The sequence below is a fragment of the Amycolatopsis sp. WAC 04169 genome (genome assembly GCF_003947535.1).
Lineage (GTDB): Bacteria > Actinomycetota > Actinomycetes > Mycobacteriales > Pseudonocardiaceae > Amycolatopsis > Amycolatopsis keratiniphila.
Genome location: NZ_QHJI01000021.1, coordinates 1 through 57,671 on the forward strand (window position 1 = coordinate 1; position 57,671 = coordinate 57,671).

Consider the following 57,671-nt stretch of genomic DNA (forward strand, 5'->3'; position numbering starts at 1 on the left):
ACAACGCGACCAGACCTTGATCGTCACTCTCCGGCCACGACAAGCCCAGAGTGAACTCCAGGAACTTCCGCACATCCGGCGGAATGTGCACACCCCCGTTGCTCAAGTGCGACACCTCCTCCGAACAACCAAGCCGTCGTCTGCCGGCGGACACGAAACGGCCCGATGCAGGTCACCTTGCATCGGGCCGGTGGCCGCTATCGGGGTGGAGGAACCCGATCGGCCTAAACGGAGGGAATCACTTCGCGAACGAAACCGGTTTCGGATCCAGGGTCAGCCGAGGTCGACGCCCGGGGCCAGCAGCTCTTTGCGGCTGGAGAGCTGGAGCTTGCGATAGACGCCGGAGAGGTGGAACTCGACCGTGCGTACGGTCAGTTCGGTCTTCGCCGCGATCTCTTTGTTGGTGAGCCCGGCCCTGGCCAGACTGGCGACGCGATGTTCTTGCGGGCTCAGCGATTTGCGGGGCGGGGCGTTGTCCACCTTCCGTTGCTCGACGGCGACTTCCCCAGCCAGTCGTCGGTTGCCGATTTCGTGCGCGAGCTCGGCCGCGAGCGAGAACTGCCCAGCCGCCCGGGGGGCATCGCCGGCGGCGGCGAGGGCACGCCCGAATTCCAGGCAGACAGTGGCGAGCTCGACCCGGGCACTGGCGACTTCGAGCAGCTGGACCGCGTCACCGAGCAGCGCGACCTCTTGGCCCTGGCCGGCGACCATCGCCTTCACATACAGCGCGTAACCGACTCCGGCCGGCGCGCCGCAGTGCTTCGCCGCCTCGTGCTCACCATCGGCCAGCGAACGGGCCAGATCCGGGCGGCCGCACCCCGCGGCGGCGAACGCGGCCATGGCGCGCCAGTGCAGGACGGCCTGACTGGCCATGTGCTCGAACGCATGGGTGTCACCGCAGGTCACGAAGTCGTTCAGGGCTTCCTGGTACCTGCCCTCGGCGAGCCGGACGGTGCCGCGCGCGGCCAGCAGCAACGGCCGGTGGGCCGAGGGGCGCCCGGTCAGACCGTCGAGATCGCTTTCTTTGGCCAGGGTCACGGCTTCCTCGATCTCGCCCGCCCGCACCAGGGTTTCGAGCTGCCAGGCGAGTGCGAGGTGACGGACGCTGCGCGGAACACCGGGCCCGACCAGCCCTGACAGCCTGTCCCGGGCGCCGGCCAGGTCGCCGGCCAGCCGGGCGATCTGAGCGCGGACCAGCGGCCACACCAGATCGGTGGCGGGGCCCGCCGGTCCGGCCCGGCCGGCGAGGCGGGTGCAATGAGCGTCGAGCGCCCGGATGGCACGGGCGATGAGCAGCACGGACACCGCCCGCCACACGCAGCGGAGGTCGTTCATGCACGGTGCGGTGGCGAGGGCTCGGTCGGCCAGCTGGGTCGCGAGATTCCGGTCGATTCCCTGCAGCCCGACCGCCATGGCCTCGGTCGCCAGGCAATCCGGGTGCAGAGGAGCGGGAAGGAATTCCTGGGGCTCGTCGTGCCCAGGTATGGCCGGGGTTTGGGTGTGCTCGAAAAGCTGGGTCATCGCCTCGGCCTCGTCTGGACTCGCGCCGTCATCGGACTCTCTTCGGCCATCGCCAAGTTCCCGCTCGTACTCCTCGATCTTCCGTCGCGTCACGTCCGGATCGTCGATCCGGACATTTCGCCAACGACGTTAGGCCGCCCTTGGCAGCCCGTCAACTGCGGAAACCGCGGCTGAGGCAACATTTCACCTCGAATCGTTACAGCGGCGGGAAGAGGACGGAGCGGAGTCCGCCACGTCCGGGGACACCGAGCTTCCGGTAGACCGTGGACAGGCAGAGTTCCACCGTGCGGAGAGAGACGTGCAGCCGTGCCGCGATGTCCTTGTTGCCGAAGCCCAGCCTGGCGAGATAGGCGACTCGGAAGTCCTGGCGGCTCAGCTCGCGGTAACTGCCCCCTTCGCCCCAGCACCGGAGCGCGGTGTCGATGCGGTCGACCCAGAACCGGTTACGCGATCGAGCGGCGAGGTGCCGGGCCGCGGAGAAGGCCTGCTCGCCCTCGGCGAAGTGCCGTTCCAGGCTGAGCTTGGCGCCGAAGTCGTACCAGAGATCGCGCAGGTCGGCGTTCGCGCCGCCGGTTTCCAGCAGAGCGGCGGCGGTGTCCAGGGGGGCGGCTCCTTCGTAACTGTCGGTGATGAGAGCATCCACCCCGAGTGCCCTGCCGATGGGATTGGGGGCGCCCCAGCGGTTCGCCTCCACGACCTCCTCCCTGGCGAGCGCGAGCGAGATGTCCCGCCGCTCGATGGCGTAGGCGTTCCGCGCCGCGGCCGAGCGCCAGGGGATGACCGCGGGGTTGATCACGGATCGTTTCAGCAGTTCACGTCCGCAGGCCATGAAATCGTCGAACGCCGCCTGCGGGCGATCGACGGCTTCGTGCAGGAGCCCTCTCGACCACAGCACCTCGGCCCGGTCGCCCTCGTCGTCGAGCGGGCCGGTCAAGCCGCTCTGGCGCAGCAGGTCTCCGGCGTCCTCCAAGGCGCCGAGGTCGACCAGGGCGGCGACCGTCCAGGCCACCACCAGACCACGCTGCTGATCGTGCACACCGGAGGCGAGAAGACCGGTGAACCGGTTGGCGGCCGTGACCGAGTCCCCGGTCAGGAACGCCACCCTCGCGTGCAGCACGGCCGCCGCGTGGCGATGGCGCTCGGAACTCGACCGCGTGGCGTTGTGCACCGCCCTCGCGCAGTGCTCCCGCGCGGACTCGAGCTGATCCGCATACACGAGAGCCAGCACCGCGTACCAGAAAGTGCCCACCTCCCAGCGTCCAGGCGAACTCAACGCGGTTTCCGCGGCTTCGACCGCTTCGTCGAGCTCGCCGATGCGGTTGACCACCGACAGCGCCTGCATGGCGATGGCGCGTTCGTCCGGGACGATCAGCCGTTCCCCGGCGGTCGGGGACTGGCCCGGCCGGGGGCCGCCGGCGACATAGACCAGGTCCGCCAGTTCGGCCGCGATGACGCCGGTGGGTTCGGACTGCAGGAGGCGGATCGCTTCCAGTGCGGCGTTGTTCGCTTCACTCCAACGGCCCAGCCTGGCGAGTTCGGCCAGGGCGCCTCGGTTGGGAGCAAGGCGATCGACGGGCGGCATCGCGTCTCCGGGTGGTTCGAATCGGCACGGTCCAGCGATGATACCTGTCACGCAAAGTGACGCGAACTGAACCGTCGGTGTTCGATCTGTGTTTTGGGGCGGGATGCACTGTACGTAAACGCGGAATCGCGCACTGGGCCGACCTCGCTGCCTAAGGTGCTCGAAAAACTTCGGCCGGAGAGGATGAGGATGATCGGCGAGGAACCGATGGACCCGGAAGGCAGGCTCCTGCTCGTCGACCAGTTCTGGTACCCCGATCCGGATGACGACGAAGAGGACCCGCCGCTGGAGGCGGTCATCGGGCATTGGCCCGTCTCCGGCGACGGTCAGCTCGGCACCTTCTCGGCGAATCCGGACTACCTGCCGTCCGACGAGGAATCGCCGTCGGATCCGCTGGACGCGGTGCTGCACATGCTCGTGGACGGCGAAGCGAGGTCGGCGCACCTGCAGGTGATGATGGCCGGCCGTCCGTTCGACGTCGCGATGAACGGCGACGGCAGGCCGATGGTGCTCAAGGAAGAAGACGGCACCCTGTCGCTGGTGGTGACCACCGGCGACGCCCATCGGGAACGGTTCCGCGCGCCGGACGTCCGGCGAACCGATCTCGCGGGTCTGGTGGACATGCTCGGGGACGAGCACGACGTCGTGCTCAACCCGGGCGGCCCGTCCGCGACGCGGCTCGCCAACGGGTTCGTGCGCTCCACGGCCGAATTCGGGGCCGACGAGCTGGACGCCATCACCCAGACGTTCCGTGATATCGAGCAACTGGTGATGACCGGGCCGGAGCCCGAACTCGATCAGGCCGTCGCGACCACCTGAAGTTTCGCCGCCTCCAGTGCGCCGAGTAGGGCTGAAATGAAGTCACACCAACGAAAATCCCTTCATGAGTGAGTATGTACTGCCACCGTCCGGCCCGGGCGGCGGGGCCGGCTATTCCACTTGTTGCCATCCGATGGATTTCACGGTCCTTTGCGTGGTCAACGGACGCGCCGAGGTACGAGGGCATTTCAGTTACGACAGCCGGGACCCGTACACGGTTCGGGCCTTCTTCGCGCGAGGCGAGGACGATTTCGTCGAATGGGTCTTCGGGCGTGAGCTGCTGGCCGATGGGCTGCTGAGGGCGGCTGGGCACGGCGACATCCGGATCCGGCCGTCGTCCGACGACCACGCGCTGATTGTGATCGAGCTGACCAGCCCGTTCGGGACCGCGGTGCTCGCCGCGCCGCGCCAGGCGCTGGACGAGTTCTTGGCGTGCGCCGCCGAAATCGTGCCCTTAGGTGAGGAACACCGGCTGCTGGACTGGGATTCGGAGCTGGAGCGCCTGCTCGCCGGAGAGCGGTGAACGACGCCGCGTGTTCGTGAGGGAAGTCCAGCCGATCCCGCCGGTATCCGGGGAACGAGGTTCTCCGGCGGCCGGGCCGAGGGCACCATTTCTCGCGGACACGGGGTTTCCCCGCCGTCCGGACGGACTCGTCGGACCTGCCCGAAGGAGCACGTGTGTCCATTTGGAAAAGGCTTCGCGCACGAGCCGGTGCGGGGCCGAGCACCAAGCCCGAAGCCGCGGCCGGGATCGAACGAACCCCCGCCGGTTATGTCGAGGTCGTCCACTTGGCGGGTGCCGTGCCCCATCGGGCCCGTCTGTTCGCGTCGTCGCTGGCGCCGGATCCGCATCACCGCCTGCTGGTCGTCGACCTGCCGGAGAGCGAACTGGAAGAACTCGCCGGTGTACTCCCGGTGGGAACGCGAGGAGTGCGCCTGGTTCCCGTCCCGTCGGGGCAGGACCTTTCGTGGGTGGACGGCCAGTCTCTGGCGGAAACTCTCGGAAGCGCGGTCCTGCTCCCGCACGGGACGGTGCGGCCCTCGCACGCGGGTGTGTCCTTCGACGACCCGGTCACCGACGGCCGCTGGGTGCGGTACCGCCCTGGAGCCGAGGCGACCTGGGCGGGCAGGAGGTTGCCGCAGCCGTCCTGGGACGTGCCGGGTTCCTTGGCCGAGACCCAGGTGCTCGGCAAGGACGTCGTCGCCGAACCGCTGCCGTCGGGTGTCTGGCTCCGGGCGGCGGGCGACGACCGGTGGATCCGCGCCGCTCGGTCCAGGCTGACTCGCTGGGTGCCTTGCCGGTCCGACGAGATCCTCGTCGCGCTCGGCGCCGAAGGTCTGGCGCCGTTGCCGATCGACGTGGTTTCGCGATGGTGGGAATCCTTCGTCGGGCCGCGTCGGGAACTTCTGCGCTTCGTCCAATTCGGACCGGTGCGGACCGACGCCGGAAAGCCGATGGGACAGGCGCTTTCCGACTCGACCGGCGCGGAGATCGTCGTCTACTGCGGCCTGCCGGTGCAGTCCGTGAACGGTCCCGAAGTCGTCGCACTATGGCCTGACGGCTCCCACGGCTGGTCGATGTTCGCCCACACCGTGGCCTACCGGCCGCAAGGCACGGACGAGACCGGCCGGGTGGCACCGGTCTTGCGCACGTACCGGAAACCGATTCCGAGGCTGCCGAAGGTCGCTGCTGGGGTTTACCGGTACGACTCGGACACCGTGGTCGAGGTAGTGCCTGCGGGATTGTGGATCCGCGGCGAGGAAGAGCCCGTTCACAGCGACTTCGTACGTACCCTGCCACCGGATCCGCGGGCGCCGACCGTGTTCCACAACGCGTCGGACGGGGAGATGACCGCGCACCATTGGCAAGGCGCGGAAGACGTGGCCGAGAGGCTGCGGCAGGCCACCGGGGTGGCGGTGCGGGTGGTGCCCACCGACGGGATCGAGCCGGCGCCGCCGACCAGCTGGGTGGCTCACCCCGGGGAACGTAAGGCGTCCGGTGAACCGACGGCCGCCGCCCCCGTCGCCGAAGAGCAGGGCGAAACGGAAGAGTCGCTGGTCCTCTTGATGCAACTCGTCGGCGGGAATCAGGACGCGGACAGCGAAGACACCGGCTCGCGTGGTCTCGGCATGGCCGTTCTCGAAACGGACCCGTCGGCCGAGTCCGACGAAACCGAAGACCCCGAGCCGATCTACGACGCGCTCGTACCGGAGCAGGTTGCTCCCGTCGACTCCGTGCCGGACCCCGTCCGCGATCGAGCGCTCATCCGGGAGGCCTGGCCGGAGCATTTCGCCGATGCGGTGGAAGCAGAAGACCAGGACGCGTTCACCGATCTGATGGCGGCGCGGTTGCTCCTCGGTCCGTTGGGCCGTGAAGCCGGGATGGACGCGGCCGGTCCGCTGGCCGCGCTCGGCAGGCGCGCGGCGGAAGGCATCGTCGACCTGCCGCGGCACCGCGGTGCGACGGTGGCGGCGGTCGCTCCGGACGTGGCCCAATGGGCGTCGCTCGACGAACGCGCCGTCCTGGTCGAGCCGGGCGTCTGTGCGATGTCCCTCGCGCCTCCGCCGCTCGGGGCCGGGACCACCGATCTGCTCGTCTGGTCCATGTCCGGACGGTTGGTGGAACGGCCCGATGGAAACGGGAAGGGGGTCGTCTTCCCGCCGGGTACCTCGTTCGCGGTCCTCGACGTCGTCGAACCGGCGGACGGCCTACGAGGACGAGTGCTGCTGAGGGAACTGAGCGATCGCGAACTCGAAAAGCGCGCGCGTTCACTGGACGATTTGATCCTGTCGTCGCTGCGGCAGTCCGCCGAACGCTGGCGCCGGACCGAAGCCGGTGAGCCGACGCCGGACGGCGAGGTCGGCCGCCTGCCGGGCATGTCCGCCGGATCCGTGCTCGAAGGGAGCCTCAGCCGATGACCGGGAAGCAGGACACGGCGCCGACCCTGGTGGAGTTGTTCGACGGCGGCGAGGTGAAGCTGCTGCTCGATCCTGCCTGGGGCGCGGAAAACGAGGACGACGCCGAGCCGCCACCGGACGCCATCCTGGGCGGCTGGGCCGTGACCGCCGACGGGATGTGGACCCGGTTCCGGTCCAATCCCGACTACCGGCCGCGGTCCGCCGACGCACCGCTGGACCCGGTGGACGCCGTGCTCCGCGCGATGGCGCGTGGCGTCGGCGAAGACCTCACGGACGACCTGACCTCCACACTGTTCGACACCGTGTTCGGGGTGGCCGTCGACGAGAAGAACGTCGCCCTGGTGCGAAGTGCGCCGGACGGTGTCTCCTCGGTCCTGGCCACTACCGCATACGGGCACCGCGCCCTGCTCGACGTTCCCGGCTGGGTGGAGGTGACCTTGCCCCAGCTGGCTGCCGCGTTGCCCGAAACCGGGGTGGACGTCCTGCTCAATCCCGGCTCCCCGGCGGCGATGCGGGTGCGGGCCGACGTGATCAGGGCGACCGCCGAGTCACCGGACGGTGTCCTCGACGCGGAGAAGCGGTGAATCAGGCGGATGGTGCTCCCGTCTCGAACTCGCCGTTGAGCAAAGCCTTCGACAGTTCGATCCGTGACCGGTGGCCGGTTCGGGAGGCGAGCCTGCTCAGCCTTCCTTCGACACTCTTCTCACTGGTGCGCAAGGCCGACGCGAGTTGCTTGTTGCTCAGGCCCTCGGACATCAGCACCGCGAGCAGATGTTCGTTCTCCGCTACGGCTTCCTGACGTCCGGGCACCGGGATACCGCGTTCACGCATGATGCTGCGGGTCCGCGCGCGCACGAGCAGGCAACCGTGCGCACCGAGGGTCTCGTAGACCTCGCTGAGCCCGTCGGGATCGGCGACCCCGTGTTTGATCAGCTTGGCCTGGATCTTGGTCTGTTCGAGCGGCTGCCCGCGTTCACCGCAGCGGCGCAGGCATTCGGCCGCCGCCGCGCGATCACCGGTCACGATCGCGCGGACGAACAGCGCGTGGATGACGTTGCGGACGGTCGGGGTGGTTTCCGCGAGCCGTTCGATGTCGGCGAGGCAGCGTTCCGCGGTCGCGCGATCGCCCAGATCGATCGTCAGGTCGGCCAGCAGGGCCCAGACGAGGTCCAGGCCGATGACGATCCCGCGTGCTTCGGCGTAGGCGAGGGCGGCGCGCACTTTCGCGGCCGCGCTCACCGGATCGCCGAGCAGGAGGTCGTACTCCGCGTCGGCGAGATCCAGCAGGTGCGCGAGCACGGGGTTCGTCGATCGTGCGTTGGCGAGCAGTTGCCGGGCGGTGGCGAATTTCCCGCAGGAGGCCAGCATCGAAACGATCAGGTGGTGCATGCCGCTGTAACCGGCGTCGAAACCGCCGCTGGAGCGGTAGGCGAGGGCGCGGCGCGCGATGTCGGTCGCCGAGTCGATGTCGCCCTTCAGCGCGGCGATCATCACCCGGCTGCTCGGGTGGAGTTCTTCCTCCGGCAGCTCCTCCTCGGCGAGCAGGCTTTCGGCGGGCCCGAGTTCGCCGCTCGTCAGCAAACCCGCGACGTGCAGGTTGACCTGCTCGGCGTGATAGCGCCGGACCGTGCGCAATGGCCACCCGGCCCGGTCTTCGATGGAGGTTTCGAAATAGCGCAGGTCGCCGACGCACAGCCGGGCGAAGCTACGGTGGAGGCTCGCGAACATCGCGGACGTGGTGTTGCCCGCGGTCCACTGGTCGGCGCCTTCGGCCAGCAGCCGGTCGGTTTCGGCCCAGCGGTCGAGCATGCCGCACGCCAGCGCCCTGGTCACGAGCGTGGCTTCGGGGGTGCCCGGCCAGTGGTGGTGGCCTTCGGCCAAGGCGGACAACGGCTCGGTCCGGGCCAGCCGCCCGAGCGCGACCACGGCCGCGGTCTGGAGTTCCTGCGCGGTCCCGGCGGAAAGGTGGTCGGCGAAGTTCTCCAGCAACCGGCGCGCCCCGTGCAGGCTTTCGGCGTACTTCCCCCGCGAATGGCAGATCGCCGTGTGGGTCAGGAGGATCATCATCCGCTGCGAACGGTTCTCGGCCAGTTCGACGGCGGCGCCGAGCCAGCGCAGCGCGACCTCCATCCGGTCTTCACTCGCCGCCGTGCTCTGCCGGAGCAGGTGCCCGAGAGCACGCCGCGAGTCGACGAGCTTGCCCGCGTCGACCACCCGGTCGCTCAGGTAGTCGGCATCCGGGCAGGCCGCCGCACCCGTCCAGACCGCGGTGACCGCCTTCGCCGCGAACTGCTGCTTCGTGCAGGGCCCCATCCCCGCGATCAGCGAGGAGGCGATCTGCGGGATCACGAACCGCCAGCCGCTGTCCGCCCCCTTGTGCAGAACGCCGTGGCGGCGCAGGACTTCGAGGTCGCGGATCACTGCCTCCTCCGCTACCTCCAGCGCTTCGGCGGCCAGTACGGGCATGGCTGGCCCGAGGGGAGCGAGGACGGCCGCGGCTTCGGCGGTGCCGAGGACGCTCGGACCGAGTCCCGCGCACATCTCGGTGATCCCTCCGCGGGACATCGGCGCGCCGGCTCGCGGAGCGGGCACCAGGTAGGCCCGTTTGTCCACGACCCTGACCTGGCCGAGCCGTTCGAGGTGCTCGTAGGCCTCGTGGAAGGCCGCGCGGACCCCGCGGCTCTGCGCGTGCAGGAAATCGACCAGTTCGGGTTCCGGGAGCACACTCGCGGTCGAGGTCACCTCCCGGCCGATCTCCGTCCTCGACATCGGACGCATCCGGAAATGGCGGACGAGACCGGATTTCCGGAGCTCGTCCACCGCTTCCGAGGCCACCGGCTCCAGCACGGGGGTCCGGACCGCGCAGACGCAGCGGATCGTGCCGCTCGCCGCGCGGCGGGTCAGGGCGGAGAGGATCGCGAGTGAGTCGGGGTCGACCCAGTGCGCGTCGTCGATCAGCAGGAACGACCGGCCGCCGGGCCGCTGCAGGGAAGCCAGCAACGCCGCCGCCGCCCGTTCGGCCACCGCCTGATCGGACCGGGCCCCCGCGACCGGGCCGAAGGAGGCCAGAGTCGGCTCGCGGGGAACGGACACCGAATCGGCCGCGCCGGTCCTGAACAGCGACGGCAGCACGTCCCCGCGCGCGGTGAACCGGACGGCGGAAACCCGCCCCCCGTCCTCGCGTACCCGGGTACCGAGTTCGGCGAGCGCCGTCGTGCGCCCGGCGCCGGCCCGGCCGGTCACCAGCACGAGCGGCTCATCGGATTCGTTTACGGTATCGAACAGATCCTCCACGCCGAGAATCGTCGCCGACGAAGAGGCGGCTACGAACCGTTCGTGGCCGCGCGAAGCGAAAATTTCCGGCGATTCTGCCCCTAGGAACGCCGGATGGATTCTCATGGCGGACTCGGCCGGTTGGAAAAAAGGGCGATTTCGTTCGCCGTGAACTCGTTCCTTCGGTCACCGGTATTCGTTTTCCGGTAGGTCATCCCATGGTGTCGGAGAATTGTCCCATCAGGCGAGACGTGGGTTTTACCTGGTCGGGGCCCCGGCCCATACTGCGTTCCGGGAACTGATTCCCTGTGCCCTGGAAGAGGGGTGCGGGACAAGTGGCCGAGGTGATCGAATAGCATGGCTTGTCGTTGGTGGGAGCAGGAAACCAAGCCGAAAAACCGCGTGAAGTCCGCGAAAGGATGCGGATGCCGGGTAGTTCCTGCGTCACCGTTGCCGACCGAGGTGACGGCATCGGGTGCCCTTCGTGCTTTCGGTGAAATAGCTCTTTTCTCGAAGGTGGCGTGTCGATCCGATGGCAGCTCGGAGTAGCTCGTCCGGGTAGCGGGAGCGCCTCACTTGCTTTTTCGTCCATCGGTTCTGCCTGAAAGAACATCGGGCGGGCCCGCGGATGCCGATTTCGGTGGATAGAGATTTACTTGAGTCGTGGGTGGTGTGCTGGATATCCGGGTGATGTAGCGGAAAGGAACATGGGATGGCGCGGCAGGGCAATGGTTTTGTCGGACGCCGTGCGGAGTTGACCACGCTCGCCGGCGCGGCCGCCGTCGCTGCGGGCCCAGCGCCCTTGTCGGTGCTGTCCGGCGAGCGCGGCGCGGGCAAGTCGGCGACCTTGACCCAGCTCGGCCGTCGTTTACGCGAAGGAGGCGTCACCACCCTTTGCGTGTCGTGCGACAGTCCTCTTCCGGCTTGGGACCGTTACGGGATCACCTTGCTCGTCGCCGCGATCCGGGGCGCGTTCGAATCCTTCGCAGGTCGTCCACGGCTTTCCGAGGCTGTCGACGCCGTGGTCCGCCAGTGCCAGGAAGAGGCCTATGCCTCGGCCTGGGATCGTTACCGGCTGCTCAACGCCGTGGGTGGGTTGTTCGCCCGGCTCGGCGGGACGCGCCGCGTCGTGGTGCTTCTCGACGACGCGGATCTGCTGGCGGAGCCGGAACCGGTGCTCACCGCCCTGCAGCGGTTCGGCCGGCCGGTCGTGGCGGCCTGCACGCCCGGCGGGCCGGTGGCCGGACGGCTGCGCACCCTCGCGGACACCGTCGTCGAACTCGGGTCGCTCACCGGGGAAGAGTCCGAGAGGCTCCTGCGCAAGGCCGTCGGCGCTCCGGTCGACATCGCGCTTCGGGACGCCGTGCGATCCGCGCTCGGTCCGCTCTGGGGGAATCCGGGGACCTTGCTGTCCACAGTGGCCGATCTGCGACGGCTGGGGCGGCTCGTTCCGGTCTGCGGGGCGGTCTGCCTCCGCGAGCCCGGCCGCGATGTCAGCCTCGCTCCGGACCACCACCTGCTGGAGACGGTCTCGGAGTTCGGCGCGGACGGACGGGATCTCGTGCTGCTCGCCGCCGGGCGGGGCGGCCTCGACATCGACGGTCTCCCGGTGCTCGCGATGGCGACGGGTGGTTCGCCCACCGGCTTCACCCGCCGGGCCGACGCGCTGGTCCGCGCCGGGGTGCTGCACACCCGAACCCCCGGCCGGTTGACCTGTCTCTGTCCCGCGCTGGCGGCCTCGGTCGTCGAGCAGACCGGAGCGGACCGGGTCACCTGGTTGCATCGCATGATCGCGCGCCAGCTGCTCGACGCGCGGTCCCGGTACGCGCGCCCGATCTCCATCCTCGCCGAGCACGTCGTCGCCGCGGGCCGGGCCCTCGCGCCCCGCCCGGAGCTCGTCGGTCTGCTTCGCGACGACGAAGTGCGGCTCCAGCCGTTCGACCGGTCGAAGCTGATCGCCCACCGGTACGTGTCCTGGTGGCACACCGAACCGGGTGAGGAACGTGACCGGGCGTGGACCGAACTGGTGCGCCTGCTGGCCCGTTCCGGTGCGCCGACCGAGCTGGCGGGCCTGCTCCTGGAACAGGACGGGGACTCCAGCGGGACACAGATGGCGGCCGCGGCGATGGTGTCGCTCTGCGCGGGAACGGCGGTGTCCACCGAACAGCCGGTGGCACAGGGCCCGGTCGTGAACCGGTGGCTGTCCGGTTCCCCCGTCCGGTTCGAAGACGTCTTGGCGGAATTCGCCGTTCTCGGTGCCCCCGTCGCCGAGGTGGCGGTCGCGGACGCCCGGGTCGAAGCGGCCTGCGCCTCCGGCGACCTGGCCCCCGCGCTCGATCTGGTCCTCGGGCCGGACCACCGGCTGCCCGCGCACGGGCCGCTGGCGGCCTATCACCGCGTGTACGGCGGCTACCTCGACGGCGACTGGGACGAGGCGCTCAGCGCCGCCCGCGAGGTGGAGCTCGATCCCGCGTCGCCGGAACCACTGCGGACGCGGACGCGGCTGCTGGCGGCCGAGATCTGCGGCTGGCGCGGGGATGACCGCGGCGCCGCGGCCTGGCTCGACAAGGCGAAAGCGGCGGAGGTTTCCCCGTTGGCCTTGTGGGCGGCCATGGGGCCGCGTGTCGTGAGCGGGACGGCGTCCGAAGCCCTGGACGAAGGCTGGGCGGTTTACCGAGCGGGGGCAAGGCTCCCCGACGAGGCGGGGATCATGCGCTCGCTCACGCGCTTGCTGCTCATCGCGGCGGAGTACCGGGAAGCGCACTGGATTCGCCGGTTGCGCTCCGAGGCCGACGCGCAGCACCAGCGGTTCGGGTCGCTGTGGAGCGCCGAGGTCACCGCCCTCGCCCATGGCCTCGCCGAGGACGCGCGAGTCGGTTCGGCCGCCGTCGTGGAGCTGGTCCGGGCCAGGGGAGACCGGTTCGGGCTGGCCACCGTGTGCCTGGCCGTGGGCAGGATCGCCGAAGAACCGCTCGGACTGCTCACCGAAGCCTACGAGACCGCTCAGGACCTTGGCGCGACCAAGCTGGCGTCGGCGGTCCGGCAGGCGATGGCCGACCGCGGCCTGACCGTGCCGGTCGTGCGGGCCAAGAGCCTCGAACTGTCCGAGATCGAGGTGCGCATCGTCGGGTTCGTGCGGCAGGGACGGACGAACCGGCAGATCGCCGGGAGCCTCCAGATGAGCGAGAAGACCGTCGAAAAGTACCTCACCCGGCTCTACAGCAAGGTGGGCTGCCGCAACCGGTACGGATTGGCGACGTCCGATTTGGACGGCTGGACCGAGCAGGTCGGGGCATGAGCACGCGAACCGGGGCAGGCCCGGAGGAGGAACGCGGAACGTGAACCAGAACGTCATCATGGTCGCGCAGGGGCCGGGCAACGGCTACCGGCGCATCGGCGACGCGGTGGCCGCCGCCCCGCACGGCGCGGTGATCGTCGTGGGGCCGGGCCGGTACGCCGAGAACCTGGTGCTCACCAGGCCGGTCACGATCACCGCCGAGGACGGTCTCGGTTCGGTGCGGGTGGCCCCGCCTTCCGGGGTCGCGGTGATCCTCGACTCGGATTCCGCGGCGCTCGCCGGGCTGACGATCGCTTCGGCCGACGAGGAGAACCCCGCGATCCTGGTCGCTCGCGGGCAATTGAGCGTCTCGGAATGCGCGGTGCGGGCGGAGGGCTGGACGACCGTGTTCGCCGCGGCCCAGGGCACCCTCCTCATGAGGAACTGCGAGATCGGCAACTCCGTCGGCGCGGGGGTGGTCGTCACCTCACCCGAAGGCGGAGTGCTCGACGCCTGCCGCCTGGAAGCGCTCGGGACCTCCGGGGTCGTCGTCGCGGAGGACGGGGTGCTGCTCATGCGCTCCTGCTCCGTCGACACCGCGGCGGGGAACGGGATCTGCCTGAACGGGCGCGGAAAGCTGACCGTCGAGGACACGACGGTCGCCCGCGCCGCGAAGCCCGCGGTCGCCGTCGAGCAGGAGGCGACGCTCACCGCCACCCGGCTGACCGTGTCCGACGCCGAAACGGTCGGGTTCTATCTCGCGAGCTCGAAACCGGTGGTGCTGGAGGAGTGCGTGGTCGAGCGATCCGCGGCCGACGGCATCTTCGTGGCGGAAGGATGCGCCCCGGTGCTGCGGGGCTGCGCCGTGCGGACGGCCGGAAACCACGGCGTGCACTACACCGGCCGCGCGGCGGGGACCGCCACCGGCACTGAAGTGTCCGATGTGGACGGAGTGGGCATCGGCGTGAGTGCCCGGAGCGTGCCCGAATTCGACCGGGTCACCGTTTCCGCCTGCACGATCGCGGGGGTGCGCGTCGACGACGGCGCCGATCCGTTCTTCCGCCGCCTGCGAGTGCTCGGCTGTGACGGTGCCTCCGTCGAGATGACCGGTGCGGCGAGGGGAACCTGGGAGAACCTCGAAATCGAAGAAGGCCGCGGCGTGGGGATCATGGTGACCGACGGGGCCCGCCCGTCGGTCACCGGGTTGAGCCTGAGCCGCACGGCGGACGCCGGGGTGCGCGTGCTGGGCGCCGCGCTGACCCTGACCGACAGCGCCTTGTCCGGCACCGGCGCCGAAGGGGTGCACGCGGGCTCCGGGGCGGACGTGTCGGTGACCGGAAGCCGGGTCCACGGCAGCGCGGGCGCCGGTTGCCTGTTCGCCGACGGCGCTTCGGGCACCATCACCGATTCGGAGTTCACCGGCGGATCGGCCGACGGGATCCGGCTGGACACCGAAGAGGCGGTCCGCGTCTCCGGCTGCACGGTTCGCGACAATCACGCGAGCGGGTTGCGCCAGACCCATCCGAATCCGGCCATCGAGGTGCACGGTCTCGTCTCCGGCGGCAATCTGGCACCCGACGCCTACGGCACTTCCGCTTCGGCGGGCGCGGCGGCTCCCGCCGCGCGGCCGGATCAGCCGGCGGCGGCCGCCCGGAACAGCGTGGCGGATCCGCTGGCCGAGATGCAGACGCTGGTCGGCCTCGCCGGGGTCAAACGGGAGGTCAACTCCCTGATCAACCTCAACAAGATGGCGCAGCGCCGCAAGGACGCGGGACTCTCGGCGCCACCGATGGCGCGCCACCTGGTCTTCGCCGGGGCACCGGGCACCGGGAAGACGACCGTCGCCCGGCTCTACGGCCAGGTGCTCGCGCAGCTGGGCGTCCTCCGCAAGGGACATCTGATCGAGGTCGCGCGGGCGGATCTGGTCGCGCAGATCATCGGCGGCACGGCGATCAAGACGACCGAAGCCTTCAACACCGCGCTCGGCGGGGTGCTGTTCATCGACGAGGCGTACACGCTGAGCTCCGGTTCGGGCAAGGGCGGCACCGGCCCGGACTTCGGCCGTGAGGCGATCGACACCCTGGTCAAGCTCATGGAAGACCATCGCGACGACGTCGTGGTGATCGCCGCCGGGTACTCGAACGAGATGCTGAGTTTCCTCGAAGCCAACCCCGGGATGGAGTCGCGTTTCAGCCGCACGATCGAGTTCGCCAACTACACGCCGGACGAACTGGTCACGATCGTGCGGGTGCAGTGCGCGAAGCACGACTACCGGCTGACCGAGGACGCCGTCGAAGTCCTGCTCAAGTACTTCGACGCGATCCCGAAGGACGGCACGTTCGGCAACGGCCGGACTGCGCGCCGGGTGTTCGAGCGGATGACCGATCGCCAAGCCTCTCGGCTGGCCGAGATCGACGATCCCTCGTCGGCCGACATGACGTTGCTGACCGCGGCCGACGTCGAAACCTGAGAGACCGGACCGGACACGGCGCCACCCGGCGCCGGAGCTGGAAAGCTGGAGCGAGAAGATGGCTGAAGATTCCGCGGCCGCGCTGGTCGCCGACCGCTGCGGGGCGCACCTGCTCGTGCGGGAGCGCCATGAAACCGTGGACCACGCGGGACGGTTCGCGTGGCCGCCCGTCGTGGACGGGCAGTTGTTCGTGCTGGTCTCGCCGGTCGCCGCCAGAAATCCTTCGGTCTTCGGTGTCCTCCCGGATCTGGTGGGGGTCGCCCGCCGGGAGACCGGCGCCCTCACCGTCCGGATCGGGCTTCCCCGGCTGGGCGCGCAAACGGCGATCGCGCAGCGGCTCGCCGACCGGCTCGGCACCGACCTGTTCGCCGCGGACGGTGGCTTCCTCGACCGGCCGGGCGCGGCCCTGCTCGCCGGGCACGGGACCGGCGGTACCGGCTGGCGCCTGTTCCGGCCGGGGCAGGGGGCCGAGTTCGGCGGGATGCGGCATCCGCGGCCGGGGTGGGAGACCGCCGTGGCGGCTCAGCCGTTCGTGCGGGGGCCGGTCGCGGTGGATCCGGTACCCGCCGGGCTGGTCGTCCGCGACCTGCGGACGACTCCCACGAAGCTGTCCGACCCGGTGGCTTGGATTCCGGTGGACCCTCGCGCGCCCCGGGTGTTCGTCGGCGGTCAAGGGGTGGCGCCTTCCCCCGCGTCCGTCGCCGAGGTGCTCCGGTCGCTGCCGGAGTCTTTCGTGCTCGTCCCAGGGGAACCCGCGGTGGCGGGTTACGCGTGGCTCGCGGAGACCACTCTGCGCCTGGGCCGGGATCTCGTGATCGTTCCGGGTGGGTTCTCGACCGCGGGGCCCGGGAACCGGCCGCCGCGGACGCGGTTCCCGTCGTTCGCCACCTTTCTCCGCCAGCCGATGGGCGGCGGGGACCAGATGGTCCTCGACGTCGTGCCCCCTCCCGCCGGTTGGGAGCGGGTCGGTCCCAGCACCTACCGGCTGGATGACGTGCGGGCCGACGTCGTGCCCTCGGGCCTGGTCGTCCGCTCCGGTGCGGCGGACCCGGCCTCGACCGCGCTGCCCTTCGACCCGGCCGGCTGGACCCTTCAGCTGGGCACCCCCGGATCCCGGGTCGACCGCGCTCTTCTGCACGCGGTGGAGAAGCTGCTGTCCGGGCTGGACCCCGCCCTGCGGGCACGCGCCAGGTTCCGCGTCGCCGGCGAGCCGGACGACTCGACCCGGACGGTCCTGTCCCGACTCGCCGCGGCGGGCGGTCCGTCGACGGCGAAGGCCGCACCGCACCGGAATCCGGCGCCCGTCAACCCCGCCCCTGCGCCCACCGCTCAGGCTCCGGCCGCCCCGGCGGCGGAGCCGGTCACGCCCGCCGCACCGCCGAACGCGCCGGCGGTGCCGAGCGTGGCCGCGGCGGCGAGGATCGCGACGATGTCGGCGATGCCCATTCCGACGGTCTCCGGAATGCCGGGCACCCGGCCCGGTCCCGCCGAGGAGGCGCCTCCGGCACGCAGGGAGGAGTCCGCTCCGGCGCCGCCCGCCCACCCGCGGCCGGTCACCCCACCGGCGACCGGCGGTCCTCCCGGCGCGCCGGAGCCGTCGCCCTACCCGCCCGAACCGCTCGTGCCGCCCGCCGCGCAAGGCTCTCCCGGACTCGCCGGGCCCGATCCGGCGCCGGGTACGCCGCCCGTCCCGGTGGCGCCGCGGCGCGACCCGCTCTCGGTGGCTCCGGGACCGACGCCGCTGGCGGTCGCCGACCGGGGCAGCAAAGCGACGGAGCAGGCCAGTTTCACCGCGGCGGCGGGGCACGACTTCAGCGAGGCGCTGGCCACCGTCAACGCGGCCCTGGCGACCTGGCCATCGATGCGGCAGGACGATTCGGCCGGGGTGAAGGCCGATTACGCCGCGGTATGCCTGTTCCTTGGCGAAGGCCGTGGTGGAGCGCAGGCGGTCAACGGAGCGGTCCGGTCCGGCCAGGAGAACGGCTTGCCCGGCCAGCTCGAGTGCCTGTCCTCGGGGATCCGCCGCCTGCCGATGCACCGGCGGCCGGTCCTGCGCCAGAGCCGGTCCGACGAGCCGGTCGAACCGGGCTCGGTCCACGTCGAGCCCGGATTCCTCACGGCGAGTCTCGACCTGGACGTCACGGTCACCGACGCCGCGGTCGATGTGCTGATCTGGCCCGCCACGGCCCGGCGCACCACGGAGCTGCTGGGCCAGCGAACACCGGACGAAGTGGTGTTCGGTGCCGGAGCGCGGTTCAAGGCGCTGGCGGTGCGCCGCGCCGACGACAGCGAGGATCCGGACATCGAGGGCCCCCGGGCCCCGCGGATCGCGGTCCTGCTGCGCGAGCTGGCGCCGGGCGAGGTCCCCGGCGACACCACCGAACTCGACGAACGCGATCAACGGGCGCTCGGCAAGCTCGACGCGGTGCTGGCCCGGCGGCGGAAGAACGCCCTCCGGCTGGTGGACGGTCCCGGGGCGGTCGCCCGGCTGACCAGCCCACTCGTCGAGTGGGACGCCGAGACCATGGTGACACCGGGACGAGCGGGCGGGCATTCGACCGTGATGGCGTCATGAGACCGCCGCGGTTGCTCGGAACGACGGCGAGCTTGGTGGCCGTCGTCCTCCTCACCGTCCTCTCCGGCGCCCCGGCCTCCGCCCAGCAGCCTCCGCAGCCGCTGCCGACCGACCAGAAGGGCTGCCTCGGTCCGCCTCAAGGGACCGAACGGTCGGCGCCGTGGGCCCAGCAACGGCTGGCACCGGAACGGGTCTGGCCGCTGACCACCGGAGCCGGGATCACCGTCGGCGTCGTCGACTCGGGGGTGGACGGCGGCTCACCACAGCTTTCGGGCGGGAAAGTCACCGCCGGGGTCGACGTCACGGCGCCGGGTGAGCGCGCGGACACGGACTGCTACGGCCACGGTACGTTCGTCGCGGGGATCATCGCGGCCTCGCGGGACTCCACCACCGGGTTCGCCGGTGTCGCGCCCGGCGCGTCGATCCTGCCGATCCGGTGCGCCAAACTAGGCGAGGACGGCTCCGCGCCGGTCCTGACGGCGGCGTCGCTGGGCGACGGCATCCGGGCGGCCGTGGACGGCGGCGCGCGCGTGATCAACGTGTCGGCCAGCACGACGGTGGACGATCCGAAACTGTCCAGCGCGGTGTCGTACGCGGCGAATCGCGACGTGGTGGTGGTCGCTTCCGCGGCCAACAGCGCGCAACAGGGCGATCCGGTGACCTACCCCGCCGCCTACCCCGGGGTCATCGCGGTGGGGGCGATCGACCGGGATGGCAAGCACGCCGACTTCTCCCAGACCGGGTCCTTCCTGTCGCTCGTCGCCCCCGGTGTCGGGGTGACGAGCATCGGCCCCGGCGGGCCGGGGCAGTGGCAAGGCACCGGGACGAGCTATTCGGCGCCGTTCGTCGCCGGTGCCGCGGCGCTGGTGCGGGCCTATCATCCGCAGCTCAGCGCGGGCCAGGTCAAGCATCGGCTCCAGGTGACCGCCGATCCGCCCGCGGCGGCTCGTCCCGATCCCGGGCTTGGCTGGGGCACGGTGAACGTCGTGGCGGCCGTGACCAGGGTGCTCCCGGAAGAGGCCGGTGTCCTGAAGCAGCTGGCGAGCCCGCCGCCGATGAGTCCCGTACCCGATCCCGAAGACGAGGGGAACGGCCGAGTGGTCGCGGTCCTCAGCCTGGTCGTCGCGGTGGTGCTGGCCCTCGTGCTGGTGCCGGCGCTGCGGCTGATGCGCGGCGGCCGGGAACGGAACTGGGCGGTGCGGCGGACGGTGCGCGTCCGGTCCCGTGAAACTGGTCCTTGAGAACCAGCCGCCGGTGCGCCGGTCGGGCGATAGAGGTCAAGTGAAGTGTGCGAGCCCAGGCTTTCCTCACTGGTAAATCAGTCAGAGGGAGGCAGTCGTGGAGAGCGCCGAGGTCTTGGTGCACGCGCCCGACCCGTTCACGGCGACCGGCGTCCGCACTCTGCTCGAACGGTCGCCTCACCTGCACGTTCGTGTCGACGACCCCGAGCAGGACCGGGTCGACGCCCCGGACGTCACGGTGGTGGCGGTGGAGGGGGTCGCCGGCGTCGAGGTGTTCGCCTACCTCCGGCGGCTGCAGAACCGGCTCGGTGCCGACGCGGCATTGAAGTGTGTGGTGGTCTGCCGGGAGTTCCGCGCCGAGGACATCCTCACCGCCGTGGAATGCGGTGTGGTGGCCTTCCTGCACCGCCAGGACGTCACCAACACCTCCCTCACCGCGATGGTCACCGCGGTCAGCAGGGGAGCGGCGTTCCTGCCGGGCTCCCTCCAGGGCACCCTGCTCGAACGGTTGAACTGGCTGCGGACCGAGGTCCTCGATCCGGAGGGGCTGACGCTGTCCGGCCTGGAAGACCGTGAACTCGCGGTGCTCCGGCTCATAGCCGACGGCTACCAGACCGAGGAGATGGCGGACCTGCTGCCTTACTCCGAGGGCACGATCAAGAACGTCCTCTACGGCTTCATCAACCGGATGGGACTGAATTCGCGGGCGCACGCGGTGGCGTACGCCTTCCGGACAGGCGCGATATGAGGCGCTCCAGGTGATTCAGGAGCAGCGGATGTCGCATTCGGACAACAGATACAGCGAGCGGGAGGTTCTGGTGAAGACGGTACGGGTAGGGGTTCGTGCGTTCGATGCGATCACGCAGGTGGGGCTGACCAGCTACTTCCGGTCGCGGCCGGAAGTGGAAGTGGTGGACTGCGCGGCGCTGACCGCGAACGACGTGCGGGTGGTCCAGGCCGATCGGATGTCGTCGCAGGTGGTGGCCGAGCTCAAGCAGTGGGCGGGCGAGGTGGCCGTGCCCACGGTGCTGGTGACGAACGAGTTGCAGGAGCACGAGGTGATGACGGCCGTGGAATGCCGCGTGGTGGCGGTGTTGTCCCGCGAGCAGGTCTCCGCCGATCGGCTGGTGGAGGTGGTGCGCGCGGCGGGATCCGGTCGTGGGGCGCTGCCCCCGGACCTGCTGGGACAGTTGCTGGAGAACGTGCGGCGGTTGCAGCGTGACGTGCTGTCCCCCAGAGGGCTCGGAGCGGCCGGACTGACCTCGCGGGAGGTGGACATCCTGCGGTTGATCGCCGACGGTTTCGACACCGCGGAGATCGCCGAGGAACTCTGCTACTCCGAGCGTACGGTCAAGAGCGTGATCTACTCGATGACGAACAGGCTGCACCTGCGAAACCGCCCGCACGCCGTGGCGTACGCCCTGCGAGCCGGCGTCATCTGAGCCCGAGGAGCCGTCGCGCGCTGGGGGCGCGACGGACATGACGGGCCCCGGGTGTGGTGAAGGAGCGACAGGAAAAGTCGAGGACCACGAACACCGCCGGACATGAAGACAGCCCTCCTCGCCAATCGGCGAAGAGGGTCTTTGCGCGTTGCAAGTACCGCGTTCAGAGGACGAAACGCGTGTGCGGGGCTACGGGGGTTCGGGACGGCAGGCCAATTCCGGCGGCAGGCGGTCCCTGAGACGGCCTTGGGCGCCGTCAGGAACGCCGTCCGAAATCCGTTGCGGTGGTATGTCGGGTGACGAAGGTCCCGGATAGCCGTGGGCGAACCCGCCGGTCAGTCCTCTATGGACACTTTCGGGATGTCCGCGTTCGCCTGCCATCGTGCTCGGTGCCGAGCTGACCCACCGGACGAGCCGAAGCGCGGTCTTCGCCGATTCCGGGGCCAGCGTGTGTCCATTGCGGAGCACCCAGTCCCGCACCCACGAATCCACCGAGGTCGGTACGGCCTCGACCCGGTCGGCGACGTGATCCACCTCGGTCCCGGCCGCGTCGAGGGCTTCCGCGAGCTGCCGGTGAAGCGCGAGCCGGATCGCCTGCGGCATCGTCGTGTGGAAAGCCTGGCGGACGGCGGGTTGCCGGAATCGCAGCCCCTTCCCGGTGCGCGCCAGCAGTCCGGCGTCGACGAGTTCGTCCACCAGACGCGCCACCTCGGCCGCCGGAAGCTCGAGGACCAGCGCAAGGTCGCGCTCCGGGAACTCGGGGCCGGACAGAGCCGCCCAGCGCAACGCCTCCTGGGCGCGCGCGGACAGGAACGCCAGCCGGCGTTTGATCACCTGCGCGGCGGAGACCGGCAGCGCGGGCCGGTCTTCGCCGTCCGGCTCGGTGAGTGCGCCGTGGGCCCGCCAGGCGTCGACGAGGTCGGTGAGGATCCGGGGGTTTCCCGCCGCTGTCCCGGCGAAAGCGACGACCGCGGGCTCCGGTGACGGTCCGGCGAGGACGGTCAGGAGGTCGGCCGCCTCGTCGTCGCGCAGGTCCTGCAGCCTGAGGGATTCCCCGGCCTGATCGCGCAGTTCGCCGAGAGCCGCGCCCGCGGTGAGCGGACGATGGGAACCGATGAGCAGCAACGGTGACCGAGTGGTCAGGTGGACCAGCTCCCGCCAGACCGACAGGCCCGCCGAATCGATCCACTGTAGATCGTCGGCGAAGAGGATCAACGGCGCCTGCGCGCAGAGTTCTCGTACCAGCCCGATGATCGATTCGGCGTCGGCCGCGGAATTCCGGTCACGGGGGATCTTCAGGGCGTGTGCGAGCGCCGCGCGGCGGGGATCGGCCGCGGTGAGCCGCACCCCCAGGCAGTCGAGGACCAGTCGGAAGGGCGAGGCCGGGCTGAATTCGTCGGCGACGCCGATCCCCACCGCGCAGCGCGCGTCGGCGAGGGCTTCCGCCGCCAGCGCGGACTTGCCGACGCCCGCCGCGCCCTCGATCCACAGCACACCACCGCGGCCTTGCTCGACCCCGGTGATCGCGGACCGGAGCCGGGAGAGTTCGGCGGCCCGGCCGACGAACTCCGTCGCGCGCAGGCGCGCCAGCCCCGAGGTGTCACCCGTCTCCATCGGCCACAGCGCCGGGTCGTCCGACCGGATCTGGTCGTAGCGGGTGGTGAGGGCGGAACCCGGTTCGGTGCCGAGTTGTTCGATGGTGATCGCCCGTACCGATTCGAAGACCTCCAGGGCCTCCTCACGGCGGCCGCTCCGGTAGAGCGAGAGCAACAGAAGGTCCTGCAGATGTTCGCGCATCGGGTGCCGCGAGGCGACGTCACACAATTCGGTGGCGACCTTTGCGTGCTCACCGAGATCCAGCAGCGCTCGCGCGCGTTGCTCGACGGCGTCGAGCCGGAGTTCCTTCAATCGCTCGCGTTGCGCCGCCGCGAACGGACCGGGCAGTTCCGCCAGCGGCTCCCCGCGGTACAGGGCGAGGGCTTCGTCGAGCGCGGCGATCGCCCCGGCGGGATCGGCGTCCCGGTAGCGGCGACGAGCTTCTTCGCGCAGGCTTTCGAAGCGGACCATGTCGATGGCCTCGCCTGGAACGCGAAGGCGATAACCCGTCGCGCTCGACTCGAGGACCGTCGGAGTGCCTGGATCGGTTTCCTGCGCCGCGAAGAGCTTCCGAAGTGCCGACACGTAGGTGTAGATACTTCCGTTCGCGCTCGCCGGCGGATGCTCACCCCAGACCGCGTCGATCAACTCCGACCGGGTGACGACCTGATCGGCGCGCAACGCGAGAACGGCGAGGACCGTGCGGCGATGGGCCGGCCCCAGGAGGATCTCTTCGTCGCCATTCCAGACCCGGACCTGGCCGAAGAGAGCGAAGCGAAATCGCATGACGGCCTCCTTGACGCTCGGGGTATTGGTCCGGGAAACGGTGGACGACTATCGAAGTGGCTGGCTTTCACAGGGACTTTCCACCCCGCCGAGGCCGGTGTCGAGCGCGGCGCGGGCCCTTCGGGGAACTCTGCGGTCCATCCACAGGGGTGCGCCGCCCCGAAACCCCGCGGAGGGCGCGAGACGGCTTGTGGGAACGGTCTTGGCGGGCCGTCAACATGCCTTCGAGCTGCGGTTTCTTGCTTCCGCGTCACGTCGTGGCGACTGCTCTCACGTGATGATCGGCCTTGGCTGTCAAGTGACCGCCGAGGGCTGTCGTAGGCCTCGGCGGGGAGCGGTCGGCGCATTGGACGGGATCCGCGGGCACTTTCATGAATACCGGAAATCGGAAAATTCGGAGCGGGGTCCCGTCATTTCTTACCGGGAAGAAAAGTGAGCGGGTCGGCGTATTCGTCCGACCGTGCCGGGAATTCGCCCGCGCTGACCGGCGCGCGCCGAGCAAACCTTGTGACACCAGGGAGTGAACGTCCACAGTGGGCGGCCTGGGTGCGGAAGGGCAGAGTCGTCCGTCATTTGTCTTGTGATCAGGTCGATTCCACTGAACGGCGGTAGTGTCGACAGTGGAATATGACAGGATCGTCGGGATGTCCGAGCCGCCGAGAAGGGGGGATGTCGTGGTGTTCGAGGATGACCGCCGGAGTCACGCGGAACCGGGGGAGAGGACGCCCTGTCCGCCACCCGATACCCGGGAAGACGTCTTCCGTCCGCAGCTGGAGCTGGCGAGTCATTTCGACGAGTACGTCGACCAGCTGGCCGGCCTGGTGGTCGTCCAGCCCCGGGGCGAGGTCCGGGACTCCTACATCGACATCCTGGTCGGCCTGAGCAACGCCGCCGAGGCGTTCCGGCGGTCCGAGGCGGGTGACGCGCAGGAGGCGGCCGAACGGCTCCGGTCCGCTGTGGACCTGCTCAGCAAGGCACGGACGGATGGATTCGTGCTCGTCCACGCCTGACCGCCCTTTCGGGCGAAGTCCTTTGCCGAAAAGACCCTCTCGCGCGCCAGGCTCGATTCTTCGCCGTCAGGCTTCCACCCAGCCGTGCTTGTGCGCCAGGTGGACGAGCTGACGCCGGATCAGCGTGATCTGCTCGCCGGTGACACCCGGCGCGGCACCGATGAGCGACTCGGTGACCTCGTCGAGGAATTCCTTGACCGTCAGGACGTCGCACAGGCCGTCATCCTGGGCGCTCGCCGCCGCACTCCGGCGCGCGAGGTCGCCGGCCCCGCCTTCCGGGGACTCGACGAGGTCCACGCGCGACGCTTTCAAGCCGCGTTCGCTCTCCAGCACGTCGAACTTCACCGACACACCCGGCCCCAGCAGCCGTTTGTCGAAGGTGAGCGCGTTGACGTGGACGAACACATCCTCGCCACCGTTCTCGGGCGCGGCGAAACCATATCCTCGGATCTCGTCGAAACTGACGATTTTTCCTTCGGGCACGACGAAAATCCTCCGGCTGTTCGATGGGTGTCCAGGGGCGCTCGGGCAGGCCGCGGGGGCTGGTCCTGGCGCCGGGTGATCAGAAGCCGCGCTCGCCGCCGTCGGACGTCTCGGTCTTGCGGGCGAGCAGGATCGGCAGGGTGTACTCCGGTTTCGGCTGCTGATCCGACCGCTTCTTCCGGGCGCCGCGATCGAGGATCAGCAGGAGTGTGCCGCAGATGATGCAAACCAGTTCGGTACCCGTCGCGCAGTATTCCGCGAAGGTGCTGAAGTGGTCCCGTTGAGCGAAGACGCCGACGGTCTCCGCGATGGCGTACGAACCGAGGGTGGCCACCCCGAAATCGACGGCCAGCCAGGTCATGAGCCGATGGCGCCACGCCAGCAGCCCGATGGCGATGAGCGGACCGGATATCGCGTTGAGGAGGAACAGGGGAGCGAGGAAACCCAGTCCTTCGATGGTCCAGAGGTAGAAGTGGACGCCGGAGGAACCCAGCAGGCCAATCACGACGGCGATGCGCAAAGCTGCTTTCATCGTGAACTCCTTCGATCCCTCTGCTCCTTCGCTTCTTACCACGGAGCCCGCTCGTCGTCCGGAACTCGTTGCGCCGGGTGGGACGATCGCCGGTCGTGGACGTGGGAAGGCGCCCTGCACTTGAGACATGTTTCGACCGCATTCTGGCACTTCGCCAATGTCCGATGGCTCTCTACCGCGGCCGCTGCCAGATCTGGTGAGCACAACTGCCTTTTCTGACACGGGTTTTCCGTATTCCCCCTCCTGGCCGGGCGCCGTGGTGGCGATGTAATTTCGGGTGAAATCGTTGTCCCGACCGGCTCGCGCGCGGCCTCGGCCCGCATTCCGGGAGATACGCTTACCTGTCTTGTGTTCTTGGACGGCAACGCCAGGGGTGATCATGGTTCGGCGCGGGAACGGCCAGCTCCGGACGAGGGAGCGAGCCGACACACCAAGCGGTGGCTTGGATCTTCGCGGCGTCGAGGGGTTGTGCACTTCGGAAGTCGAGGCACGGCTGGACGTGGTCACCCCCGGACTGACCGCCAGCGTGCCCTGGCTGATGGCCGGACAGGACACCGGGCCCGCCCCGGACGTGCCCGCCGGGCTGTGCGCCTCGGCCAAGTCGGCCAGAGAGATGACACGTGGCAAGGACGTCGGCCTTGCCGTCGCGTGGGCGGAGGAGGCGCTGGACGAGGCTCCGTGCCGTCACGACCCGCTGTGCGTGTGGCGTGCCCTCGTGACACTGGTGAGCGCCGGTGAACTGGTGACCGTGGACGAACAGTGCGCCCGGCTGGTGGAGGACGTCGAGCCGGGGCCGTTCACCCGGGCGCAACGCCGCAGCATGATGCTCCGCGCTCGCGCGAGAGTGGCCCGGCACACCGGCGATCTGCCGGGCGCGCGACGGATCCTCGGCGAGCTGATCGAGTCGGACGTGAGCCAGAACGTCCGGCTGCTCGGCGTGTCCTGGCTGGTCGACGTCCTGCTCGAAGAAGGGGCGATCGACGAAGCGGTGGACCTGATGGCCGACAGTGGCCTCGATCGGGCGGCGCAGCAATGGCTGATGTGCCGCCCGATGCTGTTGTCGGCCCGGGCGGCGGTCCGGCTGGCCATCGGCGACGCGGACACCGGTTTCCAGGACTTCCTGCAGGCCGAGCGCCTGTTCGAGGGGCAACGGATGTCGAACCGCGCCATGCTGCTGTGCCCGACGCAGATCTCTTTGGCCGCCAAGGCCGCGCGGCGGGACGAACTCGCCGCCCGGATCGCCGGTCAGGTGCTGCTCAGGGCTCGTGGCTGGGGCGAGCCGAGGGTGCTGGGCATGGCGCTGAGCACCCTGGCGACGGTCGAAAACGGGCCGGACGCCTGCGCGCAGCTGACCGAAGCGGCCGAGCTGCTCGAAGTCGGCGGTGCCCGCAGCGAGCTGATCACCGTCAACCAGGAGCTCGCCCGGCGCTTGGCGGCCCGCGACGACGTCGCGGGGGCACGCTGGCGGATCGGCCAAGCCATGGGGATCGCGAAGGAGATCGGAGCGCACGGCAGGGCGCAGAACCTGCGCGCCGAGTTCGGCGGCATGACCGACTCGGTGCGGTTGACCAAACAGGAGAGCAGGGTGGCCTCGCTGGCGAGGGGTGGCCATTCGAACGAACAGATCGCCGGAAAACTCGGTCTTTCACTGAGAGGCATCGAGTTCCATCTGTCCAATGTGTACCGGAAACTGGGTGTGCGGGGAAGGAGGGGGCTCCGCGACGCGCTCGGTGAAGAAGCAGCCGGTCGGCAGATGTGACGGTGCAGGGTGAGCGAGAGGACGAGATGTTCGAAGAAGCCGGATCGAAAGAGCCGGTGGCCGGTCCGGTGGATCCCGTCGGTGCCGTGCGGACCGAACTCGAGCGGCTGGTGGCCGACGGCCGGTGGTATCTCGCCGGGCACCTGGTGCGGATGCTGTCGGCCCAGCACTCACTGTCACGTCCCGTCACCGGCTACGCTCAGTTGGTGCACATCGCCGGGGCACGCTTCCTCGCCGGGCTCGAACAGGACGGGTCACGGCACGCTGGGCGCGAGTCCAAAGAGGTGCTCCGGGTGGTGCAGGCCCTCAATCGCGGCCGCCAGCGGGGTGAGGTGGTGCGGCTGGCTCGGGCGCCGCTGACCTCGGAACATCTTCCGGGGCCGGCGAGGATCTGGGTCGGTGTGCTCGCCCTCGCCTACGCGGGGCACCTGGCCGACGCACGTGCTCTGCTGAGGCTGGCCGAGGACACCCGCGGCGCGCACGGCACCGCCGTGACACGGTCAGGTCTCGCGCTGCTGCGGGCGAGGGTGGCGTCGTGGGGAGCGGGGCGGGAAGCCGCCGCGGAAGCGATGAAGGAGATCCTGACGGGCAGGATCCCGGCGGAGCTCCGCAGCCTCACCGTCGCGTGGACCGTGTCCGCGTCGGTGGCGGCGGGCGAATTCTCGCGGGCACGGGCTCTCCTGCGTGAACACGACTTCGACGGCCCGCTGACCGATGTCGCCGACGAAGCGGAACTCCTCTTCGCCCGCGGCGGACTGCATCTCGCCACGGGTAAGCACGAACTCGGTTACGACGACTACAAGGCCTGTGGACGTCTGCTGCTCAGCCGCTCCGTGCACAACCCGGCGGTGCTGCCTTGGCGCGCCCACGCGGCGCTCTGCTCGCATGTGCTGCAGCGGCCCGTGCTGGCCGCCTCCCTCGCCTCCGCGAGTGTCATCGCGGCGCGCCGTTGGGGTGCCAGGGAAACACTCGCCATCTCGTTGTACGCCTCCTCGACCATCGCCGCGGATCGCGACGGCGCGCCGCGCCGCGACGAGCACGGGGATTTCGGCGGCGTCGTGCTCCGGCCGGAGTTCACCGCTGTACTGAACGACCTGTGCGGTGTCACCGAGCACGCGCCGTTGACCGACCCGGAGCGTGAGGTGACCGAACTGGCTCGCGCCGGACTGCGCAACAAGGAGATCGCCGAACGGCTGTCCGTTTCGACGAGAACGGTGGAGGCCAGGCTGTCCAAGGTGTACCGCAAACTGGGCGTCACGGGCAGGGACGGGTTGCGCGGCATCTTCACCCTGTGATCAGACGGACGACACACGCGATGTCCATCTGATCACGTGTGTCGTCCGTTCAATCACGTGTGTCGTCCCCCTGATCACAGGCGTCGCGGGGTCACCGGAGGTGGGCGGCGCCGATCAGGGCCAGCAGGTCGTTCTCCCCGTCGGCGACCTTGAACGATTTCGCGTCGCGGAGCAGCTTTTCGGGATAGAAGACCTCCCCGTCGGGGAGTTCGACACCGTCGAGGCGGGTCGCTCGCGCGCCGCAGAGCTGGATCGCGAGGTCGCACACCTCGAAGGCGGTGTCCGTGGTGAACACCTTGCCGGCCGCGGAATGCGCGAGCGAACCGAGGCCGCCGGCGTCGGCCTGACCGTAGTTGTGGGCGTAGACCGCCCGGTTGAGCGCGCGGGCGGCTTCGAGCCGGGTGAACATCCGGAACAGGCGCAGCTGGACGGATTGGTGTTCACGCAAGGGTTTGCCGCCTTGGACACGATGCCCGGTGTAGCTCAGCGCGCCTTCGTAGGCGGCCCGGCCCGTGCCGAACGCCAAGAGCGCCATCGAGACACTGGCCAGTGCGTGCGTCGCGTGCATCGCGATCGCGTAGGCGTTCTCATCGATCAGCAGGTACTCCTTGGGCAACCGGACGTCGGTGAAGGAAAAGCCACCCTGGTTGAGGGCACGGAGCCCCAGCTTTTCCAGCGGAGCTCCCCGGGTGACGCCCTCCTGGTCCAAGGGGACGACGAAGATACCGCCCTTGGCGAGGCTGTCGCCGTCGAGCGTGCAGCAGACCAGGGCGTGGGACGCGGTCACCGCGCAGCTGATCCAGTCCGCTTTGGTCCCGTTCAGCACCCATTCGTCACCGTCGAGGTGTGCCCTGGTGTCTCCGCCGCCGACGGTCAGGGGCGGGGTGTGCGCCGCCATCATGTCGGAGCCGTGGTTCGGGTCGGTGATCGCGAAACAACTGGACCACGACGGCTGTTCCCCGGTGTAGTAGGGACGGCTCAGCTCGTCCACGAGCCGGGGACTGCCGAAGTTGTAGACGAACTGGAAGACCAGCGGGGCGATGAACAGGCTGGTAGCCAGTCCGGCGTCCCCGGTGGCCAATTCCTCCAGGACGAGGAATTCCTCGAACCGGGTCAGGCCGAGCCCGCCGAACTCGGCCGGGGCGGTCAGAGTGAGGAAGCCCGCCTTGCGGGCCTCAGTCATGAACTCGAAGTACGGCGAGCCGGTCGCGACCGCTTCGGCCGCGGTCATCCGGTCCAGCCGGTGGCCGATCGGGGCCGCGTACTCCCGCGCGAACACCCGGGCACGGTCACGCCACTCCTTCGCGTGCTCGCTGATCGTCAGGTCGAGTTCGGTGTACGGATCCCGTCGGGTCATTTCTCCTGCTCCTTCGGTCGGTTCAGGTCTGCGAGCACCTCGGAGCAGGCGGCCAAGATCGTTTCACGATCGACGACGTGCCAATCCCGGCCGCTGCTCAAGGCGTGAAGTTCGTCGTCGGGTTCGAACGCGAAGGCGGCGCCCGCGTGGGTGAAGACCTCCGCGTCGATTCCGCCGTTGCCGACGGCGACGGCGACGCCGCATTCGACGTCGCCGCCGGCCGCCAGTTCCCGGACCACCGCGGCCTTCCCCCCGGGTAGCCCGGGGGTGCTCAGGAGTTCGCCGGTGAACCGCCCGCCCGATTCGGCCAGGCGGGCGCCGTACCCCGAATGCAGCCCGAGGTCGTCCACCGCCTCCCGCAGCGGGAGGTCGGAATTGCCGGAGACGAGGACGATCCGGTAGCGGTACCGTTTGAACAGGTCGATGAGCTGCTCGGCGAAGGGGAACAGCTCGTCGCGGCACGCCCGCCAGGTCCGGGCGGCCGTCTCCCCGGCCTCGGCGACCGTCGCACCGCGCAACGCCTTCGCATAAGCCTGATAGGCCTCGGTCATCGCTTGGCGACGCGAATTCCCGCCGGACGCGTAGCCGCGGATCGCCCGCAGACAGGCCAGCCCCTCGTCCTTGTCGCAGACACCGTCCTCGATGAGGTCCTCGAGGAAGCGGGTGCCGAGAACACCGCGCAACAGGGTGCCGTCCAGGTCCAGCACGGCGTATTTCACGATTCGCGCTCCACCAGCAGCGCGGCGAGGTGACGCAGATCGGCGGCCGCGGAAGGCGGCATCGGCGAGGTGTCGAGCACGGCGAGGGCTTCGGCGGTGCGGTCGGCGATCATGTTCTCCACCATCGCCGGGGCGCCTGTGCCCTCGATGACCTCCAAGACCCGGAGCGCGTCCTGCTCACTCAGCCGCGGGTCGCCGACGTGCTTCTCCAGCAGCGCGCGCCCGGCGGTGTCCGTACGCTGCGCGGCCAAAGCGAGCAGAACCGTGCGCTTGCCCTCGCGCAAGTCATCGAAGACAGGTTTGCCGGTCGTGGCCGAGTTCCCGAAAAGGCCGAGAAGATCGTCCCGCAACTGGAACGCGTCCCCCACCGGCAGGGCGAACCGGCTGAGCCGATCGAGCAGGTCGGAGTCCGCGCCGGCCAGCAGCGCACCCAGCTGGAGCGGACGTTCGACCGTGTACCTCGCCGTCTTGTACCGGATGACGGTCAAGGGAGCGCCGTGGTCGTCGAGGGGGTTGAGGCAGGTGAAAAGGTCCAGGTACTGGCCGTAGTGCATCTCTTCACGCATCTGGTCGACCAGTGAACAGACGGCGGAGCGACGGCCGGGTGGCAGGGCCGCGCCCGTGAGCAGCTCGGTCGACCACATCAGCGCCATGTCGCCGATCAGGATCGCCGCCGCCTCACCGAAGCGCCGCGCGTTCCGGGCCCGCGGATACCGGTCCGCGATCGAGCGATGGACGCTCGGCCGGGATCGCCGGGTCGCGCTGTCGTCGATCACGTCGTCGTGGATGAGCGCGAACGCCTGGTACAGCTCGAGCGCCGCCGCCACGTCGACGACCGTGTCCGGTAGCCCGGTGCCACCGGCGGCCCGCCATCCCGCCGAGCAGAGCATGGGGCGTAACCGTTTGCCGCCCGCGGTGACGAAATCCCTGAGTGTTTCGGGAATCTCCGGACTGAGACCCCGGCAGGCGGCGTCGTCCCGTTTGGCTTCCAGGAAGAGGGCGAGCCGGGTCAGGACCCGCTCCCGGACCTCGTCGAAATCCAGGGACCGGCCGGTGTGTTCCGTGTAGACGGTCATGGGGTGACTCCTGTGCTCACGAAGACGGTGCCTTGTCGAGGGCGAAGATGCGGAAGCTCCCGCGCCCGCTGTTGTCCAGGTAGTCCTGATAGGCGGGGCCGTAGCTGGTGATGAGCAGCCACTGCGCGTCGTGGTCCTCGCCGGTGAGCAGTCGCGCGGTGACCGGGAGGACCTGGTTGCCCAGGGTGATGGTCGCCCTCGGGTCGGCGAGGAGGTTTTCCGACCACGCCGGATGCTTGCGGTCGCCGAAATTCGACGCGACCACGGCGTAGGAGTCGCCGTAGGGGGAGAAAAAGAGCGGCGAGGAGTACTGCTTGCCGCTACGACGGCCGGTGGTGGTGAGCAGCAACGTGCCGGCGCCGGTGGTGCCGCCGAGGCTGAACCTGCCCTTGGTCCGTTCCAGCAGGAAGCGATCCGCGGGCACCAGCACCGTGCGCATGAACGTGATGAACCAGCGTTTCGGGGCGACGCGGATCATCGTTTTCCAGAGGATGGCCTGCACTCGTTCTTTCATGACGAAAACTCCCGGATGATGAGGTCGGCGGCCCGCTCGGCGAGCATGACGGTCGGGGCGTGGGTGTGCCCCCGGGTGATCCGTGGCATGACCGAGGCGTCCACGACCCGGAGGCCGGCGACCCCGCGCACGCGCAGTTCCGCGTCCACCACCGCGCCCTCGTCCGTCCCCATCCGGCAGGTGCCCGCCAGGTGATAGACGGTGTCGGTGTGCGCCCGGACGTGCTGCTCGACGCTTTCGGCGTCGTCGGGGTCGAGCGCCGGATACCAGGAGTCGCCGACGTACGGCGCGAGCGCCGTCGTGCCGAACATCCGGCGCGCGATCCCGACACCCTGGGTCAGGCGCCGCAGGTCATGGCCGTCCGGGTCGGAGAACGTGCCGAAATCGATCTCCGGAGCGTCGGCCGGGTCCGCGGACCGGAGCCGGACCTGCCCGGAGCTCTCCGGCCGCAGCAGCACGACGGCGATGGTGAGCGCGTGATCGGGTGGCGGGTCGATTCCGTGGTTGACGAAGGCCACCGGCAGGAAGCTGATCTCCAGGTCCGGCGCCGGTTGCTCGGGGCCGCTCGCGAGGAAGCAGGCGGCTTCGGCCACGTTCGAGGTCAGGGGGCCACGGCGTTCGGACTCGTAGAGCGCGGCGGCGGCCGGTTCGCCCGCGGACGCCAGTGTGACCGGTTTCGGGCAGTGGACGATCAGCGGCGTGAAGACGTGGTCCTGCAGGCCGAGCCCGACACCCGGGGAATCGGCGACACAGTCGATGCCGTGCTCGGCGAGCTGCGCCGCCGGACCGATGCCGGACAGCATCAGCAGCTGGGGCGAGTTGACGGCGCCCGCGCTGAGCACGACCTCACGACGCGCGGTGAGCGTGACCTCGTCGCCGTCCGGGGTCAGGGCCTCGACTCCGGTGGCGCGTCCGTCGGTGACGACGATCCGCTGGACGTGCATCCTGGTCAGGAGCTCCAGGCCGGGATGCCGGAGGGTGCGCAGATAGCCGTCCGCCGCGCTCCAGCGTTCGCCACGACGCTGGGCCGTGGGGATGCGTCCGGCCCCGGTGTGGTCGCCTCCGTTCACCCCGGCGGACCGCGGTAGCCCGAGCTCGTCGCAGGCGTCGAGGAAAGCGGGCGTCGCCTCGGATTCGCCACGTACGTCTTCGACGTACAGCGGGCCCTCCGAGCCGTACACGCCCGCCTCGTCGTCGCCGACGCGGCGTTCCGACCGGCGGAAGTAGGGTTCGACGTCCGCATAGGACCATCCCTTGGCGCCCGCCTCCGCCCAGCCGTCGAAGTCGGCGCGATGACCACGGGTCCAGACGTTGGCGTTGATGGACGAGCAGCCACCCAGAACCCGGCCCCTGGGGACTCGGATCGCTCGTCCGGCCAGGCCGGGTTGCGGTGTGCTGCGGTAGTCCCAGTCGGCTTCGCTGCCGAAGAGAGCGGGGAACGCGACCGGGATCTTGATCGCCGGGTTGTCGTCGGCACCGCCGGCTTCGACCAACGCCACGGTGACGTCCTGCTCGGCGCCGAGTCGGGCCGCGATGGCGCATCCGGCAGATCCGGCGCCGACGACGATGTAGTCGAAGGCGTGTGCTGAGTCCGTCATAAGGGATTTCCCTCCATCTGGCCCTCGTCGGGAAGAGGATGGGCTGTGGCGGTGTGTCTGCGGGTATAGGCACTGCTGGTTTACCGGATCACGTTCGCCCGATCGTGGCGGGCTGTGTGAATTTCCGGTGTTTCCGCCCCAAAGGACACCGGGTGCTGCTGTGTCGGATGGTGCGAAAGAGCCTCGGTGCTGGACGAAAAGTCCTGGTTTCGGTGCCGGGGCCGCGAGGTGTCGCACACTTGCCGACGAAGGACGCGGTGGTCGCTACGGGTTTCGTTCCCGGAGATGGAAACGTCGAGAATTCGTTCAAGGAATTTGCTCGAAAACACTTTCCTCGCGCGCCGAACCTGAGATTTCCGTTAAAGTCTGCGATCCCGGAAAGAAAATCACGCGCTACGCGTCTTCCGTGGTTTTCCCGCGCAGGCCTGCGATCGCTTGAGGAGTACGAGCCATGAGTACGACCGAACAACGGCGCCACGTCGTCCTGCTGGGCGCGGGTTATCTGTCGATCTGGTCGTACCGGGCGTTGAAACGCAAGGTGGGCAAGCAGGTCGACTTCACCGTCGTCGCCCCGGCGACCGCGCACACCTTCCATGGCTGGACCGGCGAGGTCCTTTCCGGCGAACTGCCGCCGGACGCGCAACTGAGCCCGATTTCCGAAGCGATGCCCACCGCGCGGCACGTGCGAGGACACGCCAGGAGCGTGGACCGCGCCGCCCGGACCGTGGAGGTCGAACGGGTCGATGGAACGAAACAGACCCTCCACTACGACCACCTGATCGTGGGCACCGGGCAGTACGAAGACGTGAGCCGGGTGGAGGGGATGGAGGAGCACGCGTTCCGGCTGCGGGACGCGGGCCGGACCGGGAAACTCGTCGCCCACCTCGACGACCGCGTGGAAAGCGCCCGTGCGGCGACCGAGGAGAAGCTGCGCGCCAAGGCGCTGACGGTGGTCGTGGCAGGCGGAGGTCTGGCCGGGATCGAAGCGTCGGTCGCGATCGCGCAGCGGCTGGCCCGTGCCACGGAGGGAACGCCGGAACGGGAGTACGCCGAAGTCGTTCTCGTCACTCCCACCGGCGAACTGGCGAAGGAGATGCCGCCCAAGCTGCGCGCGCATGTCCGCAAAGAGCTCCAGGACAACGGAGTACGTCTCGTCGCGCCGGCCCGGGTCGTCGCCGTGGGCCCCGACGGGGTGAAGCTCGACGACGGTTCCTGGCTGGCGGCGTCCACTGTGGTCGCGGCGATCGGGAACAGCCCGCGTCCGTTGCCGGGGCTCGACGACCTGCCGGTCGACGACCGTGGAGCCGTGCGGGCCGATCGCATGCTGCAGATCGCGCCGGAGGTGTGGAGCGGTGGCGACGCGGCGTCCGTGCCGCTGGCGTCCGGCGAGCCGTGTCCGGTCGATGCGGCGTGGGCGATCGGTCAGGGGAGCTGGGTCGGCGGGAACGTCGCGCGGGTGATCCAAGGCCGCGCGCAGCGTGAGTTCACCTGGAAGAGCGTCGGGGTCACCGCCGGCTTCGGTCGCGGTCACGCCGTGCTGGAGGCCTGGGGGATGTCGTTCCGCGGCCGCCCCGCCTGGCTGTCGAGGGCGGCGTTCTTCGGTTACTACCTTCCTTCACGGCCTCAGCTACGCCGCGTGCTTCAGATGCTCTTGGCCCGGCGCCGGGGGAAGTGACCGGGGCTGGGTGGTCGTGTCGAGCGGAGTGGGCGTGTTGCGAAAGCCACTTTGGCAACCTTCAACGTTGCGAAAGTGGCTTTCGCAACACTCGATTCCTTCAGAAGCGCGGCGCCCGGCCTCGCGACGTCGCATCATGCTGGAGCACCTGTATCGATGCTCCGTCCGGCGTCCGGCCTCCGGGACATGGTGCGAAAGCCACTTTGGCAACCTTCAACGTTGCGAAAGTGGCTTTCGCAACACACCTACGCCGCCGGGCGGCGTCGGGCATGTCGGATCGCGGGGACGCGGGGGCGCGGTTCGTGAAGTGATTCCCTCCTAATCGACGGGACCTGTCCGATGGTGTGGACGGAAGAGACCTGTGCGGCGAAGGTGATCTGACGAGCACTGGGCCCAAGGAGGAACCTTGCGATACCGAAGACTGCTCACCTTGTTCGCCGCACTGATCGCACTGCTGGCGGCCACGGCCGCGATTCCCGCGACGTCATCCGCGCTGGGCGCGGTCGACGTCGCCACCCGTGTCGCGGATTCGGTCGGCTTCGCGTCCGGGGGAATCCACCTCGAGGACGGAAAGGCCGTCGTCAATGTCGTCGACGACGCCGCCGAGCGGAAGGTGCGCTCCGCCGGGCTCAAGGCGAAGAAGGTCAAGCGTTCCCTTTCGGCCCTGACCGAGGTGAAGAACCAGCTGGACAGGCTCAGGAACGTCCCCCAGACCGCCTGGGGCATCGACACGAGTGCCAACCAGGTCGTCGTCACCGTCTACGACGCGGCGACGAAGGCGTCCGCGGACCGGGTCACCGCGGCCGCGGCGGCGTTCGGCGGCAGTGTCCGGGTCGAGCGGCGCACCGGGAAGCTCTCCCTGCACATCGCCGGCGGCGAGCAGATCAGCAGCAGCGCCGGGGCCAACTGTTCCCTGGGCTTCAACGTCACGCGCGACGGCCAGCCGTTCATGCTCACCGCGGGCCACTGCACGAACGCCGGTGGAACGTGGTCCGGTGGCGACGTCACAGGCGCGCCGGTCGTCGCGAGTGACTGCCCTGGCGCGGACACCGGTCTGCTCTCGCGTCCGAACGGTACCGGGCCGGGACAGATCGTCAACGGTCAGCGCATCACCTCCGCGGCGGTTCCCCTTGTGGGACAGCAGATCCAGTCCCATGGCAAGACGACCGGGACGCGCGCGGGCCGGATCATCGCGGTGAATCAGTCGGTCAACACCGACGTCGGCGTCATCAACAACACGTTCATCGCGGAGATCGTGACGCTGCCCGGTGACTCCGGCGGTCCGGCGTATGCCGGGACCCGGGGTCTCGGCACTCTTTCCGGCGGTGACGACCGGGTCAGCTTCTACTACCCGCTCACCCTGGCGATGCAGGCCTACCGGCTCAAACTCGCCTGACGACCCACGGCACCGTCCCGACCGATCCGGGCCGTACCAACGGCCCGGATCGGTCGTGAGCGGACAACGTACTGGCACACAACGATTTTGAGGGGAGGTGAGAGAAGTGTCGGGTGGTTCGGTCAAGTTGCCTGCCGAGTTGCAGACCTTCTTTTTGGTGACGTTGGGGATGCCCTGGCCGGAGGGTAACGACGAGGCGTTGTCGGAGTTGGAGCGGGCGTGGCGTGGGTTCGAAGCGGCCGCCGAGGACTACCGCGAGGCGGTGCGGGCCGGTGGTGCGGGGGTTCCGGGTGCACTGGTGGGGGAGACCGGGGAGTTTTTCGGGTCTTATCTGGGTGGGGACGTGGTGTCCGGGGTCGAAGCGCTGGGGGAGTCGGCGTCGAGTCTGGCGGGGATGGCGAAAACGGCCGCGGCGGATGTGGTGAAGGCCAAGGTCATGATGATCGCGATGGCGGCGATGGCGTTGGCGACGATCATTCATCTGCTGGCGACGTTGATCGGTGCGGCGTTCGTGGGGCTGGCGCAGTTGACGGCGCGGCAGGCGTTGATGGCGATCTGGCGTGGTCTGGTGTCGAAGATGCAGGCGCTGGCCGCGATGAAGGTCAATCGGGAACTCGGGATCCACGTGTTGAAGGCGATCGGTGCCGGGGTGGTGGCCGCGGCACCGCATACGGTGAAGTTCGCGCTCGCGGGCGCGGGGATCATGGGCGGTTTGGATTTGTCGATCCAGACCGGTCAGATCGCGGCGGGGAAACGTGACGAGCTGGACGGCAAGTCGCTGCTGGGCTCGTTCGGTGGCGGGGCTCTCGGCGGCGCGTTCGCGGGGATCTTCCACGCGGCTGCGGTATGGGCGCGGGGTGCCGCGGCGGGGTGGGGGGACAACGAAGCGGCGAGATTGCTGGCGGATCGAGTCAAGGTCGAAGGAGTGCCGCTGGAGGCCCTGAAGGAGGCGGGGGAGCGCCTGGCGGTTGCGCCGCGGGCGATCCCCGGCTCGGTGGAGGCGCTGGGACACCTGTCGTATGGAGCCGGTCAGGTCGGCGTGGTGTTCATCACCGCGCCGGTGATCAACCTGGCGACCGGGTCGCCACACGCGAGTCCGTGGCTGGGGATGCTGGGGGCGTTGTCGGGGTTCGGGGGTGGCCGCGGCGGTAATGGCGCTGGTGGCCGCCTCGACGCGCTGCTGGTCGATCTGGGGCATTTGCCGAAGGCGGTGGAGTTCACGATCCCGGCCGGCGACGTCAAGACGGACGTCAAGACGGACGTCAAGACGGACGTCAAGGCGGACATCAAGACCGACTTCACGGCCGACATCAAAGCCGGTGGCAAGGCCGACGGGGGCCTCACCACTGGGGAACGGCTTTTCCTCGCCCCGCCACCGTCCTATGCGGACACGATCGCGGCCGATGCGGCACAGCGTTCGGTGGCCTCGACCACGCCCGGGCAGGCGCTCGGCACTCTCTTCACCCCCGCGGGACACGAGAATTCCACTGCGCCGGTGGCTTCGGTGGCCGACCCGGTCTCGACAGTCCACATCGGACACAAGAGTGAGCCGGCCGTCACGAGCCCGGCCGCCGTCGACGAAAAGGTGACGGCGCAATTACTCACCCCCGCGGCACAACCGCAGCCAGGTGCGGTGGACGTTAGCCGCTCCACGGCCACCACCGCGGCCTCGACCACCGCGGCCGCCACGCAACCGGCCGCCGGTACCGACGCCGGTAGGACGGCTCCGGAGCGCGGCGCCGGCGCCGCGCCCGAAACAGCGGCCGCGCGAGACACCGGCGTGGCCACCCCCGCGCAGGCGCCCGACACGAAGGCGGTCGACACTTCGTCGGCCGGCCCGCAGCGAGCCGAGAGCACTCCCGCGACCAGCAGCGCGGAGACCGCGCCCGCTCCCGAAGCCCCTGTGGTTCCCGAGCGCGCCCCGATCTCGACGGAAAGCCCGCAGCGGGTCGAGGGTGCTTCCGCGACCACCAGTGCGGAGACCGCGCCCGCTCCCGAAGCACCTGTGATTTCCGAACTCTTGCCGGTCGCGGCGGAAAGCCCGCAGAACCGGCCGCAGCCGGCGGTCACCCGTCCGGCGGCCGCCGAAATACCGACGAGCGACCGCGCGACCCTCCCAGAGAAATCCGCACCCGAGCGGACGACCGCCGACCTGTCTGCCAGGCCGGGGAAGACAGAACTCACGGAGCCCAAGGTCGAGACCGCGGGGCCACAGAGCGGACGATCGGGCGCGGCGACCCCTGCCCGGGTCGAAGGCAAGCCGGTCACGGAGGCTGCCGCGCACACCGCTCAGTCGTCCGACACCCCCAGCCGCCCGGCACCCGCGCGGCTGGAACCGGACCGGAAGATCGCCGAACCGGTCGTGCGAGCGGCGGAGGCCCGGACCTCGGTCACGGCCGACGCGCCGTCGCGTCCGGCCACCGGTGCCGGACGCGAAGACAACCGTGGACAGACGCGCGACGACGCCGGTTCCGACGAGGCGTTGCTGATCCCGGTCGCCTACGTCGACGAGACCCCGCACACCGCGCTCCACGGCGAGGAGCCCCCGGCGCGGATGGGCCGCGCGGAGTGGGCGGAGTGGGAAGAACTCCGCGGAACACTGACGGCGACGCCCTACAAGGCGGAGCGCTTCGAGCCCTACGCCAAAGGTGAGAGCGAGGACGGCAAGCTGGGCGGCCGGATCACGCAGATCCGGTTCTCCGTCCGGCGGGGCCGCTTGGCCAACGGGACCTGGATCCGGGAGATCGCGGTCCCGCTGGCCCTGGTTTCCGACGACGTCGATCAGAAGACCCGGGAAACCCTCATCGAGTCGCTGCAAAAGGAACTCGCCAGGCTCGAAGCCGCCACCGATCCGCACCTCCTGCGCCTCGGCAACGGCGACCGCGCCCACTTGCGCCTGGAAGCCGTGGCCGCGGACGGGTTCGCGGAGGGCTGGGACCGGTATTCCGGGGAGAGCCTTCCGGTCACCGTCAAGAACGGGGAGGGCGAGACCAACCAGGTCGAGTGGTTCCTCGGTTCCGGTACGGGCGCCATGCTTCACGAGATCGTCCACGCCGCGGGCGGCAAGGACGGCTACCGCGATGCGACCGCCGGCGCCCGACGCGAGCCGGTGCGGGGCATCATGGGGCCATCCCCCGAGACGGAGCGGTTCATCGCCCGCGAGACCATGGCCGTACTGGACGGGCTGTCCCTCGCCGCCGGAGACCACGGCGGCGGGCTCCGCAACCCCGACCCGGCGCGGGCGGGCTCGACCTCGGTCGTCTCCAGCGAGCCGTACAACTCGATGCATCGGCCCGCCGAAGCCCCGAAACCCAAGAAGGACCCCGACCCACCGCCGCCGTTGTCGACCCACCGCCGCGGCTCGTCCGGGTCGCGGCCGCGTTCCCAAGGATCCGACAGCGGTCCGCGAGGCTTGTGGCGGCGGTCGAACCCGTCGCTCGGCACCCTCCCGCTCTCACCCTCGATGCCCACGCTCATCGAAAGCGATGCCGAGGCGCGGGCGGGGTTCGCCCGGCTCGTCCGTCCTTCCTTGGTCGCGGTACCGGATTTCGAACCCGTCCGGACGGCCGTCCTCGCCAAGGTGTCGAAGTACGAAGACTGGGTGCGGGAGAACCTGTCCGACGCCAAGCTCGCGGATTTCGGCGCCACCCTGGACGGCCTCAAGCTGGACATCAGCCCTCGGCTGAGCGTCACCGTCGAGGTGCACGCCATCGATACGGCGCAAAATCCGGTGGACCGGACGACAGAATCGGTGACGTCGAGCGAGCATCTGGCGAAAACGATCCAGGCCGCCGACCAGATCGAGCGGACACCGGTGAATCCGACGAGCTTCAGCGCTCCCGCCGGACCGGTGACCGTCTCCGGCGGGCTACGGGGGATCGGCTCGGCTTCCCAGAGCGGCGTCGTGGCGAAGCGGACGTCGAGCAGCGCGTTCGACGTGACCGAACAGCGGCAAGGCACTCGCTCGCGGCATGACGTGACGTATCGGGTCAAGGTCTTCGAAAAGGGGCACTCGCGGGGGACGCGGGAGCGCGACCCGGGCGACGACGTGGTCCTCGACCTGGAACTCGACTGGCCCAAGAACGCACCCGCGGAACCTCTGACACCGGCCGCTCCGGTCGGCGGCAGGCCACCCGGGCAGCGGGCGATCGACTTCGCCGAAGTGCACAAACGCATCAAGCACGTCGAACTCAAGGGGACGAAGAAGGTCTTCGACGCCATCGTCGAACAGCTCGACCTCAAAGAACGGCGTGACGGCGAGGTCGTCGCCCTCAAGACCTGGCTGGACAACCTCGGTGGCGACCACGGCAAGGAACTCGTCACCGGCGGTCTCGCGAAACGGACGTTCGAGTTCAGGCACCGTGAACGGCTGGAAATCCTGGTCCGTAGGCACAAACCGGAAGCGGGGTCGCGGCCGCATTCCTCCCACGCGGGCGGCAGCCAGAGCTCGATCGGTCATCGCCGGTCGAGCAGCGCGCTCGACACGGACGAGCGGAGCGGCACGCGGGAATGGGGAGGATCGCTCGGGAGCGGATTCGGTGAATCGCTCTCGGACCTGGTCGGCGCCAAGGTTTCGGTGACCGCCTCCTACGCGCGGTCCGCCTCCGATTCGGAAAGCCACGCCACCAGCCTCGAACACGAATCGATCGAACAGCTCCACGGCGCGTTCGAAAAGCACGACGAGGACTTCCCGTTCGCCGTGACGATCATGCCGGAATCCGGCGATCGCCCGGTCAGCCGTGGTTCGGGCTCCAGCGCGGGCCGACGGCCGTCGACCCGTGATGGCCGGGTGTACGAACTGGTGGTGCCCGGGTCCGTGCACGTCTATCTCGCCGAGGCGGGGCAGATGGACTCGGAATCCTCCATGGCCTTCGGCTCGGGCAGTGACGGGCAGGCGTCCTCCAAAGCGGGGATGACCGTGAAAGAGGTGCCAGACAGGGCCGCATCGCACTGGAAGATCGCCGAAAGCGACCGGAAGACCATCGCGGGCGTCGTGGCGGCCGTGCTGCGGGGCGAGGAGGAGATCACCGACCACCAGAGCCAGGCGGTGCAGGACGACCTGGCCGCGCTGCTGGGCGAACCCGGGCGAGTACGGGAACTGGTCGCCGGAACGCGCATGCCGCTACCCGGGGAGCGGAGTCTCTTCATCGACGCCCAGGTGGCGCGAGGGCGTGGACACTACGTCAAGCAGGCCACGTGGAAAGAGCTCGCGAGCAAGGTGGCCGTCGGTGAGACCTCACAGGTCGGCAGTTCCCGCTTGCGGGAGGGCATGCTGTCGATCGAGGTCGAGGCGGATGCCGGGCCGGTGACGATCCTCGGGTCCGTGTCGGCTTCGCGGGAACACGAGCGGGCCTGGAACGTCGGCCAGTCCATCCGGAAGGAACAGGGCTGGCCCGGCGGCGCGGACGCCGTCCACCTCTTCAACTACCCGATGACCCTCAACTTCCGGGTGGGCACCGATTGGGCGAACATCGACAAGGAGCTCGAGTTCGAGGATCCGGAAGCCGGGGTACCGATTCCCGGACTCCAGGCACGGCTCCAGGTGGCGGCGCCGGCCCGGCGGGGGGTCAGGGTCGGGGTGGGGATCGAGCATCTCGACGAAACCACTTGGGGCGATCAAGCCGGGTTGAACACTTCGGCGCTGAGGCCGGGGGGACGGCCGGTCCGCTCCGAGCTCGACTCGCTGCAAGCTCTCCTGGACTTCCCGGCGACCATCATCGAAGGGTTCTCGGGGTTGCTGCCCGAACCGGACCGGACCCGCGATCGGGTCGCCGGCGCGGTCAAGCACCTCGCGGCCGGGGAAAAGCCCACACCGCTCGGGATTCACCACGAGGGTGAGTCCGCGCGCGACGCCTCGCAACAGAAGATCGAAACCTGGGCCGGCCACGCCGCACGTCAGGCCAGGCTGCCGCTGACCGCCAAATCCGACGTGCTTCCGTTGGACAGCTTCAACGAAGGCGGCTTCTTCGCGACCGGTAGCCGCGACCTGCACGGCACGGTGGAGCTGAAGACGGATCTCCTGGAGCCGCAGATTCTCCGGCTGGACGACGCGCACGTCTTCGCCGACACGACGCGGACGACGACGGAACTCTCCCCCGAGGAACGCAGAAAACTCGGCGCTGAAGCGTCCGCCAAGGCCACGGTGCCCACGGGTGGCCTGGCGACCGTCGGTGCCCAGGCCAAGGGAGGACTGGCGCGCGAGCGGAGCGACGAAGGCTCCGAAACAGTGGTGGACGAGACCCGCCGTGAGACGACCGAACGCGCCTACCTCGTGGCCTGGGATCACCGGCACCACTTGACGCTGTCGGTGCTCGAAGGGCGTACCGGCATGCTCGGCGGACGGCACACCGGAGAGGCGAAGAGCCGGTCGCTGGAGAAGTACGTCCCGATGGCGGAACTCCGCTGGGTTCCCGCGTCGGCACTCGCCGAGATCGGCGGCCTCCCGCCTGCCGAACTCAAGAAGCTGCACCCGGACGACCAGAAGGCTCTCTCCGCCGGGACTCAGGCCCGGTCTTCGTCCGGTAACGGCCCCGAAGACATCCTTGGTGATCTCGACCCGGCGGACTCGTCGGTGGTGCCCCGGCTGATCGCGAACCTGACGACGGAATTGCGCGCCTGGGAAGCCAAGATCACCGAGCCGAAGGTCCAGCGCGAATTCAGGGCACTGCACGACGAGATGCTGGGGAATTTGGGGACACACCTCGCGCTCGGCGGGTTCGGTGACACCGTGCGCGCGATGCTCCGCGGTGGCGCCGTGCGGTTCGGGAGGCGGGACCTCGACTCGGGAAAGCTCGAACAGGTACTGGTACTGAAGGCCAGGTTGCCGCATGGCCAGGAGAATCCGGTCGGCTTCGACTACCGCGTCGAGTCGTCCAGTACGACGACGACGCGGCACCGTGGCGGCGTCGCCTGGGAAAAGTCCTACGGCGTTACCGCGGAAAGCGCGCCGAAGCTGCCGATTCCCGAGTTCACGGGCTCTTCGAAACTCGGGCTGGACCAAGCGATCTCGCCGCACGCCGGGGTGCAGGGAGCGCGGACGACCTTCCGCGGGCCTGAGCGGGCCGCCGCCACGACCGTCAAATTCGCCTGGAACGGCAAAGCGACGCAGCGGATCCACGATCTCGAGGTCTGGGTGGAGGTCCATCCCTGGGCCAGGTCCGGGGTCTATGCCCGCCACGTGCCGGGTATCCGCCACCAGCACGTGCGGGAAATCGAAAAGCTGAGTCCGTCGACCTTGGACGCCGTGGTGCGCTCCACGCTGCCCGCCTTCCTGACCGACAGCGGCTCTCCCTCGCCCACCATGACCGGCTCCCTGCGCGAGCATTGGGCCGACGACGGGCGCGGTGCCTCCTGGCCGGACGACGCGGCGCTCTGGGGGTTCCCCGTCGAGGCGCCCAAACTCTACGCGGAGATCCACAAGACCGTCGAAAGCATGAACGCGGAGCGCACGTTCGCCGTCCTGGTCGCCACGCAGGCGCCCTTGCTGGGACGACGCCTGCCGTCCTTGCTGTCCGAGGACGGTTACCTCGTCGACGTGGGCAGCCGTACGACCATCGACTCCGTCAGGATCAAGCTGGATCTGGGGGACCGGTACCTTGTCCGGGAGATCGAGGGCGCGTCGCTGACCGTCGGCCGTGACGCCGCGACGAGGGCCACCGTCGAGCGCTCGCACGAGGGTACGGTCTCGGGCGGGCTGCTCGGTGGGCCGGTCTCCGGGCTGGTCGGGGAACTCGGCAAGGAACGGCAGTTCGGAGCTCCCGCCGAAGAGGTCCCGATCGAACTCGGCGGGACCCCGGAAGGCCGGGGCGATGGTGTCTTCTGGGTCAGCGCGGTCCCGGATTTCACGATGATCTTCAAGCAGGCCAATGGAAAGGAGGGCAAGCCCCTCCGGATCGGCCCGGATGGCCGGATCGATCTGCTCGTCGACCGCGCGGGGTTGGCGGCGCTCGGTCTGGAGCCGCCCGCGGGGACCCGCGGCGGGCTCGCGCCGGGCATCCCGTCGATCGCGATCAGGGTGCCCACCGCCATCAGCCGGACGTCCACGTTCGCCAGTGACCGGACGATCAAAGCCGCGAGTGCCAGGAATCCGGTCGGCGAGGCGCGAAGCGACGCCACCTCCGTGCATCGCGCCGTGAGCCGGGAGAAGGATCTCAAGATCCTGCGCAAGGAATTCGCCGCCTTGGGCGGGACGACCGACCGGCCCGCCGTCCGGGTGGAGGTCGACGAGCGCTTCCGGCGCCTCGAGACCGCGCTGGACAACGTCCCCGCGCCGATCGCACGCCAAGTCCTCGACATGGTCCGCGGGGCGATGTTCGCCACCGAGAACATCCCGGTCCGTGCGATCGACATCGACGGCCACACGCAGCGGCAAACCATCCGGCCGTTGTCCCCGGACGATCTCGGACGCCTGGTGGACGACGTCGCCCACCAGCTGGAGCAAGAGAACAACCCGTTCCGCGAGGGAGGCCTTCTCGCCGGTCTGGGCCCGCAAAAGGACGTGGCGCTCCTGACCCGGCTGGCGCACCTTGCCACGGTGAACCTGCCGCGGGTGGGGCGCGACTTCCTGCTGCAGCACCCGGCTTTCCACGCTCTGCTCGCCAATCCGGACGCGCTGAAGGAAGCGCTGTACGCGGCAGGCGAACTCGAACCGGATCGCCGGACCCCGGCCGGAGCCGCGGTGAACTCGGCCCTGCGGGCGAGAGTGCCCCTGCTCACCGGGCTGATCGTGCTCGGCGTCGCAGGGGTCACCAGGTTCCTCAACGACGGCGACCGCTACGCCGGGCTGGAGGTTCAGCCCGCGCGGGAGGCACAGCTCGTCAAGTCGGCGAGGGGAGTCAAAGAGACACTGCAGAAGGCGCTCGATACGACTGCCGACCTGGCCGGCCGGGAGTGGCAGGACCCGAAGGCCTGGCACGGCCTCAGCGAGCAGTGGGCGAACGCGATGCAACAGTTCGCCGTCTTGGCCGGTGTCGGCCTGGAGACGCACGCCGCGCGTGCGGACGCTTACGCCCGTTACGTCGCGGAGGGAGTGCTGCCCGCGTCGGATGTGCCGTCGAGGCCGGGTGAACTCACGTCCCGGGTTCCCCTGGCTTCCTGGCTTTCGGACGAAGGCGAGCTGGCCGCGTTCTGGGAGCGGCTCGCGGCCGGGGCGGGACACGTGCTGGCCGGTGCCGAACTCGCGGTGTTCGTTCAGGCGAGGAGGTCCGCCGACGGACCGGTCTTCGCCGTCGCGGACCCGGAAGGCCGTCCGGTCGAGCTGAATCCGGCCGCCTTCAGGGACTGGGCGGCGGAAAAGGGCCTCGCGGCGCCTCTTTCCCTCTTCCCGGCTGCTCGGATTCATGGGCCGTTGCTGACCGTCCCGTTCAGCGGGGGGCTCTGGGCGGGGGCGCGGGATTCCCGGCCGGTGCCAGGCACGGCGAGGCCGGGGATGTTCGAGCTGGTCCTGGCCAAGGACGGCGAGCGGCCACAGCCGCACCAGCTGGCGGCGGCGCTGCGGGGGAGCGCGTGGAACCACGCCGACGAGATCATGCTGTCCGGACGCGACCGGGCGGATCTGGAGCTCCTCGGTTCCGCGTTGAGCCGCGACCTGGGTGCGACCGTGCGCCACGAGTTCGAGCGGGGCAAGGCGCCGCTCCTCGTCACCTCGGACGGGCATCTGGCGGTGGGCGGACTCGGTGCCCAAGGCGCCCCGGGCCGGCGACCGGCCGACGGGATCACCGCACTGCCCTTGCCCCTCGACCTGGGTGTGGCTTTCGTCGACCCGGCTTTCACTCGCAACCTGACGGGGGCCTTCGAAAACCACCCGGACGACCGGATCCCGGTGGCCGTTCACCACCGCGATGGCCGGTTCTTCCTGCCGGACGCGCGGAAGCGGGAGTTCCCCTATGACCCCTTCCAGTTCGCCGAGGCGCTCGCGAGCCAGCCGCTGAGCCTGGTGAGGTGGGCGCGATTCTCGAAGGTCTCCCTCTTCGCCTGCGATCTGACGAACGAGAGCCTGAGCAAGCTCAAGGCCGCCGTCGCCAAGCTGCCGGTGCTGGCACACCTCGATGTCGAAGCGATCAAGCTCAACACACGCATCCACATCACGCCGGACAGCGATGTGCTTTTCGGTGATCAGCGCGCGTTGCCGGAGGGGACGCTTTCGCTGACCCCGCCGGGCGCCATCGTCCCGGTCCTGGCCGACCCGGCTTCGGCCGATCCGGGATTGTCGGTGGCGCGGTTCGGGGAGGACGGGGTTCCTCCGGCCGAGTTCCTCACTTGGCGTCCCGGGGACTCCGGAAGCACACTGCTCGGGCACGCGCGCCAGTTGGTGGTCTCCGACCTGATCAGCCGTTTGGTCGCCAGGTTAGGGGGCGGCGAGTCGCCGGAGGTTCGGGACCGCGTGAGCGAGCCCATGCCGGAGAGCTGGGTCCGCGCCTGGCTCGAAGGCACGGGTTCTCCCCACCACCCCTTGGGAAGCTTCCGGGAGGCGGACACCTTCGCCCGGGAGTCGGGTCACGTGGTGAACGCCTGGGAGGTCGCGCAGGCGTGGGGCCGCGCGAGGGTTTCGCAGGAGACCCGGCTGGACGAGCGCCACGAGATCCCGGCGGAGGACAGGGTCCGTATCGAGTACATGGTGGACGGGTTCGTCGACGCCGCGGTGCAGGCGCCGGCGGCTTCGTTGCCACGAGTGCGGAGCGCGGTGTTCGTCGCGCCGGGTTCCCTGGCCGGTACCGACGGGCTCGGCGCGGTGGTCGAGTCCCGGATCCGGCTGCGGCTGAGCAGTTATCCGCCTGGCGTGGTGACGGTCACGGCGGACCAGCTGCTGGCCCAGGTGTCGGTTTCCGCGCTCACCCGCCCCGACGGCGATCCGCAGATCGGTGTCGTGCAGGTCCATGTGGAGGGGCAGCGTGCGCTGAGTGGTCTCTACGGTCCCGAGGCCTATTCCCTGCCGGGCGATCGCCCGAGTCGCCACTGGAAGGAGCTGGACCAGGCGCGTGCGGATCTCGCGCGGCTGGCCGACGGTGCTCCGGTTCTCGCCCGGGCCGGAGAGATCATGAATCGACTGCACCAGCCTCCCCGGGTCTTCGTGGAGCGGGAGCCGTCGCGGGTGCACCAGGCACACCGGGAACGTCATCGGGCCGCCACGGACCTGGTCGCTTGGGAACTGCTCTGGAATGGCGAGCAGGCCGCGATCGAGCGGGCGCGTGGCCTGGTCACGGCGGTGGGCTGGCCACGTCGAGGCGGAGTCGTGGGCGGCGCGCCGCGGGCCGACCAGCCTGCTCCGTCGACGGAAGCCGGTTCGTCGAGGGCCGCGGCTTCCACGACGCCGGAAGAGCCGCCTCCACCCGCCGACGTGATCGGGTGGCAGCCACCGATGCCGGGTACGCCGGGGCCGCGCACCCTGAACGAGTACGTGGTGGAGAACCACACCATCGCCGGGGAGCGCAACTTCAACGCCTTCATCGGGCCCAATGAGCTGGGCAAGATGCCTCTCGAACTTTGGGAGATGGTACGAGACCACCTCAGGAACGACGGGACACCGGCAAGCTGGGCACGGGCCTGGGCCGAGAACATGGGGCCACGTCAGCCGCTCCAGGCGCGGTTCGGCGGGACGCACGGTGTCGCGGCGGCTTCGGGAGGGTTGCTGAACTCCTCCGAAGTGCAGCAGGCATGGAATCGCGCGCGAACCACCTTCGAAACCCGGCTGAGCGCCAGTGGTGAGCTCGACGGAATCGACCGGCACTTCTCCATCGGCCTGATGATCGACGGATTCGTCGACGCCGCGCTTCAGCCGCCCCCACGGATACTTCCGAAAATCCAGGTCGCGGTCTTCGTCGCACCGGGCTCGTCCACCGGGGTGTCCCATCTGCGGACGACGGCCGGGCACAAGATCGATTCCCGGCTACAGCAGTATCCGGCGCACGTGAGGTCGCTGTCGGTCGAGCAGTTGCTCGCCCGTGTGTCCATCACCGCGCTCACCAGGCCAGACGGTGACCCTCAGATCGGCGTCGTCCAGGTGCGGGTGGAAGGGCAGCGGAGGTTGTCCGGGCTCTACGGCCCCGAGATGTACACCGACCCGGCCAACCCGCTTCCCTCGCACCAGACGCACTTGGCAGAGGCGCGGAAGGTACTCGCCGGGCTCGCCGAGGACCATCCAGCGTTCGCTCAGGCGCGCGAGATCATGAACAAGTATCACCAGCCGCCTCGCGTGTTCGCCGATCAAGAACCGCCCCGGTTGCATCAGGCGCATCGGGAGCGTCGCCGGGCCGCCACCGAACTCGTCGCCTGGGACCTGGTACGAACGGTGCCCATCATTCCGGGCGAAGAGGTATGGGCGGCGGAATTACGAGCCCGGGCCTTGGTCGCCGCCGTGGGCTGGCCCCGGGAAAGCAGGCTTCTGGGCGGTGCGCCGCGCGATGATCGAGCCGGGCAGGCGAGCGAAGCCGGTTCGTCGAGGTCCACGGGAACCGAGCGGATGGTCGACGTGGCGTCGCGGTTGCCGGGCGGCGACGCGCTGGCCGGATTGTGGGAGCGGCTGGCCGGTCCCGAGGGGCGGATGTTCGATTCCGCCGGTGGCCCCGTGCGGGTCCGGGCCGTGCTGTCGGATGACGGGCCGCTGTTCGCGGTGGAGTCGGCGGCCCGGCAGCTCGAGCTGACTCCCCAGGAGTTCGTCTCGTGGGTGGCCGAGCACGAGGTCTCGGCTCCTGAGTCGCTCTTCCCGCACCGGGACACCGTCTCCGGGAAGGGCAAGGCCCGGCAAGAGAGCGGGCCGGAGCATGTTCCCGCGGTGGTGCGGCAGGCGACCGGTCCGGCCGCGAGCAGCGACCTGGTCACGGTGCACGACGGCCGGGGCACCCCGTACGCGAACGCGAGGAACTCTCAGGCTCTCCTCGCTTCGATGCTGCCGGGAAAGACCACGTTGGCGTCGGTGGCCGATCTCCCCGGCACGCTCTTCTCCTGGGCGGTCGGCACGCATCTTTCGATCGCTTCCTGGCGGGACGGGCGGATCCATCTCCATTCCGACGGTCGGGTCGGCACTTCGGAAACCTCGGGTAGGGGACCGGCCGCCTCGGCGGACCTGGTCAACTGGGCACCGTCGCCGGCGGGGAGGACCCTGGTGGACGAGGTGCGGGACATCAGCCTCGTCAACGACAAGAACCTCAAACTGCTGATGGGTAAGGGCAATCCCACCCCGATGCCCGTCGAGCTGTGGAAGCTGGTGCAGGACCAGCTCGAACTCGACGCGGTACCGCCGGAACTGGCGAGGAACTGGGCCGGATCCCCGAGCGTGCATCGACTCGGAGACCAGCGAGCGGCGGAGGCCTCTGGAAACGTCCTGAACCCCTGGGAGATCAAGGCGGCGAAGGGGCGGGCCCGGGCCTACTTGGAGACGCGGACGACCGATTTCGGCACTCTTCCCGAGCCGGCTTTGGGCAAGATCAAGCTCATGGTCGAGGGCTTCGTCGACGCCGCGGTACAGGCGCGACCGGAGTCCTTGCCTTCGATACGAGGTGAGGTGTTCGTCGGTCCGCGCTCCCTGGGGGCAGTGACCGCGAACAGTCTGCTCGCCCGGATCGACTCGACGATCAAAGCCAGGTTGGCCGAGTACCCGAAGAACACGGTGACGACGTCGGCGAAGCAGTTGTCGGAACGTGTCTCCGTCCACGCGCTGACCCTTGCCGACGAGGACCCGCGGATCGGAGTCGTCGAGGTCCAGGTCGACGGGCAGCGTGAGCTGACCGGGTTGTACGGTCCGTCGGCCTATTCCGACCCGAAGAACCCGCTTCCTCGGGTCAAGACGTTCGTAGCGGTGACGCGGAAACTGCTCGCGGGAGTGGACCGGAACAGCCCGGAGTTCAGCCGGGCACGGGAAATCATGGCCAGGTTCCACCAGCCGCCTCAGGAGTTCGATGGTCGGCCGCCACGTTTGCACCAGGCTCACCGGGAACGTCACCTCGCGGCAACGGAGTTGATCGCGTGGATGCTGTACAGCTCGGATCCCGGGTCTGCGGTTCTGGCCGTGAGAGTCGCCGAAATGCTGGTACCTGACGTCGGGTGGCCACGGCCGAGCCGGATCGACGGGGTTCCGACTCTGAGCCGTGTCATCACTGGACATCCGTCCGCCGATCGTGAAGTGGCCGCGCTGGCGCTGCCGCGGAACACCGGTGTGGCCTTCGTCGACCCGCGTTTCTTCGGCAACGTCGTGAAGGCATTCGCCGAACGCACGGACGATTCCGTTCCCGTTGTGGTGCACCACAGGGACGGCCGGTTCAGTCTCCCGGATTCCGCCGGTCAGCGTGGCTCAGCCGGCTATCGGGAGCTGGCGGAGAGCCTCGCCAGCATGCCGGCGAGGCTGATCGAATGGCAGAAGTTCTCCCGTGTCGTGCTCTACGCTTGTGACCTTCCCAAGGAGGCGCCAGGAAGGCTCCAGGCCGGGCTTGCCGAGATACCCGCTTTGTCGCATCTCAAGGTCGAGGCCTACTTCTTGGGAGAGCGGGTCCATTTCCTGCCTGAGGGCACCGTCGTCACCGGTGACGTGCCCGGTCTGCCGGACGGAACCCTCACGCTCGCGAAATCGGCCCGTGAGTCCGTCAGGGATTTCTTCGCGAGCTTCCGCACGGCCTTGTCCACCGCCGTACATCTCTCCCGATGGCATGGGCGGGTCGAGGTCGATTCCCAGGGCACGGTGACCGGGACCAGGCCCACCCCGCTGAGCGGGCTCGTGGGACGCGAGCCGACCGCCTTCGGCCGGACACTCACGCCGCCGGACGTACTCGCGTTCCGGCCGTTCCTCGACGGTGCGGGCCCGAGCACGCTGGACGATTACGTGCGCAACCGCAGTCTCGTCAACCAGGCCCGCTTCGACGATTTCCTGTCCAAGGGGACGAAACCCCTCGGGTTGCCAACGGAAATCTGGAACCTGGTGCGGATGCAGCTCATTCTGGATCCGGATTCGACCCCGCTGAACTGGGCAGGCGACTGGGCGCAGGAAATGGCCCATGCCGAACGCCCGCGACTGGCCTGGACCGACGACCTGACACCGACGGGCCCTTATGGCCGGGACGAAATACGGCAGCTGTCCGGGTTCGCCTTGAACCCGGCGGGGGCCCAGCTGGCCTGGCACCGGGCGAGGATTGCTTACGAGACCAGGCTCGACTTCGGCCGGGGTGAGCTGCCCGAGGAGGCGCGTAGCCATATCCACCTGATGGTGGAGGGTTTCGTCGACGCCGCCGCGCGCGCCCATCCTGGCGAGCTGCCTCGAGTACGTGGTGAGGTGGTCGTCCCGAAGGGCCAATCCGGCTGGGCGAACTTGGTCCGTTCACTGGTGAGGACGACAGTCGAACAACGGCTGGAGGAGTACCCCGAGGGTGCCGTACCGCTGACGGCTCAGCAGCTGTCGGGGCAGATCTCGATCTCCGTGATCACCCGCCCTCGGCGTGACGTCGAAATCGGCAAGGTGCGGCTTCGTGTCGACGGGCAACGTGCTCTGTCCGGATTGTATGGACCCGAAGCGTTCACCGATCCGAACGACCCCTGGCCCGGCCGCGCGGGGCTTTTGAGCCAGGCACGGGAAAGGCTGGCGCTGACGAAGCCGGACGAACCGGTCTTCGTCAAAGCCAGGGAGATCATGAACCGGTACAACCAGCCTCCACGCGTGTTCGCCGGCCAGGAACCGCCGCTGCACCGAGCACATCGCTTGCGCTATGAGGGGGCTGTGGAGCTGATCGCCTCCGGATTGATGGTCCGCGTCGAGCTGAAAGAACTCGAGGAAACGGCCAGACTGCTGGGCGATGTCGTCGGCATGCCACGACTGGGTGGTGCCCCGGTGCCGTCGAAGGGCCTGTTCACCCTGCACTCACCTGCCGGGGGCAGGGTCGCCGCCCTGGCGTTGGAGCACAACACCGGTGTCGCTTTTGTCGGCCCTGCCTACTTCACCCACGTCAGCCGGGCCTTCGCCCCGATCCGAACCGACGCGCTTCCCTTGGTGGTTCATCATCGGGCGGGTCGATGGGACCTTCCCCGAGCCGATGGGAGCCTGGTGCCGCACAGTTCGCGTGAGCTCGCGGAGGTGCTTGCCCGCGTACCCGCCGAGCTTGTGTCCTGGGGGGCCATCGAGCAGATCGAGCTGTTCGCCTGCGATGTGACGCAGGCCGAGGTGTTCAGCCTTCAGGCCGCTCTGCGCGACATACCCTCGCTGGCTGAAATCTCGGTTACCATGCGCCTGCTGAACAGGAGCGTGCGTATCCTGCCCAACGGTCGTATCAGGGGTTACCACCGAGGAGCCGACGCAGACCGCGGGGCGCTCGTCCTCGGAACGAACGCGGCCACCCATGCCGGTGATTCCGTGTTCGCCGCACGGAATCTGTACGGTGAGGAAAACCTGATCTCCTTGCTGCCGGACGACGTGGACGCGGCCGTGGTGAGCGGTTCATGGGCGAACGCGACTCCGCATTCGCTGAGAATGATCCGGCGGGAAATCAACCAATATGGGGAAACTCAGGTCGAGTTCGCCCCTTGGTCGGACCTCGTCACCGATCATCGTCCGTCTCCGCTCGTGCTCAGGCTCTGGCCGCGTGGATCCGGGTTCGGGGTAGGCCCGGAAATTCTCACTCCGGCGGAGACCATGCGCCGTCTTCACGACAGCGAGGCCTTCCAGCGCTATCTGCGAGAACCGGTGCGACGGCCCATCATCGTCCTCTCCTCGGGGAACCAGACGGTCACCGATCAGAGGGTCGGTGAGTTCCTCAACGTCCTCATCGGCATGGTCACGCCGGTGCAACTGGTCAGCTATCAGGGGCCCTACGTGGTGGCCGAAGGAGGGCTCAGGTTCACGCAGTCCCCGCGGGTCGGCTACAGCCTGATCGCGCCGCTCACCGACCTTGAACTGTCGGTCGCGCCGGACGTGTTCACCTTGTCCGGGACGGCAGGGCCCTCCGCCACGGTCACGGCGCGGAAGGTCGCCGCGGCGGTGACGGCGAGTTGGGGGACGAATCGCCCCGAGCCGGCCCCGCTGGTGATGGTGGTACCCGGTGACGACACGGTGGCCCACGTCGCCGTGCGGTCACGCGACGTCCGGCTTCCGCTCGGTGGACGGGAGATCGCGGACCTGTTCCTTTCGGTACCGGGCGCACGGCAGGTACTGGCTTCGGATACGCGCAAACCTGTGGTGCTCGTGGGCGACTTCGACGCGAGGGAGGCTCGGCCCGGTGGGATCCGGTTCGATGTGAGCTCGACGTTGGCGGCCCATGGCTTGTTCAACCCCGTGTATGCCACGAACAGCGACGCGTCGAGCGGGTTCCAGCTGGTCTCGGGGTTGTTCGCGGACCGGGTCAGAACCGAACTGGTCTTCGGCCCCGACAGGCTGCCCGCGGCGCTTTTCGTCCGGCATGAGGGGGACGAGATCGCGTTGCGACAGGTTCAGGCCTGGGCAGGCGGCGCGGCCTCGACCATGGGGCAGGTGGTTCTGGGGCCGGACGGCCAGAAGGTGGAAGCTCCCTGGCACAACGCCCTTCCGATCTTTGTCAAGCCTGCCGACGCCGGCCGGATCCACCTGAAGCGCTCCGACGGCGAACCCGCCATCGGAGAACCGGGATTGGCGTTGCGTGACAGTAAAGAACTGCGTGTGGCCTTGGGAAGAGAGGCGGACGGCCATTCTTGGCCGCAGGGCGAGCGAACTCCGTTCCTGATCCCGGTCGAGGGCAGGCTCAGCGAGCTGGAGAAGTTCACGACAGACCTCGCCGGCGGTGGCTATTCGCGGGCCACCGTCGCGGCGAGAGGCCCCGTAGAGCTCACAAGCCTCCGCCGGATCAGGCTCACCGAGCAGGGCTTCGACCGCGTGCCGGCAGTCCTGCCCACGCCCGCACAGTTCGTCAGTCACCCCTTGAAGACTCCCGACTCGGCGGTTCACGGGGTGTTCTTCCCTCGAGACCACGTCGATCTGGTCCGGTTCGCGGCGGTCGACGCGCGGACCGGTCCGCTCTTGAGCGGCGGGTATTTCCACTTCCCCACGAAACCCGGCAACCCGCATCTCACGCCTGGTGGTGCGCCGAGCTGGCGTACGATCCTGCACGGCAGCCGGGCGAATGTCAGCATGGCGTTGCCCGGTGCTCTTCCCTACGAGCTGGGGGATCGGTTCACGGTGACGGGGGACACGGCAGCGGACGCCTTCTTCGCCACCTCCGCGTACCAGCGCGCCCACCCTGACCGGAACCGTCCTTTCCGGCTGCTTTCCTGCAACGTCGCACACAACAAGAAGCTGATCGAAGCTGTCAAGGCGCGCTGGGGCAAGGGAGCGATCATCGCTCCTACCAGTGTGGTGTACTTCGGCGGCAAGATCGTGGGTGCCGCATTGGAAGCCCGTAGCCACCTGGTCCGGGCGGACGGGACGCGGCCACCGAAGCTCGCCTTGGCGGACTTGGCGGTCGAGCACATCCCGCAGAGAAAGATCACGCATGACGCGGGAAATGTCCTGCCGAAGAACGTGCAGGCGGCCGTCCGCACCGCCGTGCGCGCGTCAGCCTGGCGGGTGATCAGTGGCGCGGAACCCGTGCGGATCCGGATCACCGTCGGCGGAAAGGACGAGGCGGACGGAATGTCCTGGGGGAAGGAACTCGCGGCAGGGATCCAAAAGCTCGCGCGAAGCGAGGCGTCAGAGCTGTCGAAGCACTACAGCTTGCCGGCAGAGGGTGCGCGTCGCATGCCGATCGACGTCGTTCACGCGCTCAAGAATGAGCATCCGGCCGTCGCTCACGTGAAGTTCGACCTGGCCGAGGGAGATTTCGGCCAGAAGAGCTTGGCCACTCGTGATCTTGACCAGATCACCCGCGTCTTCGCCGCCTTGGTGCCGAACAGCGAGGGAATCGCGCAAGGGGGTCCGGTCCAGCCCATGGCCGGCGCTCTCGAAGGGCCAGGGCAGCCGTTCGCGGCGAGCTCGTCGTCGGGGCCGTCGATTCCGGTGTCACAGGCCGGTCACCTGGCGCCGATGCCGGCGGTGGTGCCTGCTCCTGGCTGGCTGCTGAATGGAAGTGTTCCTTACGGCGCTCTACCCGGCTGGCGTCCGCCCGCATCCGGTGAAGCGCGTGCGGCGACCTGGTACGAAGCTGTTCGGGAACGTGAGTTCAGAGCCGTCGATCTGTTGAGCCGGAGCACTCGTCTGCTGCCGGAACTGGGGCTAGAGGTGAAAGACACTTTCAGCATCGAGGTGGATTGGGTGCGTGCCTGGGTCGAGTCCATGGATTCGGTCAGGGGACCGGATGGATTCGTGTACTCGAACGCAGCGCTGGCGGAGCTCACCGGCGTCGGCCTCACCAAATGGGAGGTCGGGCAAGCCCGTGGGAACGCCCGGGTGAACCTCATGGATCGGCTCGACGAGGACGGCAACCTGACCTACAACGGGAAAGCGTCCTTGTACCTGATGGTCGACGGGTTCGTCGACGCGGCGGTCCAGGCGAGTCCGGACGCCTTGCCTCGCGTCCGTGGAGCGGTCTTCGCCGCAGGCCAGGCGATGGAAGGTGCCGCGAAGGTGGAAGCTCTCGTCAAGGAGAGGGCCCGCTTGCGGCTGGCGCAGCACCCCGAAGAGGTGGTGACGATCACGCTGGAGCAGGTGCTGGCACGGGTGGAGGTCGAAGTGATCACGCGGCCGGAGGGGCATGAGGAGAGCGGTCTCGCCCGGTTCCGGGTGGACGGGCAGCGTGAACTCTCCGGGCTCTACGGTCCGGAGGCCTATTCGAAGCCCGACAATCCTCTGCCACGGCGTGAGGATTTGCTCGCGACCGCGCGCCAGGAAATCGCTCAGCGGGAGCCCTCCGACCCCGAAGTCGTCGAGTTGTTCACCCAGGCGGAGCAGATCATGAAGCGGTATCACCAGCCTCCGCTGGAGTTCGACGGCACGGAGAAGCCGCGGATCCACGAGGCGCACGAGGAACGCTATACGGCGGCGAGGGAGCTGATCGCCTTCCAGCTGGCACAGCCGAATCACACCTTCGAGGCGAACCTCCGCAGCGCCGATTCCGTCGCCAGGCTGCTGATCGGGGAAGTCGGCTGGCCGCGGCCGAGCACGATCGTGGGGGGCACGGCCTAGCCGGTGGGTCGTGAGTGGTGAGTGTCGTTAGAACGACATGTGCTGTTTCAGGACCTCACGGACAGATGTGTTTCAGGACTTGTCGGACAGTTTGGTGTTGAGTGGTTGGTAGCGTACTGCTCGGTTGAGGGTGAGCTGGCGGGCGATGGTGTCGCCGATCATGATGGTGACACGGTCGCCTTGCCAGAACACGGTGGCTGTGTGTCCGGTCCAGTTTCGGCCCAGGACGATGGAGCAGCCGGAGAAGGCGATGACGCCGGTGGCTGAGACGGTGCGTTGAGTGCGGCCGCTGGGGGTGTTGCGGCCGGTGGCGGGGGTGGCTTTGGGGCTGGCGTCGTAGCGTTGCCGTGGGGTGTGGCCGTCGAGGCTTTGGTGGCGCCGGTGGTTGTTGTAGATGTGGCGGTAGTCCTCGAGTAGCTGTTGCAGGACGGCAAGGTTCTCGGCAGGAGGGCGTGCGGCGAGCCATTTCCTCAGGGTTCGGTGGACACGTTCGTTCTTGCCGCAGGTTTGCGGGCGATAGGGCCTGGACGCGATGGCGGTAACGCCGTGTTCGGCGAGGTGACGTTCGAGTTCGACCATCTGCCCTCGGTGTTTTCCGGAGAAAGCTAATCCGTTGTCGGACAACACTTTGACCGGTAGACCGTGGCCGGCGAAGGCCTGTTGCAGCGCTGCCCATGTGTCGGTGCCGTTCTCG

The 57,671-nt window shown here is 69.2% G+C and carries 28 protein-coding genes (1 of these 28 running past the window's edge); 16 read left to right on the forward strand and 12 right to left on the reverse strand.

The window, feature by feature from the left end:
• Window positions 1-273: 273 nt before the first annotated feature.
• Together DMC61_RS40110 and DMC61_RS40115 are read right to left on the reverse strand one after the other, a co-directional pair.
• Window positions 274-1,614, reverse strand: coding sequence for a helix-turn-helix transcriptional regulator (locus tag DMC61_RS40110; RefSeq protein WP_125695648.1), 1,341 nt, complete (start codon window positions 1,612-1,614; stop codon window positions 274-276).
• A 103-nt stretch (window positions 1,615-1,717) separates the two neighbouring features.
• Window positions 1,718-3,103 (reverse strand): helix-turn-helix transcriptional regulator, encoded by a 1,386-nt coding sequence (locus DMC61_RS40115; protein WP_158634172.1) that lies wholly within the window; start codon window positions 3,101-3,103, stop codon window positions 1,718-1,720.
• A 189-nt stretch (window positions 3,104-3,292) separates the two neighbouring features.
• Between DMC61_RS40115 and DMC61_RS40120 the strand changes: the two genes are divergently transcribed.
• From DMC61_RS40120 to DMC61_RS40135, 4 genes are all read left to right on the forward strand, one after another.
• Complete coding sequence (locus DMC61_RS40120; protein ID WP_158634173.1) at window positions 3,293-3,922, forward strand: type VII secretion system-associated protein; 630 nt, start codon at window positions 3,293-3,295, stop codon at window positions 3,920-3,922.
• 64 nt (window positions 3,923-3,986) lie between these two features.
• Complete coding sequence (locus DMC61_RS40125; protein ID WP_125695651.1) at window positions 3,987-4,445, forward strand: SsgA family sporulation/cell division regulator; 459 nt, start codon at window positions 3,987-3,989, stop codon at window positions 4,443-4,445.
• Between the two features lie 155 nt (window positions 4,446-4,600).
• A complete protein-coding gene (locus tag DMC61_RS40130; protein ID WP_125695652.1) occupies window positions 4,601-6,841 on the forward strand; it encodes a hypothetical protein in 2,241 nt (746 codons plus the stop codon).
• On the forward strand, window positions 6,838-7,425 hold the full coding sequence (locus tag DMC61_RS40135) for a type VII secretion system-associated protein (protein WP_125695653.1): 588 nt from the start codon (window positions 6,838-6,840) through the stop codon (window positions 7,423-7,425). The genes DMC61_RS40130 and DMC61_RS40135 overlap by 4 nt, the downstream gene beginning before the upstream one ends.
• 1 nt (window position 7,426) lies before the next feature.
• Here DMC61_RS40135 and DMC61_RS40140 read toward each other — a convergent pair whose 3' ends face one another.
• On the reverse strand, window positions 7,427-10,135 hold the full coding sequence (locus DMC61_RS40140; protein ID WP_158634174.1) for an AAA family ATPase: 2,709 nt from the start codon (window positions 10,133-10,135) through the stop codon (window positions 7,427-7,429).
• A 691-nt stretch (window positions 10,136-10,826) separates the two neighbouring features.
• Between DMC61_RS40140 and DMC61_RS40145 the strand changes: the two genes are divergently transcribed.
• The 6 genes from DMC61_RS40145 (at window position 10,827) to DMC61_RS40170 (ending at window position 21,119) form a co-directional block, all read left to right on the forward strand.
• The gene (locus tag DMC61_RS40145; protein WP_125695655.1) at window positions 10,827-13,412 is read left to right on the forward strand and encodes an AAA family ATPase; all 2,586 of its coding nucleotides are present in this window, start codon (window positions 10,827-10,829) and stop codon (window positions 13,410-13,412) included.
• Between the two features lie 40 nt (window positions 13,413-13,452).
• Complete coding sequence (locus DMC61_RS40150; RefSeq protein WP_125695656.1) at window positions 13,453-15,861, forward strand: right-handed parallel beta-helix repeat-containing protein; 2,409 nt, start codon at window positions 13,453-13,455, stop codon at window positions 15,859-15,861.
• Between the two features lie 58 nt (window positions 15,862-15,919).
• A complete protein-coding gene (locus DMC61_RS40155; RefSeq protein ID WP_125695657.1) occupies window positions 15,920-18,436 on the forward strand; it encodes a hypothetical protein in 2,517 nt (838 codons plus the stop codon).
• Window positions 18,433-19,677, forward strand: coding sequence for a type VII secretion-associated serine protease mycosin (gene mycP, locus DMC61_RS40160; RefSeq protein WP_125695658.1), 1,245 nt, complete (start codon window positions 18,433-18,435; stop codon window positions 19,675-19,677). Before DMC61_RS40155 ends, mycP begins: the two co-directional genes overlap by 4 nt.
• A 97-nt stretch (window positions 19,678-19,774) precedes the next feature.
• Entirely contained in the window at window positions 19,775-20,425 is a 651-nt protein-coding gene (locus tag DMC61_RS40165) for a LuxR C-terminal-related transcriptional regulator (RefSeq protein ID WP_125695659.1), read from the forward strand.
• Between the two features lie 28 nt (window positions 20,426-20,453).
• Entirely contained in the window at window positions 20,454-21,119 is a 666-nt protein-coding gene (locus DMC61_RS40170) for a response regulator transcription factor (protein ID WP_199750223.1), read from the forward strand.
• A 189-nt stretch (window positions 21,120-21,308) separates the two neighbouring features.
• Here the strand turns inward: DMC61_RS40170 and DMC61_RS40175 are convergent, their stop codons facing one another.
• Complete coding sequence (locus DMC61_RS40175) at window positions 21,309-23,501, reverse strand: BTAD domain-containing putative transcriptional regulator (RefSeq protein WP_125695660.1); 2,193 nt, start codon at window positions 23,499-23,501, stop codon at window positions 21,309-21,311.
• A 674-nt stretch (window positions 23,502-24,175) separates the two neighbouring features.
• On the opposite strand from DMC61_RS40175, the gene DMC61_RS40180 reads away from it, so the two are divergent.
• Window positions 24,176-24,511, forward strand: coding sequence for a hypothetical protein (locus tag DMC61_RS40180; RefSeq protein ID WP_125695661.1), 336 nt, complete (start codon window positions 24,176-24,178; stop codon window positions 24,509-24,511).
• A 66-nt stretch (window positions 24,512-24,577) separates the two neighbouring features.
• Here the strand turns inward: DMC61_RS40180 and DMC61_RS40185 are convergent, their stop codons facing one another.
• Together DMC61_RS40185 and DMC61_RS40190 are read right to left on the reverse strand one after the other, a co-directional pair.
• Window positions 24,578-24,994, reverse strand: coding sequence for a cold-shock protein (locus tag DMC61_RS40185; protein ID WP_125695662.1), 417 nt, complete (start codon window positions 24,992-24,994; stop codon window positions 24,578-24,580).
• A gap of 79 nt (window positions 24,995-25,073) precedes the next feature.
• Entirely contained in the window at window positions 25,074-25,526 is a 453-nt protein-coding gene (locus DMC61_RS40190) for a hypothetical protein (RefSeq protein ID WP_125695663.1), read from the reverse strand.
• Window positions 25,527-25,968: 442 nt separating this feature from the next.
• Here DMC61_RS40190 and DMC61_RS40195 point away from each other — a divergent pair, with 442 nt between their 5' ends.
• Together DMC61_RS40195 and DMC61_RS40200 are read left to right on the forward strand one after the other, a co-directional pair.
• Window positions 25,969-27,285 (forward strand): LuxR family transcriptional regulator, encoded by a 1,317-nt coding sequence (locus DMC61_RS40195; RefSeq protein WP_148106758.1) that lies wholly within the window; start codon window positions 25,969-25,971, stop codon window positions 27,283-27,285.
• 2 nt (window positions 27,286-27,287) lie between these two features.
• Complete coding sequence (locus DMC61_RS40200; RefSeq protein WP_125695665.1) at window positions 27,288-28,580, forward strand: helix-turn-helix transcriptional regulator; 1,293 nt, start codon at window positions 27,288-27,290, stop codon at window positions 28,578-28,580.
• A 91-nt stretch (window positions 28,581-28,671) separates the two neighbouring features.
• On the opposite strand, the gene DMC61_RS40205 is transcribed toward DMC61_RS40200, so the two are convergent.
• The 5 genes from DMC61_RS40205 to DMC61_RS40225 are packed head-to-tail and all read right to left on the reverse strand — an operon-like array spanning window position 28,672 to window position 33,844.
• Window positions 28,672-29,937 (reverse strand): acyl-CoA dehydrogenase family protein, encoded by a 1,266-nt coding sequence (locus DMC61_RS40205; protein WP_125695666.1) that lies wholly within the window; start codon window positions 29,935-29,937, stop codon window positions 28,672-28,674.
• Window positions 29,934-30,656 carry an HAD family phosphatase gene (locus DMC61_RS40210; protein ID WP_158634176.1) on the reverse strand — a complete coding sequence of 241 codons (723 nt, stop codon included), beginning with the start codon at window positions 30,654-30,656 and terminating at the stop codon, window positions 29,934-29,936. The genes DMC61_RS40205 and DMC61_RS40210 overlap by 4 nt, the downstream gene beginning before the upstream one ends.
• On the reverse strand, window positions 30,653-31,732 hold the full coding sequence (locus tag DMC61_RS40215) for a polyprenyl synthetase family protein (protein WP_125695668.1): 1,080 nt from the start codon (window positions 31,730-31,732) through the stop codon (window positions 30,653-30,655). The genes DMC61_RS40210 and DMC61_RS40215 overlap by 4 nt, the downstream gene beginning before the upstream one ends.
• A gap of 16 nt (window positions 31,733-31,748) precedes the next feature.
• Window positions 31,749-32,246, reverse strand: coding sequence for a nitroreductase family deazaflavin-dependent oxidoreductase (locus tag DMC61_RS40220; RefSeq protein WP_233595107.1), 498 nt, complete (start codon window positions 32,244-32,246; stop codon window positions 31,749-31,751).
• Window positions 32,243-33,844, reverse strand: a complete 1,602-nt coding sequence (locus tag DMC61_RS40225) for a GMC family oxidoreductase (protein WP_125695669.1) — start codon at window positions 33,842-33,844, stop codon at window positions 32,243-32,245. The genes DMC61_RS40220 and DMC61_RS40225 overlap by 4 nt, the downstream gene beginning before the upstream one ends.
• A gap of 451 nt (window positions 33,845-34,295) precedes the next feature.
• On the opposite strand from DMC61_RS40225, the gene DMC61_RS40230 reads away from it, so the two are divergent.
• The 3 genes from DMC61_RS40230 to DMC61_RS40240 all read left to right on the forward strand — a co-directional run bounded on the left by DMC61_RS40230 (window position 34,296) and on the right by DMC61_RS40240 (window position 56,977).
• Entirely contained in the window at window positions 34,296-35,519 is a 1,224-nt protein-coding gene (locus DMC61_RS40230) for an NAD(P)/FAD-dependent oxidoreductase (RefSeq protein ID WP_125695670.1), read from the forward strand.
• A 406-nt stretch (window positions 35,520-35,925) separates the two neighbouring features.
• Window positions 35,926-36,915, forward strand: a complete 990-nt coding sequence (locus tag DMC61_RS40235) for a S1 family peptidase (protein WP_125695671.1) — start codon at window positions 35,926-35,928, stop codon at window positions 36,913-36,915.
• Window positions 36,916-37,021: 106 nt separating this feature from the next.
• Window positions 37,022-56,977 carry a hypothetical protein gene (locus DMC61_RS40240; protein ID WP_125695672.1) on the forward strand — a complete coding sequence of 6,652 codons (19,956 nt, stop codon included), beginning with the start codon at window positions 37,022-37,024 and terminating at the stop codon, window positions 56,975-56,977.
• Window positions 56,978-57,049: 72 nt separating this feature from the next.
• Here the strand turns inward: DMC61_RS40240 and DMC61_RS40245 are convergent, their stop codons facing one another.
• Window positions 57,050-57,671: the 3' portion of an IS481 family transposase gene (locus DMC61_RS40245; RefSeq protein WP_125695673.1), read on the reverse strand. The gene runs 530 nt beyond the window's last position; only the last 622 of its 1,152 coding nucleotides appear in the window; the start codon falls outside the window, past its right edge; the stop codon is at window positions 57,050-57,052.

Excerpts from the sequence above, each read along its gene's own strand:
- DMC61_RS40220 (WP_233595107.1), bottom strand. The coding sequence starts at position 32,246 with ATGAAAGAACGAGTGCAGGCCATCCTCTGGAAAACGATGATCCGCGTC.
- DMC61_RS40135 (WP_125695653.1), top strand. The coding sequence starts at position 6,838 with ATGACCGGGAAGCAGGACACGGCGCCGACCCTGGTGGAGTTGTTCGAC.
- DMC61_RS40230 (WP_125695670.1), top strand. The coding sequence starts at position 34,296 with ATGAGTACGACCGAACAACGGCGCCACGTCGTCCTGCTGGGCGCGGGT.
- mycP (WP_125695658.1), top strand. The coding sequence starts at position 18,433 with ATGAGACCGCCGCGGTTGCTCGGAACGACGGCGAGCTTGGTGGCCGTC.
- DMC61_RS40155 (WP_125695657.1), top strand. The coding sequence starts at position 15,920 with ATGGCTGAAGATTCCGCGGCCGCGCTGGTCGCCGACCGCTGCGGGGCG.
- DMC61_RS40205 (WP_125695666.1), bottom strand. The coding sequence starts at position 29,937 with ATGACCCGACGGGATCCGTACACCGAACTCGACCTGACGATCAGCGAG.
- DMC61_RS40125 (WP_125695651.1), top strand. The coding sequence starts at position 3,987 with ATGAGTGAGTATGTACTGCCACCGTCCGGCCCGGGCGGCGGGGCCGGC.
- DMC61_RS40170 (WP_199750223.1), top strand. The coding sequence starts at position 20,454 with ATGTCGCATTCGGACAACAGATACAGCGAGCGGGAGGTTCTGGTGAAG.
- DMC61_RS40120 (WP_158634173.1), top strand. The coding sequence starts at position 3,293 with ATGATCGGCGAGGAACCGATGGACCCGGAAGGCAGGCTCCTGCTCGTC.
- DMC61_RS40115 (WP_158634172.1), bottom strand. The coding sequence starts at position 3,103 with ATGCCGCCCGTCGATCGCCTTGCTCCCAACCGAGGCGCCCTGGCCGAA.
- DMC61_RS40190 (WP_125695663.1), bottom strand. The coding sequence starts at position 25,526 with ATGAAAGCAGCTTTGCGCATCGCCGTCGTGATTGGCCTGCTGGGTTCC.
- DMC61_RS40215 (WP_125695668.1), bottom strand. The coding sequence starts at position 31,732 with ATGACCGTCTACACGGAACACACCGGCCGGTCCCTGGATTTCGACGAG.
- DMC61_RS40175 (WP_125695660.1), bottom strand. The coding sequence starts at position 23,501 with ATGCGATTTCGCTTCGCTCTCTTCGGCCAGGTCCGGGTCTGGAATGGC.
- DMC61_RS40225 (WP_125695669.1), bottom strand. The coding sequence starts at position 33,844 with ATGACGGACTCAGCACACGCCTTCGACTACATCGTCGTCGGCGCCGGA.
- DMC61_RS40145 (WP_125695655.1), top strand. The coding sequence starts at position 10,827 with ATGGCGCGGCAGGGCAATGGTTTTGTCGGACGCCGTGCGGAGTTGACC.